We start from the raw sequence: 57,252 nt of genomic DNA, 5'->3' as shown, positions 1-57,252 counted from the left end.
AGCTCGAGGCGAGCGTGCTGGCCGCCCTGTGGGCCGCCGACGCACCCCTCACGCCCGGCTCCGTCCAGCTGGAGCTCGGGGGCGGCCTCGCCCGCACGACCGTGACCACGATCCTCACACGCCTGCATGCCAAGGGCGCGGTGACCCGCGCGCGCTCGGGCCGCGGGTACGCGTACGCCCCGGCCCAGGACTCCCCCGGCCTCACGGCCCGCCGTATGCACGCCGAACTCGACAAGGACGAGGACCGCGGCACCGTCCTCGCCCGCTTCGTCTCCGATCTGAGCCCCGAGGACGAACAGCTCCTGCGCACGCTTCTGGAGGGCGAACCGGCAGGCGGTGAGGACAGCGTGTGAACAGCGCCTTACGGATCTTGTTGTCGGCTGCGCCGCGTAGGCTGGTCGACTACGGTCCGGCGGCCCCTGGAGGAATTCCGTGATCTACGCCGTGTGGCTCCCGCTGCTCATGCCGTTCCTCGCCGTGCCCGTGGCCCGGCGTGGCGCCGAGCAGCTGCCGCCACGGGCGGCCGCCTGGGCGCTGACGGCTCTCGCACTGGTCCTCGCCCTCTCCAGTACGGCAGCATTGGGCACGCTCGCCCTGGCCGGTGCATTGCGCCTTCCGTTCGTCGCCCGGGCGGCACATCTCTCCCCGCGGCTGCTGGGCGGCGGCTCGCCCGCCACCGTGCCGGCCGCGACCCTTGCCGCCCTCGCGCTGACCGGTCTCGGCGCCCTGGTGCTTGACCGGACCCGCTGCCACCTGCGCGAACTGCGGACCGCACACCGGCAGTTCCACAGCGGGGCGAGCGCCGGCGATCTCTGTGTGCGGCGCGACGACCGGCCCGAGGCCTACGCCCTGCCCGGGCGGCCCGGCCGCATCGTGGTGACGACCGGAATGCTGCGCGCCCTGAGCGCCGGCGAACGCGAGGTGCTGTTCGCCCACGAGCGCGCCCATCTCACCGGCCGCCACCACGTCTTCCTCGCGGCCACCGAACTCGCCGTCGCGCTGCACCCCGCCCTGCGGGGCCTGCGCGCACCGCTCTCGTACGCCCTGGAGCGCTGGGCCGACGAGTCCGCGGCGCAGGCGACGGGCGACCGCGCGCTCACCGCCCGAGCCGTCGGCCGTGCCGCCCTCGCGGCCCGTGCGGCGGGCTCCTCCGCACGCCCCCGCCTGTCGCTGACGGCCACGGCGGGCCCCGTTCCGCGCCGCGTCACCGCCCTTCTGAACACCCCCGCGCCCGCCGCCCGCCTGCTCCCCGGCTCCCTGGCCTGTCTGCTCCTCGCCTGCGTAGCCGTATCGGCGACGGCGGCGCTGGACGCGGCCACCGATCTGCACGCGGGCATCGAGGTCGCCCAGGGCGAGCAGGGACACGCGGCCTTCGGCGACGGCGACTGACCCCGCGCAGGCTGAAGGCCACGGAGGCACAAGAGCCACGTAGGGCCCCGAAGCACCCGATCACCCCAACCCGCTTCACACCCTTTTCATGGCATGCCCCCGACAAATCTGCCACGCTACAGCGGTCGCACCACCGATCCACGCACCCCACTGCCGTCCGCAGGCGCACCCCAGCCGGCCGGGCGGCACCGAGCAGGCCGGAATCCCGGCCGCCGCAAAGGAGTTTCGCGTGAGAAAGACCCCCCACAGATCCATCGCCGTGCGCGCACTGGCAGTCGCCGCGCTGGCCGCCGTATCCCTGCCCGCCGCCCCTGCCGCAGCGGCGCCGTCCGCCGCGGCAGCCTGCACCCCGGCCCAGGTGGTCACCAACGGCGGCTTCGAGAGCGGCACTTCGCCGTGGACCCAGTCCGCGACGAGCGTCATCACCAGCCGTTCCGGCCAGACCGCCCACGGCGGCACCAGCTACGCCTGGCTGGACGGAACGGGCGGCACGCACACCGACACCCTCACCCAGAGCGTCACGATCCCCTCCGGGTGCAGCACCGCCACCCTGTCCTTCTGGCTCCACATCGACACCGCCGAGACGACCTCGTCCATCGCGTACGACAAGCTGACGGCGAAGATCGGCGGTACCACGCTGGCGACGTACTCGAACCTCGACAAGAACACCGGGTACGTGAAGAAGACGCTCGACGTGTCGGCGTTCGCGGGGCAGACCGTGAGCCTCGCCTTCTCCGGCGCCGAGGACTCCAGTCTGCAGACCAGCTTCGTCCTGGACGACATCGCCCTCGACACCTCCGGGGACAGCACCCCGCCGGCCGACTCCACGCGCACGCCCGCCGCACCCTCGTACACCGTCAGCCTCAGCAGCAACACCAGCGGCACGGTGTGGACCGGCCACGAGAGCGCGACCTTCACCAACGCCTCCTCGACCGCGCTCAGCGAGGTCTATCTGCGGCTGTGGGACAACTACCACGGCACCTGCGACGCCATGCCGATCACGGTCACCAACGTCAGCGGCGGTGCGGCGGGTTCCCTGTCCGTCGGCTGCACGGCCCTGCAGATCACCCTGCCGGCACCCCTGGCGCAGGGCCAGTCCGCCACGATCGGCTTCGACCTGGGCATCACCGTGCCGAGCGGCGCGGACCGGTTCGGCCACGACGGGGCCTTCAACAACATCGGCAACGCGCTGCCCGTCCTCGCGGTCAAGGACGGCTCCGGCTGGCACCTGGACCCGTACACGAACAACGGCGAGTCGTTCTACTCCCTGGCCGCCGACTTCAAGGTGACCCTCGACCACCCGAGCACCCTGCTGGTCCCGGCCACGGGCACCTCGACCGACACCCCCGGCTCCAGCGGCCGTACGGTCACCACCGCGACGGCATCCAAGGTGCGTGACTTCGCCTGGGCGGCGGGGCCGTTCAGCAAGATCTCCGGCACCTCGGCCGCCGGGACCGCGATCAACATCTACTCCGTCTCCGGCATCAGCTCCTCCGACGCCCAGTCGATGCTCTCCGCCGCCAAGTCCGCCGTGGACGCCCATGCGGCACGCTTCGGCGCGTACCCGTACGGCGAGTTGGACGCGGTGATCGACAACAATTACTGGTTCGGTGGCATGGAGTACCCCGGATTCGTCCTCGACCTCGTCAGCACCACCGCACTCACCCACGAGATCGGCCACCAGTGGTGGTACGGCATCGTCGGTGACGACGAGTACAACAGCCCCTGGCTGGACGAGGCGTTCACCGACTACGCCACCGACCTGGCCCTGGGCAAGACCGGCACGAGCTGCTGGAACAGCGTCTCCTGGGCCTCGTCCGCGGAGAAGATCACCAACTCCATGGCCTACTGGGACGCCCACTCGTCCCGCTACTCCACCGTCGTCTACGGCTACGGCAAGTGCGCCCTGCACGATCTGCGGCGCCTGATCGGCGACACGGCGATGACCAAGTTCCTGAAGGACTACGCCACTTCGCACTGGTACGGCGTCTCGACCACTGCCGAGTTCAAGGCCGCCGCGCAGGCCGCCACGACCACGGACCTGACCTCCTTCTGGAGCACGCACCGCATCGACGGCTGACCATCGGAGCGACAGTGCGCATCGGATAGACGACTGACGGCTCAGCGGGCCTGCGCGGCGAACGCCACGTGGGCCCGCTGGTCGTTTCACCCGCACGCTCGACGCGTGAGCGGCGGAGCCTCGGTTGGGCGCCCCCGGCGGCACCCGCGGCGGCGGGTCGAGTCGGACGGAGTCGGGGGCGGCGAGATGGGCCTTGATCAGCTCGGCCCCCTCCTCGTGCTGGTCGCCGCCCTTCTGCCGCAGATCCGCCGCGAGTTCACGCAGGACGGAACGGAGCTCGGACCGGACCGGAGCGAAGGGGGCGAAGACCAAGCCGGCGGCGGTGTCGAAGTACTGAGTGGTCCGCCCGTAGCGGATCGCGGGCGGAGTGAGGGTGTCCAACACCGGTGCGGGCAGGGCAAGTTGCTCTGCGTACATAAGCTCGGCCAGCCGGATCAGCGCCCGCCGCTGGGTGCCGGCGTCGACGGGCACGGCGCCGGCACCTGCCTCGCCCGCCAGGCCGTAGGCGTACCGCACTCCGCCGATCAGCCGGGCGACGGCCGTCACCTCGTGGCGGTGCAGCAGCTGGAGCAGTACGGCCCGTTCCTCCAGCTCACCGCCGGTGCATGCGGCCGGCCGCCCGGCCGGATGACCGTGACCTCAGAGTCACTCAGTGAGCAGACGCCACCCCTTGTCGCCCCCAGAGATCTGTCAATCTGTTTCGGGGAGGGTTCGGGGTAGTCCGAAGCGCGCCATGACGTTGGTGTTGTGGAAGCCGGTGATGGCCGTGATGTGGTCTCCGGCGGTGGTGATGACCAGCAGGGTGTAAGCGCGGTGGACACCGGCGTGAGGGTCTGCCAGGTACAAGCCGAAGGCGGGCTGGCCGTTGGCGCGGGTGGGTACCACGCGGTAGGTGCGGTCGGAGCGGAAGACGACGGCGGCGAAGAGGCGCTGGGCTGATTCGATGCCGCGGTATTCCAGCATGGCCGGGGGCATGGACAGTCTCACGTCGGTGACGAGCAGTTCAATCAGGGCGTCCAGGTCGGCGCGTTCCAGGGCGTCGGTGAACCGGGCGACGAGCCGGTGTTTGGCGGCGGTGTCGGGTTGGGGTGCAGGCCTGCGGCTGCCGGTGCTGCTGGAGTCGGCGAGGTGGGTGTCGACGGTGGCCCGCGCTCGTTTGAGGGCGCTTTGCACTGATTCCTGAGTGGCATCGAGTATCTGGGCGGCTTCGGCGGCGCGGTAGCCCAGGACGTCGCGGAGGACGAGCGCGGCGCGTTGGCGTGGGGGCAGCAGTTGCAGGGCGGTGATGAAGGCCAGGGAGATGGCCTCGGTGCTCTCGTAGCGGGCCTCCGGTCCGGGGCGCTGGTCGACGAGGTGGTCGAGCAGGACGTCCGGGTAAGGCTCCAACCAGGGCGGGGCGTCGCCGGCGCCGGCGGGTTCCGGCAGGGTGGCGTCGGGCGGCGGGGCGGCGATGCGGGGGCGTCGGCTGTCGGCGCGCAACATGCTCAGGCACCGATTGGTCGCGATCTTGTAGAGCCAGGTCCGGAGCGAGGACCGCTGGCCGAAGTCGCCGAGGTTACGCCAGGCGGACACGAGGGTCTCCTGGAGTGCGTCCTCGGCGTCCTGCAGGGATCCCAGGATGCGGTAGCAGTGCACCTGCAACTCATGGGAGTGGCCCTGTACCAGGTCGCGGAACGCGTTGTGGTCGCCGGCCCGGGCCCGGGCGATCAGGTCCGTCGTGTCCATCTCCATTGGCATGCATCCTCGCTTTTCTTCTTTCCACGGGGCGCGTTCGGCTTTCTTCTTTCCACGGGGCGCGTTCGGCGCGCTTACCGATACCGACGCCGCCGGGCACGCGAATCGGGCGGCGTCCGTGCGCCCAGTTCATGGCCGGGCCGGCGTCTACTCGGTTGGAGGTGGTCCCAGTCCGGGGCGCGCCCCGGACACAGAACAGGACAACAGACCATGGCCAAGTACGTTTTCTCCTTCCGCGTGCCCTCCGACTACGCGCCCCACGCCGGGACGACGGCCGAGTGGCGGGCCTGGTTCGGCGAGCTGGGCTCGGCTTTGGTGGAAGTCGGCAACGCGGTGACCGATTACGCCTCGCTCGGCGAGGTCGGCGGCACCGGCTCCCGGATGATCGCCTACTCGGTGGTGTCCGCCGAGGACATGGACTGTGCGCTGGCGCTGGCCAAGGACTGCCCGGTGATGCGGGTCGGCGGCGGGGTCGAGGTCGGCCCCGTGATGAAAGTCGCCGGTTCGTGAGCGACGCCCTGACCTCATCGACGGCGTGCCGTCTGGACCAGTAGTAGCCGACAACATTGTCAGAGGGGTACGGAAATGGGAAAGATCGTCATCAGCTCGAATGTCACACTCGATGGCGTCGTCCAAGACCCGGACGGCGAGGAGGGCTTCGAGCGGGGCGGCTGGTTCCACCAGTACGTGGAGGCCAAGGACCTCGAGGACTGGGTCGCCCGCGAGACGCAGGAAGCGCTGGATGCCGAGGCGCTGCTGCTGGGCGCGCGGAGCAGTGAGTGGTTCGCGGACCGGATGACAACGCGCAATGAAGCGGAAGGCCGCGTGAGCCCGGAGTGGGCGGACAGGATGAGAAGCCTCCCCAAGTACATCGTGACATCGACTCCTGAAGATCCTCAGTGGAGCAACGCCACGGTCCTGGACGGCGATGTGGTGAAGGAGATCTCGGAGCTGAAGCGGAACGTGGATGGGGAGATCCTGGTCTACGGCAGCTACCAGCTCGTGCGCACACTGATAGAACACAACTTGGCTGATGAACTGCGGCTGGCAGTTTTCCCGGTCCTGCTGGGATCTGGCCTGCGTATCTTCGACGAGACCAGCGAGAAGAAGCCGCTACACCTGGTCGACACCCGAAGGTTGGGTGAGGGCCTGGTGTTCTGCACGTACGAATTCGTGCAGGGCCGACAGCTGTAGAACGTGCCGAATGGTCGCCGAAGGGGCCCGGCCCGGACGGGGTCTCAGCGGGTGCAGACGAAACGCTCGTCCTTGAACGAAGTGGCGTCGGAGCTGCTGCCACCGGGACGAATGCTCCAGACAAGGTCGTCCTGGCTCGGATCGAAGAAGTCGGCGTAGACCGACTGATTGTTGCGGTAGGAGCCCACGTTGGTGATCCCGAAGTCGTTGAGGTTCCGGCAGTAGTTGTGCCTCTGCGTCATGTAAGCGATGTCGGTGAAGTTGCGGCCCTTGTACAGGCACAGCCATCCGGCACCGCACGGCTCCGCAGCCGATGCTGTCGGGGCAAGCACCACCCCGCTGGCAGTCATGGCGAGCAGTGTGAGTAAGAGGGCTCGAAGCCGCAACTTCCGCATGGGCTCTCCTGGGTTTGACCTCGCACTTCACGAGGTGCGTGTCCGGGGACGGTTCAGAAGGATGGCAACTGGTCCTACCCAGCGAGAGTCAGGGCTAGTCGAGAATCCTGCACGGGGGTGCGGGGCAGCGGGAATCGTCGACAGTGACCGCGGAGAGGTAGGCGGCCGCGTGGCCGGCGGCGTCGTAGCAGCGCAGGTCGGCAAGGTACGTCAGGGTGGTGTCGCCGTGGTGCACGACCGCCTTCTCCATGGTGCGGACCTTCTGCTGGACGGCCTCGCCGTGCAGGTTCGCGGTGGTCAGCTCGCTGCTGGTGCCGGTCTGCGTGCAGAAGGAGGCGAAGGTATGCCCAACCACGGCGTCCTCAGCCGAGTCGCGTGGCGAACGCCTCGTACGCTCGGTCATCGAAGAGAACGAAGCGTACTTCTTCGACGTCGGTTGGCGTGTTCAGCGCCGTCTCCACGGCAATACGAGCCGCATCGTCCATCGGCCACCGATACACGCCAGTGGAGATCGCCGGGAACGCGACCGTCCGCGCACCCAACTCGTCCGCCACGCGCAGAGACTCCCGGTAACAGGAGGCGAGAAGCGAGGCATCGCCGCCGCCAACCTGCCAGACCGGGCCCACGGTGTGGATCACCCAGCGTGCGTCGAGCTCGCCCGCGGTGGTGGCGACCGCCTGGCCGGTGGGCAGGCCCTTGCCGTACTGCGAGGCGCGGAGTTTGCGGCACTCCTCGAGGATCGCGGGGCCGCCGCGGCGGTGGATGGCGCCGTCGACGCCTCCGCCGCCGAGCAGGGAGGAGTTCGCGGCGTTGACGATCGCGTCGGCGCTCTCACGGGTGATGTCGCCCTTGGCGAGCGTGATGGTGGGCGTCATGTCTGTCTCAGCCTCCTCCAGACGGCCTTCGCGGCGTTGTGCCCGGACATGCCGTGTACCCCCGGCCCCGGCGGGGTGGCCGACGAGCAGATGAAGACGGCCGGGTGGGGGGTGCTGTACGGGGAGAGGGAGAGTTTGGGGCGCAGCATGATCTGGAGACCGCAGACCGCTCCGGAGGCGATGTCGCCACCGATGTAGTTGGCGTTGCGGGCGGCCAGTTCGGGCGGTCCGGCGGTGGCGCGGGCGAGGACGCGGTCGCGGAAACCCGGGGCGAAGCGCTCCAGTTGGCGCTCCATGGCGTCCGTGAGGTCTCCGGTCCAGCCGCTGGGGACGTGGCCGTAGGCCCAGAAGACCTGCTTGCCCTCGGGTGCCCGGGTGGCGTCGACGACACCGGGCTGGACCGTGATCATGAAGGGTTTGTCGGGTGCTCTGCCCTCCCGGGAGGCCGCGCTCAGGGCGGCGCCGATCTCCGTGCTGTTCGCGCCGATCTGCACGGTGCCGGCGACGCGGGCCTCCTCGGCGGTCCACGGCACCGGGCCGTCCAGCGCGTAGTCGACCTTGAAGACTCCGGGGCCGTACTTGTAACCCTCGTAGTAGCGGCCGAAGCCCGCGATGCGCGCCAGGGCGGTGGGTGAGGTGTCGAAGACGTACGCGCGGGCGGGCGGCAGGTCGTCGAGGCGCTTGACCTCGTAGTCCGTGTGGACAAGGCCGCCCAGGTCCTTGAGGTACCCGGTGAGCGCGTCGGAGATGGACTGGGAGCCGCCGCGGGCCACCGGCCAGCCGCGGGCGTGTGCGGCCAGGGCGAAGACCAGGCCGATGGCGCCCGTGGCAAAGCCGTTCAGAGGCGCCATCACATGCGCGACGAGGCCCGCGAACAGGGTCTTCGCCCGCTCGTCCTGGAAGCGGCGGGTCAGCCATGTCGACGGGGGCAGGCCGACCAGGCCGAAGCGGGCGAGGGTCACCGGGTCACGCGGTAGCGCGGTCAGCGGCAGGGACATGAAGTCGCGGGCCAGGGTGTCCCACTTGGGAAGGAAGGGCGCGACCAGTCTGCGGTAGGCGCCCGCGTCCCGTGGGCCGAGGGAGGCGGCCGTCTCGGCGACCGAGCGGGACAGCACGGCGGCGGTGCCGTCGGTGAAGGGGTGCGCCATGGGCAGTTCGGCGTGCAGCCACTCGAGGCCGTAGCGCTCCAGGGGCATGGCGCGGAACGCCGGGGAGTTGATGCCGAGGGGGTGGGCCGCGGAGCACGGGTCGTGCCGGAAACCGGGCAGGGTGAGCTCTTCGGTACGGGCTCCTCCGCCGACGGTGTCACGGGCCTCGAAGACCGCCACGGAGAAACCGCGGCGGGCCAGTTCCACGGCGGCCGTCAGTCCGTTCGGCCCCGCACCCACCACGACAGCATCGAGCATCGACGGCACCTTCGGACCCCTTCGTCAGCCGATGGCCTCTGAGGATCAGGATATGCCGGGGCGCTGACAGTCTCCGGCGGAGGGTGGTCCACGCCGGTCAGGCCCCGGAATCGGGTTGACCAGGGGCGTGGATCGCCCTGAGCAGGCATCTGGATCAGGGCGTGCCCGACAGCAGCCCGTGCACCCGGCGGGCCGTCTCCGCATCGCGGGCGGCCGTGAACGGCAGGACGTTGTTGCCCGTGATGCGGAAGGGCTCTCCGCTGAGCGTGAGGTGGGCGCCGCCCGCCTCCTCGACCAGCAGGATTCCCGCCGCGTGGTCCCACGCGGCCTCCCAGGAGAAGGCGACGGCGTCCAACTCACCGCGGGCTATGGCGAGATACTCCAGGCCGGCCGAGCCACAGGAACGGAACGCGACACCGTCGGTCCGCAGGCCGAGCAGGGCGCGCTTCTGCTCGTCGGTCGTGTAGTCCGGGTGGGAGGTGGCCACTTGGAGGTCCCCGCCGGGGACGGGCGAACCCGCGGACAGCCGCTCGCCGTCGAGGAAGGCGCCCTGGCCCCTTACAGCTGTGGCCAGTTGGTCGTGTACGGGTGCGTAGGTCCAGGAGGCGAGCAGAACTCCGCGGTGCGCGAGGGCCACCAGCGTGCAGAATCCGGCTTCGCCGCGCACGAACTGGCGTGTCCCGTCGACCGGGTCGACTATCCAGACCGGGGCGTCCCCCTGTATCGCCTCGTATGTCACCGGGTCGGCGTGCACGGCCTCCTCGCCGACCACGACGGAACCGGGCAGGAGAGTGCCGAGGGCGTCCGTGAGGTACTGCTCGGCGAGGCGGTCGGCGTCGGTCACCAGGTCGTGCGGGCCGGCCTTCTGGTCGACCTCGTGCGCGGCGAGCCGGCGGAAGCGGGGCATGATCTCGACCGCGGCGGCCTTGCGGACCGCCGCCTCCACGTCGGCCGAGTGGCGGGCGAGAAACTCGTCGATGGTTTCCTTCTCTTCGATCATGGCTCCATGAGAGCACGCGCCACTGACAATCCCCGCCCTCCCGGTGGAGCCCCGGTGGAATCGGCGTGAACTCGGCTGCTCGATCGGCGGGCCCGGTGTGCCCGGTCAGCGGCCCGGTGTGCCCGGTCAGCGGGCCCGGTGGCTTCGGTCAGCGACCGACCGCGTACCCCTGCACGCCCCGCGGGTTCGCGGCTGCCGACAGGACGCCCGTCTCCGGAACCCGGGCCACCGCGCACAGCCGGCCTTCCGACCAGGGGTCACCGAGGGTCACGTCGTGTCCGCGGCGCCGCAGCTCCTCGACAACAGCGGGGTCCATGCGGGACTCGACCGTCACGCTTCCCGGCCGCATGCCGCGCGGGTAGAACGAGCCCGGGAAGCTGTCGTTGTGCCAGTTCGGGGCATCGATCGCACCTTGCAGGTCGAGACCCCCACGGACCTGCGCGCGCAAAGCGACGGCCAGGAAGAAGTGCAGCTGCCACTGGTCCTGCTGGTCCCCGCCGGGCGTGCCGAACGCCATGACCGGGACGCCGTCCCGCAGGGCGATGGAGGGCGTGAGGGTGGTGCGCGGCCGGCGCCCGGGCGTCAGCGAGTTCGGCAGGCCCTCCTCCAGCCAGGTCATCTGCAGCCGGGTGCCGAGCGGGAAGCCCAGCTCGGGCACGACGGGGTTGGACTGCAGCCAGCCGCCGCTGGGCGTGGCCGCGACCAGGTTGCCCCAGCGGTCGACGACGTCGAGGTGGCAGGTGTCGCCGCGGGTGGCGCCATCGGCGCGCACCTCGGGATCATTGGCACGCGCCCGTGGCTCACCCGGCACCGGGGACGTGGTCGGCTTGGCGACCGTGGGCTCTCCTGCGCCCATGGGGTCGAACCCCGGGTCCTCGGTGACGACCACGCGCGCGTGCCCGCTCAGCCGCGGGGTCCGCCCGCCGGGGCTGCCGGGACGCAGTTCGTACGAGGCCTTGTCGCCGATGAGATCGCGCCGGGCGGCGTTGTAGTCGGCGGAGAGCAGTTGCCCCAAGGGCACCTCGGCCGCGTCCCCGTACCAGGCCTCCCGGTCGGCCATGGCGAGCTTGCAGCCCTCGATCAGCCGGTGGACGTAGTCGGCGGACCCGTACTCGGGCAGCTCGGGCGGGAGCAGGGCGAGCTGCTGGAGGAAGGCCGGGCCCTGGCTCCACGGGCCGGCCTTGCACAGGGTCCAGCCGTTCCAGTCGTACGTCGCCGGGGTCTCGTAGGTCGCGGACCAGCCGGCGAGGTCGGCGGCCGTGAGGGTGCCTTTGTGCCGCTCCCCGCTGGTGTCCATGGTGGGCCGCCGGGCCTGCCGTATCAGGGCCTCGGCTATGAACCCGGAGCGCCAGACCTCCCGTGCCGCTTCGATCTGCGCGACCCGGTCCCCCGCACCGGCGACCTCGGCGAGCAGTCGCTTCCAGGTGGCGGCGAGGGCGGGGTTGCGCAGCAGCTCACCAGGGCGCGGGGCCTTGCCGCCCGGCAGGTAGAGATCCGCCGACGAGGTCCACTCCGTCTCGAACAGCCGCCGTACCGACTCGACGGTCGCGCCGACGTTCTCCACGGGCGCGTGCCCGTGCTCGGCGTACGCGACGGCGTACTTGAGGACGTCGGCGAGGGGCTTGGTGCCGTGGTCGCGCAGCAGGAGCATCCAGGCGTCGAACGCGCCGGGCACGGCGGCGGCGAGCGGCCCGGTGCCGGGGACGAGCTCCAGCCCGAGTGCCCGGTAGTGGGCGACCGTCGCTCCGGTGGGCGCGACGCCCTGCCCGCACAGCACCCGCACCTCGCCGCCCGCCGGGGCGAGCAGGATCGGTACCTCGCCGGCCGGCCCGTTGAGGTGCGGTTCGACGACGTGCAGCACGAACGCTCCCGCCACGGCCGCGTCGTACGCGTTGCCGCCGTCCTCCAGCACGGCCATCGCCGACTGCGAGGCCAGCCAGTGGGTGGAGGACACCATGCCGAAGGTGCCCTGAAGAGTGGGACGAGTGGTGAAATGCATCTCTGACCTCGTTGTCTGCGGGCATGGGCCGACCCCATCCAATCCCAGACGAAACCCGGGGAGGAAGAGCACGCGAGGCTCACCGCGCATCCGCGGGCGTCCGGAACCCGGGCTGATCGCTGCGAACCGTTTCCGGTTGCCGACCACCAAGCCCCGGGTTGCAATGAGGCTGTGGCCCGACGGCCGCAGCCGGCGGCGCAGGTGGTGTCCCACCCGCGCTCGGCCCCGCTCGAGCCGGGGAGGCAGCGATGACGTTCCCTGAGCCCGGCGCCCGCCCCGCGGGGCACACCCGGTGGAGTCGGCTCGCTTGGGTGATGGTGCCGACGCTGGTGGTGTCCGCGCTGCTCCTGGTGGGGATCGGCAGCGGCATCCTCCCTGTCTCGCTCGCGGTCACGGCACAGTCAATGGCGATCTCCGGACAGAACCTCGAGATCACCGCCGACCGGCTGGACGGCACCGGGTTCACCCAGTACGTCGCGACGGACCGGTCGAAGTCCCAGACGTACCCGGAGGCCATCGCCGGGATCGACTCTGCCGACCTGTACAACCTGTGCCAGTCGATGGTCGTCAAGCTCCCCGTCGTCGGCGAGACCACACTGCGGATCGGCGCCGGCGGGGGCGGCAAGCCCGCGCACGCGGACCATCTCGTCGTCCACACCGACGACCTCGGCGGCGACGCGGTCTTCCACAACATCGTCATCGGCCAGGATGCCTCGACCTTCAAGAACGGTTCCGACGCCCTGACGGGACTCTTCGGACAGTCTGCCGACTCCGTCCGCATCGATCACCTGCGGCAGTCGACCCGAGAGGTGAAGGCGGCGACCTTCCGGCTCACGGGCCTCCGCCTCACCGTGAGGGCCGGATCCAAGCCCTGCTAGTCGACTGCCTGCGACTGGAAGTCCCGGGCCTGCACAGCGGGCATCACTGGCGGTGATGCTGCGTTTGCGTCCGGCCCCGCCCGCCGACGTGGTGGTAATACCTGAGGTTCCTCACAAGAATCCGTTGCACGAGCCCACCCCTCCCTTCGCCTGGCCCACGCGGGTGAATGCGTCCGTCCATTGGGGTCCCCCGCTGATTCTCGGAGTCACCCGCGGGTCCCGCCGGAGTTGGCGATGCGTACCGCCCGAGACTCGGGAATTTGGGGCTTCTGGGCCCGCTGATGGGCCGGCCCGGATTGTCTGACGGGGAGAGGGATGACGAGCGACGTCGACAGTGCCACCCAGACCGCCGTGAGCACACGTCTCACGGGCCACACCCGATGGAGGCGCCTGGCCGTGGCCATGGTGCCCACCCTGCTCGTGTCCGCCTCGCTCTGCACGGCGATGGCGCGAGGCGCCCTGGCCGCGTCCTTCGGAGTGTCACCCAACTCGTTCACGGTGTCCGGCGAGAGCTTCCAGATCTCGGCCAGCACGCTCGACGGGCAGGGGTTCGTTCAGTTCGGTGTGCTGGACCGCGGAGCTCATGCCTCGTACCCGGAGGCTCTTTCCGGCATCCGGTCCGCGGACCTGTACGACCTGTGCCAGTCCGTCGTACAGGACGTGCCCGTCCTCGGGCCCGTCACCCTGCGGCTGACCTCGGGCAGTGGGGGGACTCCCGCGCACGCGGACCGGCTCGTCGCGGACAGCCACGACCTGCGGGGCGACGCGGTCTTCCACAACATCAACATCGGTCAGGACGCCGCGACCGTGCAGGGTGTGCCGGGCGTACACGGCGAGCCGGGCGGCTTCGGCGAGCAGGCCGACACCGTACGCATCGACGACCTGCGGCAGCAGACGCGTTCGGTGAGCGCGGCGACGTTCCGGCTGCCTGGGCTCCACCTGAGCGTGCAGGTCGGCTCGAACCCCTGCTTCGATGCTGATGGTGATGGTGGTGCTGATCCGTCAGACCACCACGGGTCTGACGCAGATCAGTCAGACCACCACGGATCTGATCCGGACCACGCCCCCCACCACGGTTCCGATCCGAACCACGCACACCACCACGGATCTGATCCGGACCACGCCCCCCACCACGGTTCCGATCCGAACCACGCACACCACCACGGTTCCGATCCGAACCACGCACACCACCACGGTTCCGATCCGGACCACGCACACCACCACACTTCGGGGGATCGACGTGAGTAGTGCGTGGCTGCGTCTCGGAGGCGGGAGGAAGGGAGAGGCCGACGGGCGGCGCCGGGGATGGTGGAACGCCTTCCGCGACTGGCGGCGCAGCCGCCCGTTCTGGGCCGGGGTGTGGACGCTGCTGGCCGGGGTCGAGATCCTCTCCATCCCGTTCGCGCCGTTGCCGATCATGATGCACGAAGGCATCGCCGGCGTGGCGGGGTCGCTCATGGGGATCTTCCTGGTGGTCCTCGCGCTCAGCCTGTGGCTGTCGCCCGCGCACCGGGTGTTCGCGGGCATCGCGACGCTGGTGCTCGCCGTCGCCTCCCTCGTGCTCTCCAATTTCGGCGGCTTCCTGATCGGTTTTCTGCTGGGTGTCACCGGCGGCGCGATGGCGGTGAGCTGGGTGCCATACGAGCGGCCTCCGGCCCGGCCACCGATCTGGCCGGACTGGCGTCGCGGGAACGGCTCGGGCCGCTCCGGAGGATCGGACGATCCGGACGGCCCTGGTGGTCCGGACGGGCCTGGTGGTCCGGACGGGCCTGGTGGCGCCGGTGGCTCCGGTGACCCGGGCGGTTCCGGTGAGCCGGACGGCTGGGGAGGCGGCGGAGGCCATACGGTCGGCGGCGGACAAGGCGGCGGCACCCCCCGCCCGAACGGTTTGACCTGGCGCACCAGCCGTATGCGGGCGCTCGGTGTGCTTCCGATCGGAGCTCTGCTCACGGGCGGGCTGCAACCGGCCCCGGCGCACCTTCCCCGGGTGGTGCCGAGCCGCGCCGATCCACCCAGCGTGCTCGGGACAGCCGTCGACGACAAGACTCCTCCACAGCTGACCGTCTGCTCTCTGCTCGGCGGACTGCTGGCCGGGGCGGCGCCTCCCGCGCGCGGCACCGACGGCCGCGTCCCGGGCTCAGGCACGGCAGTGGACGGCCCGCACGCGCCCCTCGGCCCTCTTGTGCCGAAGCCGCGTACCGAAGCACACGACCAGCAAAGGCCTGGACGCGGGCCGGCCTCCGTCAAGCCCGCACCCGCTCCCGTGCATTCCTCGGGAGCGGGCCTTCTCGGCTCGGTCCCGGACCTGCTCGGCCTGCACGGTTCCGACGAAGCACACGACAAACAAGACCGCGACAAACAAGACCGCGACAACGACATGGGCTCGGCTGACCGGCACGAGCGTGCCACGGCCCGGCCGACTCGCCCCGCCGGCCCACCGCAGCGCACCAGGCCCGACCACACCGCCGGAACGGGCGCATCGGACGAACAGCCGAGCCGGTCCGGCGCCGCCGACAAGGTCGACCCGCCGTCACTCCTGCGCCTGGACATCCCGCCGCTGCCCGGCGACGGGCGGATGGACGGGCCGTTGTCGCTGCTTCCCCTGCACATCGATCTGGGCGCCGGCTCCGGGCGGGACGAGCAGTCGCCCTGGTGCCTTCCGCAGCCCTTGATCTCTCTCAGGCTCGGTGTCGATGCCGCCGCGTACCGCGTGCGCACCGCCGCCCAGCCGTTCCGGGTCGTCACACCGCTGCTGGTGCTCACCGGCCTGACGTATCACGGCATCACCGAGGTGCCGACGGCGTACGGCCCCCAGGAGGTCCTGGTCTTCACCGCCTACCGGGTCGACATCGCGAACCTGCGCCAGACCGCGCCTCTCCTTGCCCCCGGGTGCGGCCGCAACCAGCCCCCGCCGCCCGCTCCGCCCTTCCACGGCCTGCCCGGTCTCCGGCTGCCCCTGCTCGACATGGGCATTCCCGGGATCGGCCGCGTGGACCCGTCCGCCCCGGGCCCCTGGTATCCCTGCCAGGGCACGTTGGAGACGGACGCCACCTCCGGTACGACGGTTGCCACCGGTCGTCCCGTGGTCCTCCTGACCAAGGTCCTCAGCGGGAACCTCCTCGGCCTGCTCCCCGTCACGTTCACCCCGAGCATGCCGCCCCCGCTGCCACCGGGGCTGACCCTTCCCATCCCGATCTTCTTCACGAACGTCACCGCGTACAACCAGTTCCTCAGTGCCGACGAACTGGACGTCCCCGGTATCCACCAGACGGCTTCCCGCTGACTCCGCCCCGGCCGGGAGCGCAGGCGATTTCGGCCTCGGAACGGACTCGTCGTCTCCGTCCTGGTCGCGACCCTCGTGCGGGCCGACGCCCGGTCCCGGCTGCCGCAGGTGTGGACGGGCGTACTCGCGGCAGTCACGCTCGCCATGAGCTTCGGCGCGATCCTCACCTTCACCGCCGCGTCCCTGTCCGCGACCGCCCAGGAAGCCTTCGGCGGCACCCTCAGTCTGATCGCGGTCGCGTTCGTCACCTCGGCTACGGCCTGCGCGACCTGCGGGAGGGTGGCGTGCTGCCCGGGAGCGCGGCGTACGCGTTCGACCTGAGCAGCAGCATCGACGCCGGCTCCTGGTACGGCACCCTGCTCCAGGGCGTGTTCGATCTGACGCCTGCCATGACCTGGCTGCAGGTCATCGGCTACGGCGGCTACCTCGCCGTGGTGATGACGCTGTTCGTGCGCGGTGTGCGGGCCACGGCGCCGAAGCAGCCCGTCCCCGACAAGGCGGCCTCCGCTCCGAAGGCCCAGGACGCCCCGCCCGCCCGGCGCCGTCCCGCCTGGGTGGTCCCGGTAGCCGTCGTCGACCCGTCGGTGCGCCCGCTGCCGCTGGAGATGAGCGTCTTCCGGGGCCAGATGCCCGTCGGCTGGGGCCAGGCCCTCACCTTCGGCGTCCTCCTCGTCCTGTCCGTCCTGATCGTCTTCGCGTTCTTCCAGCGCTGGTTCGTCCAGGGCGTGGGGAGTTCGGCCGTCAAGGGCTGAGTTGCCGGATGCGGGTCGCCTGGCGTTCTGCGGGGTCTCCCGGCAGGGACGCCGGGCGCCGCATTCCGCTGCGGGCACCCTACGAAGATTTTGCGAACTCGCGGGGACCGCATGAACCTCCTCCCACCTGCATGAAGTCCCCTTTGTCGGCCCGCGCTCCGGTCCGGTAATCCCGTGTTCACCGACCTTATCTTCCTGGGCGTTCTACGCGCGTGGTGTCATGCCCACGTTCACCCACCCCCCACGTGGACATCAACGACCAGGAGTCACGCATGCTGTGGAAGGTCATCGGGCGCGCAGGTGTCGCCCTGGCGGCCGGCACCGCCGTCGTCGCCACCGCCGTCCCCGCGAACGCCGCGAGCTACTCCGCGTTCGCCTTCTCGCAGAGCGGCAGCCAGCCGAACATCTATGACTTCATCGACTCGGCCACCACCTCCCTCGACATGACCATGTACGAGCTGGAGGACACGACGGCCGTCAACGACCTCATAGCGCTGGAGAACAAGGGCGTCACCGTGCGGGTGATCCTCGACCGCCAGCACAAGACCGCCGACAACTCGGCGTACACCGCCCTGACGAACGCGGGCGTGGGGGTGGTGTGGTCGTCGTCGAGCTTCGTCTACACCCACCAGAAGACGATCACGGTGGACGCCACCAAGTCGCTGATCCTCACGGGCAATCTCACCTCGCAGTACTACGCGACCGGCCGCGACTACGGCGTCTTCACCGACGACACGCGTGACGTCGCAGCGATCGAGAAGGTCTTCAACGCCGACTACGCCGGCACCTCGATCACCCCGACCGACGGCGACCACCTGCTCTGGTCGCCCACCGACTCCCGCAACCGCCTGTTGTCCGTGGTCAACTCCGCCACGAAGACGCTCGACGTCGAGGAACTGGAGTTCAGCGACAGCACGGTGGTCGACGCCATCGCGGCGAGAGCGAGGGCGGGCGTCACCGTGCGGGTCGTACTGGAGAGCCCGTCCAGCTACTCCAGCGAGGTGTCCGAGATCGAGGCGGCCGGCGGCAAGGTCGTCGGCTACTCCGACCCCAACGGCTTCTACATCCACGCCAAGGCCATGGTCGCCGACTACGGACTGTCCACCCAGGAGGTGGAGGCGGGCTCCATGAACATCAGCAGCAACTCCCTCTCCAACAACCGGGAGTTGGGCATCATCCTCACCGGCACCGGGGTGGCCCAGTCCGTGGCCACGACCGTCGAAACGACGTTCAACAGCGACTACGCAGGCGGCGCGGCGGCGTAGTCACGGCGCTGCCGACTGTCAGAACTCCGAGGTATCCAGTTCCAGGCCGAAGGGATCCGGCAACGGTACCGGGGTTCCGAACGGGAGCGGTCCTGCCGCCTTGGTGTAGCCGAGCCCGCCTGGTTCGGCGTAGAGGGTGAAGGACCGCTGCTGACGGTCGGCGACCAGGTAGAGCGGAGCTCCGTATTCGGCGTAGCGCTTCCGCTTGACGACGCGGTCCGTGTCTCCGTTGCCTTCCGAGGTGACCTCGACGATCAGTAGCGTTTGGTCAGGTACCAGTGCACCGGCACCCTTGGTGAGTTCTTTCGGCACAACGGCCAGATCCGGCACGTACCAGTTGCTCGTCCCCGGCAGGTCCAGATCGCCGGAGCCGGCGATGCAGCCCAGCCTGTCCAACGCCGGAACAAGCTGCCGACGGATTCGGTCCCCGATACTCTCGTGATCCCAGGACCGCACCACCTGTTCAATGACCCCCTCGACGATCTGCACCCGGTCACCCTTGATGTGCTGGATCGCATACTTGAGTGCTGTTTCGGGGTCACCCACGGCATATGTGTGCGGTTGAGTGCTCATCGGTTCTCCATCGGACATCGTGCCTGCAGCATGACCACCTTCCCCGGTCTACCGCAATCCGTCACACCCCCAGGGCTATCGCGCACGGCGATCACTCGAACCGGTGATCCCCTCCCCGCGCCACCACCAGCCCCGACTCGTACGCGAACACCACCAACTGCGCCCGGTCCCGTGCCCCCAGCTTCGTCATCGCCCGGCTGATGTGGGTCTTCGCCGTGAGCGGGCTGATGACCATGTGTGCGGCGATCTCCTCGTTCGACAGACCCCGCGCCGCCAGGGCCGTCACCTCGCGTTCGCGGCGGGTGAGGCAGTCCAGGCCGGGGGCCGTCGACCGGTCCGGGGGGCGGGAGACGAACTCGCCGATCAGGGTGCGGGTGACCGACGGTGAGAGCAGGGCCTCGCCATGGGCCACGACCTCGATGGCCTGGAGCAGATCGGCGGGTTCGGTGTCCTTGAGGAGGAAGCCGCTGGCGCCCGCCCGCAGCGCCTCGAAGACGTACGCGTCGAGGCCGTAGTTGGTGAGGATCACGACGCGCACGGCGGACAGGGCGGGGTCGGTGGCGATCCGGCGGGTCGCCTCGATGCCCGTCATCACCGGCATCTGTACGTCGATCAGTGCGATGTCCGGCTGCTGCGCGCGCACGAGCGCCAGGCCCTGTTCGCCGTCCGCCGCCTCGCCGACCACCTCAAGTCCGTCTTCGGCCTCCAGCAGCGCCCGGAATCCGGCGCGCATGAGGGCCTGGTCGTCGACGAGGGCGACCCGGATCATCCCGTCTCCCCGAGCGGCAGCAAGGCCCGCACCTCGAAGCCGCCCGCCGCGCGCGGGCCGGTGTGCAGGGTCCCGCCGAGCGCGGTCACCCTCTCGCGCATGCCCGTCAGGCCCACACCGGGTACGGGCGGGCGGTCCGGGTCGGCGGTGCCGTCGTCCTCGACCCGTATCGTCAAGGCGTCGGCTCCGTAGGCGAGTTGGACGTCGACCTTGGCCGCTCCCGCGTGCCGGGCCGCGTTGGTCAGGGCCTCCTGGACGATGCGGTACACCGCGCGGTCGACCGTCGCCGCCAGGGGCCGTTCCTCACCGGTCACCGTCAGCTCCACCGCGAGCCCCGCCGCGCAGGCCCGCTCCACCAGCAGCGCGGGCGTGCCGGTCGGCTCGTCGCCGCGCAGTACCTCCAGGGTGGCCCGCAGTTCGCGCATGGCCTCGCCGCTCGCGTCCTGGATGGCGAGCAGCGCGGGCGGTATCTCCTCACCGCGCTTGCGGGCGAGGTGCACCGCGACGCCCGCCTGGAGCTTGACGATCGAGATGCTGTGGGTGAGGGAGTCGTGCAACTCGCGGGCTATCCGCAGGCGTTCCTCGCCCGCACGGCGCAGGGCGGCCTCCTCCCTGGTGCGCTCGGCCTCCAGGGCGCGCTGTTCGGTCTGGCGCAGATACGCCTGCCAGTTGCGGTCCGCCATGCCCGCGACCACCGCGGACAGGAACCAGCCCGCGAGCAGCGCGGTTCTCTCGACGACCTGCTGGGTCGTCGGCCCGGTCGCGAAGTAAGCCGCCAGGAACACACCGCTCGTGGCGGCCGCGTACCCGCGGTGCCCGAGGCGGACCGCCGTGAGGGCAGCCGCGAACACCGGCAGCGCGGAGACCGGTCCCGGGTGGGCGTGCAGGGCGTACGCGCCGCCGCTCACCGCCGCCACGGCCGGCACCGCCCGCGGGGCGGCACGGTGGAACGCCAGGGCGGCCGAACTCACCGCGATCAGCGCGTAGTCGACGGCGGTGGTGCCCGAGTCGAAGGCGGCCGTGGTCATGACGAGGGCACCGACGACGACCGCGAGAGCCACATCGGCGAGGTACCTGCGTGAGACCGGGTGCCCGCCCATGCACGCACAGTAGACGGCGGCACGGACAACGGCGTCAGACCTGTGGACGGCTCCACGGCTACTCCTCCCGTAGTAGTGCCCGGGCCCGCCGCGCCCCGCAGTCGCAGTGCGGACTGCCTTCGCCCGTACGACGACCGCGCCCGGCCCCGAGGCGCACGCTGCTGCCCATGTCCACACTCTTCCGCTTCACCGAGCCCCTGCCGCCCGAGGCGGCCACCGGCCGCGTCGCCGAGGTGTACGAGCAGCTCGCCCGCGACTTCGGCATCGACAGGGCGGCCACCTTCGTGGTGCTGTCCTCCGCGCCCGAAATCCTCGCCCCCACCTGGGCGTTGATGCGCGAGTCACTGATCGCCGGCCCGGGCGACCGCACCGGCAAGGAGCTGGCGGCCTACGGGGTGTCGCGCGCCAACAAGTGCCCGTTCTGCGTGGACGCGCACACGGTCCTGTTGCACGCCACCGGCGACCACGCCCTCGCCGAACGTCTCGCCCGGGGCCGGCAGCCGGAGGACGAGGAGCACGCGCGCGTGCTCGCCTGGGGGCGGCACACGCGCGTGCCGGGCGCCGGGCTGATGCCGTACCCGTTCCCGCGCGAGCACGCACCCGCCTACATCGGCACCGCACTCGCCTTCCATTTCATCAACCGGATCGTGTCGGCCCTGCTGACCGAGCGGCTGCTGCCGGGCAACGCCCAGCGGCTGCGGCCGGTACGGAGCCTCGCGGGCCGCTCGCTCGCGCGGACCGTCCGCCGTAGCGCCGTGCCCGGCGCGGCTCTCGCCCTCCTGGCCGATCCGGCCCCGGGTCCGGCGTGGGCGGCGGGCACGGCCGTCGGCCCGGCCTACGCCGCACTCCGGTCGGCGACCGCGGCCGGCGCGGGCCTTCTCGACGCCGACGAGCAGGCCCTCGTACGGGAGACCTTGTGGGACTGGGACGGCTCGCACCCGCCCCTCGCGTGGGCCGGGCTCCCGGACCGCCGTGAGCACCCCGGCGCGCGGCTCGCGCTGCTGGCCGCCCTCGCGCCGTACCGCATCACGCAGGAGGACGTGACGGCCTGGCGGCGGCCGGAGCACACCGACCACTGCCTGGTCCACCTCGTCGCGCACGGCGCCTTCGCGGCAGTGGACCGCATTGAGAGCTCGTTCAGTCTGCATGCCGCCCGGGAGACGTCATGACCGCGATCGCCGACCTCCGGCAGCCGCACACCTGGGACGGCGTAGACGCCGCGCTGTTCGCGGCGGCGGCGTCAAGTCCGCCGACCGTGTCCTCGACGTCGGGTGCGGCACCGGGGCCACGACCCGGATCGCCGCCCGGCCGGCCTCGCGCGGGTACGCGGTCGGCGTCGACATCTGGGAGCCGCTGCTGCGCACGGCCCAGAAGCTGACGGCCGCGGAGAAGGTCGCGAACGCCTGGTACCAGGTGGCGGACGCGCGGGTCCACCTGTTCCCCCGGTGCGGCTACGACGTGATCGTCAGCCGGGGCGGCGTGCTGTCGTTCGCGGACCCCGCGGCGGCCTTCCGCAATCTGGCGCGGGCGCTGATGCCGGGCGGACGGCTGGTGTTGGTGTGCCCCCGGTCCCGCTCCGGCTCCGACCGCGTTCGGGCGGTCCTGGACGGCTGGGAGAACGTCGAGGTCGAGAAGTACGACAGGGTCCGGCTCGTCACCGCGGACCGGTCGCGCCGCGCGCCCGAAGTTGACTGAACAGTAACCGCGCGGGCACGGAGCGAGTTGACACTTCCGTCTCACAGGGACTCATGTGAGACTGGCGCCCCGTCCGCAGTGCGGACCCCCTCCGCACACCGTCCCCCACCGAAATGTGTGCCGTGCGCGATTTTCCTCTGCCGCTCGCTCTGACCGCGCGTCTGTCCCCGGTCGTCGTGCTGGCCGCGGCCGGCTGGGCGCTGACGTCCGGCCCCGCGGCGACGACGACCGCCGAGCACAAGGACGCGCCGAAGACCGGCAGCCAGTCGGCCTCGGCTCCCTCCACGACCGCGCAGACCAAGACGTACGCCGCCTCGCCCGCACCGTGCGGCAGCGTGGCCGGGAAGACGCTCAAGTCGCTCGTTCCGGGCGCCAAGACGGCCGGCAAGGAAATCCAGTCGACGGACGCGAAACTGCGCCGCACCTGCTCGTGGAACGCGCTCAAGGGATACGACTACCGCTGGCTCGACGTCTCCTTCGAGGTGATGAACTCGGACGAAGCGGCACAGACTGCGTACAAGCAGCACATTACGGATAAGAGTGGCGGAGGGGCCGTTCCCGGACTCGGTGACCAGGCCTACTCCGTCGTCAATCTCACCACCCAGGACAAGCAGCAGACCCGCGAGGGCATGGTGTTCGCCCAGGTGTCCAATGTGCTGGTGGTCGTCACGTACAACGGCAGCGACTTCGAGACGAAGAAGGCACCCGGCACGGACGAGATCAACAAGGGTGCGATCGAGGCGTCGAGGGACGCGGTGACAGCGCTGAAGGGCAGCCAGTAGGACCGGCTGCCCTCCAAGGGGCGGATGGCAAAGGCGAAGGCTCAGGCCTCCAGGCGGTCCTTTCCGCGCAGCAGCATCAGCACCACGTAGAGCACCATCGAGGTGCCGAGGCCGACCGCCCAGCCGTAGTCGGCGAGCGGTTCCAGCGCGGGGATGGGTCTGCCGTCGATCAGCGGCTTGAAACTGGCGCCGCCGACGGCCAGCACACCTCCGGCCACGAAGGCGACGACGGCCCTCCAGTTCCAGCCGCCCTCGTACCAGTAGCGGCCACCCGCCCGGTACAGGTCGACGAGGTCGAGCCTGCCGCGGCGCAGGATCCAGTAGTCGGCGATGAGGATGCCAGCGACCGTGCCGAGCAGACCGCCGACCAGGCCGAGCCAGGTGAAGATGTAGCCCTGCGGGTCGGAGTAGAGCTTCCACGGGAAGATCAGCACGCCGATGACGCAGGTGGCGAGGGCACCGGCCCGGAAACTGACCTTCCGGGGCGCGATGTTGGAGAAGTCGAAGGCCGGCGAGACCAGGTTGGCCGCGATGTTCACGGACAGGGTCGCCACCAGGACCGTCACCAGCGCGAACAGCAGGCCGAAGACGTTGTCCGTCTTGGCGGCGAGCTGTACCGGGTCCCAGACCGTCTCGCCGTACACGGCCTGCGACCCGGAGGTGACCAGCACGGACAGCAGCGCGAAGAGCGTCATCGTCGTGGGCAGGCCGAGCGCCTGTCCCCAGGTCTGCGCCTTCTGCGACTTCCCGTAGCGGGTGAAGTCCGGGATGTTCAGCGACAGCGTGGACCAGAAGCCGATCATGCCCATGAGAGACGGCCAGAACAGCTTCCAGAAGCCGCCGCCCCAGCCGAGCTTGGAGGGCTGGTCGAGCAGCGGGCCGAACCCGCCGGCCTTGTTGCTCATCCAGATCAGCATCACGATCGCGCCGACGATGACGAAGGGAGCCGCCCAGTTCTCGAAGCGGCGGATCGTCTCCATGCCCCGGTAGATGATGGCGACCTGGATGACCCAGAAGATCGCGAACGACAGCCACATCGTCCAGGCGTAGCCGCCGACCTTCCCCGCGTCGGACCAGCCGTTCCCGATCAGCTTGCCGGCGAGGAAGTAGATCGCCTCACCGCCGATCCAGGTCTGGATGCCGAACCAGCCGCACGCCACCAACGCCCGTACCACGGCGGGCAGGTTGGCGCCGCGGATGCCGAAGGAGGCGCGCGCGAAGACCGGGAAGGGGATGCCGTACTTCGGTCCCGCGTGCCCGGTGAGCAGCATCGGGATCAGCACGATCACATTGGCCAGGCCGATGGTGAACACCGCCTGCTTCCAGTCCATGCCGACGGCGATCAGACCGGAGGCCAGGGTCCAGGAAGCCGTGTTGTGGGCCATGCCGACCCACAGGGCGGAGAAGTTGTACGTGGTCCAGGTGCGCTTCTCGACCGGGACCGGGAGCAGGTCCTCGTTGGCGTACGGGCCGCTGGGCAGCGGGGACCCGGGGGCGATCTCCACCCGCCCGTCGGCGAGGGTGACTTGGGCTGTCGGCGGTATCGCCGTGGGAGCGGTGTCGGTCATGGGCAGGCCAATCAATGAGGGGTGGGTCCGGAAAGGCCGTGCGGGGCAAGCTCCGGCCCCCTCCCCGGGGAGGTGGGGAGGGGAGAACTGGAGTGGGGGGCTGGGGAGTTGAGCGGCAGCTGTCGGTTCAGCCGTTGACGGCCGGGATCACCTGCGATCCGTACGCGTCGATCACGGTCTCCTGGGCGTCGTGCATGTCGTAGACGGCGAACTGGTCGACGCCCAGCGCGCGCAGCGCGTTCAGCTTCTCGATGTGCTTCTCGACCGGGCCGATGACGCAGAACCGGTCGACGATCTCGTCGGGTACGAACTGGGTGTCCGGGTTGTCGGCGCGCCCGTGGTGCGAGTAGTCGTACCCCTCGCGCGCCTTGATGTAATCGGTGAGCTCTTCGGGTACGGCGGCGGAGTGCTCACCGTACTTGGAGACCAGGTCGGCCACATGGTTGCCGACCATGCCGCCGAACCAGCGGCACTGTTCGCGCGCATGAGCCAGCGCCTCGGGCGAGTCGTCCTCGGTGACGTAGGCGGGGGCGGCGACGCAGATCTTCACGGCGGAGGGGTCACGACCGGCCGCGACGGCCGCCTCCTTCACCGCCTTCACCATGTACTCGGTGAGGTAGAGGTCGGAGAGCTGCAGGATGAAACCGTCGGCCTCCTCGCCGGTCATCTTCAGGGCCTTGGGGCCGTACGCCGCCATCCATACGGGCAGTTCGGCGCCGGGCTTGATCCACGGGAACCTGATCACCGTGCCGCCGAGGTCAGCCTCCTCGCCGCGGCCCAGCGCCCGGATGACCTTCATGGCCTCGCTGATCCGGGCCAGGGTGTTGGGCTTGCGGCCCGCGACGCGCATCGCGGAGTCGCCGCGGCCGATGCCGCAGACGGTGCGGTTGCCGAACATGTCGTTGAGGGTGGCGAAGGTGGAGGCGGTGACCTCCCAGGTGCGGGTGCCCGGGTTGGTGACCATCGGCCCGACCTTCAACCTGGTGGTGTTCGACAGGATCTGACTGTAGATCACGAACGGTTCCTGCCACAGCACGGCGGAGTCGAAGGTCCAGCCGTGGGTGAAGCCGTTGCGCTCGGCGCGCTTCATCAGGCTGACGACCTTCGAGGCGGGCGGGTCGGTCTGCAGGACGAGTCCGAAGTCCATGGGCGCCACTCCTAGTTGAGGTACTGACAGGTGGAGCGCGGGGTGTAGACACCGTGTCCGGCGTGTCCGGTGTACTCCCGCTCGTTGATGACGACTTCGCCGCGCGAGAGGACCGTCTCGACCCGGCCGGTGGTGCGCTTGCCCTCGTAGGCCGAGTAGTCGACGTTCATGTGGTGCGTCTCGACGGACATGACCTGCTCGGCGTTCGGGTCGTAGATGACGATGTCCGCGTCCGCGCCCGGCGCGATCGTGCCCTTCTTCGGGTACATGCCGAACATCCGGGCCGGGGTGGCGCAGGCGATCTCGATCCAGCGGCGGCGGGAGATGTGACCCTCGACGACGGCCTGGTGGAGCAGGTCCATTCGGTTCTCGACGCCAGGGAGGCCGTTGGGGATCTTGGAGAAGTCGCCGCGGCCGAGCTCCTTCTGGCCCACGAAGCAGAAGGGGCAGTGGTCGGTGGAGACGACCTGGAGGTCGTTGGTCCTGAGACCCTGCCACAGCCTGGCCTGGTGCTCCTTGGGGCGAAGCGGCGTGCTGCACACGTACTTCGAGCCCTCGAAGTCCGGCTCGGCGAGGTTGTCGGTGGACAGGAAGAGGTACTGCGGGCAGGTCTCGCCGAAGACGGGGAGTCCCTCGTCACGCGCGCGTGCCAGCTCGGCCACGGCCTCCATGGCCGAGACGTGCACGACGTAGAGCGGCGCGCCCGCGACCTGCGCGAGCCTGATGGCGCGATGGGTGGCCTCGGCCTCCAGCAGCGCCTTGCGGACCTCTCCGTGGTAGCGGGGGTCGGTCTCGCCGCGCGCCAGGGCCTGCTCGACGAGGACGTCGATCGCGATGCCGTTCTCGGCGTGCATCATGATCAGGCCGCCGTTCTCGGCGGAGCGCTGCATGGCGCGCAGGATCTGGCCGTCGTCGGAGTAGAAGACACCCGGGTAGGCCATGAACTGCTTGAAGGAGGTGACGCCTTCCTCCACCAGCAGGTCCATCTCCTTGAGGGTGTCCTGGTTCACGTCGGAGACGATCATGTGAAAGGCGTAGTCGATCGCGCAGTTGCCCTCGGCCTTCGCATGCCAGGCGTCGAGGCCCTCGCGCAGGGAGTGGCCGACGCTCTGCACGGCGAAGTCGACGATCGTGGTCGTACCGCCCCAGGCGGCCGCCCGGGTGCCGGTCTCGAAGGTGTCGGAGGCGAAAGTGCCGCCGAACGGCAACTCCATGTGGGTGTGGGCGTCGACGCCTCCCGGGATGACGTACTTGCCGGTGGCGTCTATCGTCCGCTCGGCGGTCCAGGCCTCGGCGACGGTCGTGCCGGCGGCGGCGAGGGCGGTGATGCGGCCGTCCTCGATGAGGACGTCGGCGTGGAGTTCGTCGGATGCGGTGATGACTAGGCCACCGCGGATGACCGTACGGCTGCTCATGCTTTTCCACTCCGCTGCTTGTTCGACGAGTGCGGGTCGGTTGTGGCTGGTCGCGCCCACGCGGCGGGGCCGCATATTGACGCTGTCCCGCGCCCGTTCAGGGCGCGGGGAGTACCGCCTGGTCCTACGGCGCCGTGAGCGGGCCGTACGCGTCCGGGCGGCGGTCTCGGAAGAACTGCCAGCGGTCGCGGACCTCGCGGAGCTTGGCCAGGTCCAGGTCGCGGACGACGAGTTCGGTCTCCTTGTCGGAAGCCACCTCGCCGACGAACTGGGCCTCCGGGTCGACGAAGTACGTCGTCCCGTAGAAGTCGTTGTCGCCCAGCTCCTCCACACCGACCCGGTTGATCGCGCCGACGAAGTACTCGTTGGCGACGGCCGCCGCCGGCTGCTCCAGCTGCCAGAGGTAGGCGGACAGGCCGCGCGAGGTGGCCGACGGGTTGAAGACGATCTCGGCGCCCGCGAGCCCCAGGGCCCGCCAGCCCTCCGGGAAGTGGCGGTCGTAGCAGATGTAGACGCCGATCTTCCCGACCTTGGTGTCGAAGACCGGCCAGCCGGCGTTGCCGGGACGGAAGTAGAACTTCTCCCAGAATCCCGGCACTTGAGGGATGTGGTGCTTGCGGTACTTGCCGAGGTACGAGCCGTCCGCGTCGATCACCGCGGCCGTGTTGTAGAGGACGCCGGGCTGCGCTTCCTCGTACATGGGCAGGATCAGGACGATGCCCAGCTCCTTGGCGAGGGCCTGGAAGCGTTTGACGATCGGGCCGTCCGGGATCGCTTCCGCGTACTCGTAGAACGCCTTGTCCTGGACCTGGCAGAAGTAGGGCCCATAGAACAGCTCCTGGAAACACAGGACCTGAGCACCCTGCGCGGCCGCGTCCCGGGCCGCCTGCTCGTGTACCTGGATCATCGACTCCTTGTCGCCCGTCCACGCGGTCTGGAAGAGGGCGGCACGGATCACTCTGCTCATCGGGACCTCCGGTCGCTCGGTGTGCTGGGGCGGGCGCCGGAATTTCCGTCGTCCGCCCCAGAAGACTAGGAAGTCCGAAAACAGGCGGTGAGTTGCACGCTGTCACGTCTGCGGGCGTGTGGCGTGCCACGGTGTCACCCTCTTCCGAGCCCATGTTTCACCGCCGTTTTCCCAGGTCGTGGCATGTTTCAGCCCTGTTGCGCGTCGTGCGCGAGGAGCGCGATGTGCACCGAGGCGGCCTGCTCGAAGTCGTCGAGGTCCACGCCGAGGCGACCCTGTATGGCCTCCAGGCGGCGGTACAGGGCAGGGCGGGAGACGTGATGGAGCTGGGCCGTGCGGGACTTGTTGCGGCCGGTGGCCAGATAGGTGCGCAGCACGGACAGCAGGTCCTCGTCGGCCGCGCACAGCAGCCCGTCCAGCTCCCGCTCCGCGAACGACTGCACATACGGATCGTCCCGCAGCAGCCGGATCAGACCCCGCAGATGTACGTCCTTGAGGCGTACGACGGCCGGGAGGTCGAGGGCGGCCGAGGAGTCGGCGACGGCGTCGGCGACGTGCTGGGCCTCGCGCAGTCCGGCGGGCACGTCGTCCCAGGCGGTGCGCGGGTCGGCGGCGGCCACGACCGTCTTCGTCGACCCGGACTCCGTACGCAGCCGGGTCGCGAAGTGCGCGGTGAGGACGCCCGCGTCCTGGTCGCGGGCGAGGCTGAGCAGCACGGCGGTGGCTTCGTCGGCGAGCTCGGCGACGAGTCCGGACAGGCCCAACATGCGCAATACGCGGTCCAGTTGGGCCGGATCGCCGTGCCGCACCACCAGCGGCACAAAGGTGCGCCGGTTGACCGGCAGTCCGGCGGCACGCGCGCGTGGCAGCAGTTGCCTGGCCGGTACGACCCCGCTGACCAGGTCGGTCAGCAGGCTCTGCGCGGACTGCTCCTCCCAGGTGTGCGCCGAGGCACCGCCGAGCATGCGGTGCAGCACGAGGGCCTCGGCGGCCCGGTCGGCGAGCAGGCGTCCGGTGGCGGTGTCGCCGCGGTGGCCGCACAGCATGATCTGGCCCCAGCGCTCGCCGCGCCCGCCGAGTTCGGCGCGGATCCAGCCGTCGCCCTCGCTGCCGCCGGCCTGCCGGGCGATGCGCTCCCAGTCGCGCAGGACGTCGTCCACGGCCGGCCGCTCCCCCGCGGTGGCGAGGACGCGGTGGGCGAGGTTGGTGACGACGACCGGGCACGCGCTGTGCTGGGCGATCTCGTCGAGCAGCCGTTGCAGCGGGGCGCCCGCGGTGATGAGCCCGGTGAGCGCCGTGCGGACGGACTCCGAAAGGCTCACGGCGGCGAACTTCCGCCGTACCAGCCGGGCCTGGACCTCCTCCGTCAACTCCGCGAACGGGAACGGCCGGTGGAGGACGATCATCGGCAGCCCGCAGCGCTCGGCGGCCCTGCGCATCACGTCCGGCGGGGAGGGGAAGGCCCGCCCGAGGCCGAGCACGACGGCCGCGGCCTCGGCGCGGTGCAGGGACCGGATGTACTCGGTCTGCTTCTCCTCGTCGCCGGCGAGCAGCACACCGGTGGTGAGCACCATCTCGCCGCCGCTGAGCATGACGCCCACGTCCGGCGCCTCGGCGACGTGCACCCAGCGCACGGGCCGGTCCAGCTGGGCCGCGCCGGCCACCACCTCGGGCTCCCCGGCGAGGACCCGTTCCAGGGTCAGCACCTGGCGCACCGACAGCGCCGGTTCGAGGGTCCCGAAGGTGGTGGTCATGGCGGTCTTCCCTTGCTCAGTCCGCTACTGCGTGAGGCTCCTCAGAGCGCGTTCCAGGATCGTGGCGCCCTCCTCGGCCTCCGCGACCGTCAGGGACAGAGGCGGGGCGATGCGCAGGGCGCTGGTGCTGTGGCCGCCGCCCTTGCCGATGAGCAGCCCGTCGGCGCGGGTCGCTTCGAGGACGGCGGACGCGGCGTCCGGGTCGGCCTCGTCGGTCCCCGGTTTCACCAGCTCGATGCCGAGCATCAGGCCGCGGCCGCGCACCTCCCGTACGTGCGGGACCTGGGCGGCGACGGCCCGCAGCCGCTCGATGAGCAGCCCGCCGACGCGCCGGGCGTTGCCCTGCAGGTCGTGTTCCAGCAGGTAGGAGAGGTTGGCGAGACCGGCAGCCATGGTGATCTGGGTGCCGCCGAAGGTCGAGATGCTGTTGGAGTCCAGGCAGTTCATGATCTCGGCGCGGGCGACGACTCCGCCGATGGAGCTGCCGTTGCCGATGCCCTTGGCGAAGGTGAGCATGTCCGGCGGGCCGCTCTGGCCGTGTGCCTGCCAGCCCCAGAAGTTGTCGCCGGTGCGGCCCCAGCCGGTCTGCACCTCGTCGGCGATCCAGAGGATGCCGTGCTCGGCGAGCACGTCGCGGAAGGCCGCGTACAGGCCGTCCGGACCGGAGGTGAAGCCGCCGACGCCCTGGATGGGCTCGGCGATCAGGGCCGCGGGCGGGCGGGTGTGGCCGAGCAGGTCCCTGAGGTCGTCGACGCAGGCCGCGATGAAGTCGTCGTCGCTGAGTGAGGCGTACGGGCCGCGGGTGCGGACGCCGCCGTGGACGTAGAGCGTCTGCAGCGGTGACAGCGAGGTCGGGGACCAGCCGCGGTTGCCGGTGATGCCGACCGCGCTGAAGGAACGGCCGTGGTAGCTGTTGCGCATCGCCAGGACGGTGTTGCTCTGCCGGTAGGTGGTGGCGAGCAGCAGGGCGGTGTCGTTGGCCTCGGTGCCGGAGGTGGTGAAGAAGACGCGGGCGCCCGGGATGCCGCTCAACTGGGCGATGCGCTCGGCGAGTTCGACCATCGGGCGGTTGAGGTAGAGCGTGGACGAGTGCAGGATCCGCCCGGCCTGCTCGCTCACCGCCTTGGTGACCTCGGGCAGCGCGTGCGCGGTCATCGTGGTCAGGATGCCGCCGAAGAAGTCGAGGTACTTGTTGCCCTCGGCGTCCCAGACATGGCGGCCCTCGCCATGGGTGATCTCCAGCGGGTCCTCGTAGTAGAGGGCGAGCCAGTCGGGCAGTACGGACTTGTGGCGGGCGTAGAGGTCGGTCACGGCTGCACCAGTCCTTCGTAGGCGTCCGGTCGTCGGTCACGGTAGAACGCCCACTGCTGCCGCACTTCCTCGATCAGGTCGAAATCAAGGTCGCGGACGAGGAGTTCCTCGGTCTTGTCGCTCGCGGTGTCACCGACGAACTGGCCGCGCGGGTCGACGAAGTACGAGGTCCCGTAGAAGTCGTTGTCGCCGTACTCCTCGACGCCGACCCGGTTGATCGCGGCGACGAAGTACTCGTTGGCGACGGCCGCCGCCGGCTGCTCCAGCCGCCAGAGGTAGGAGGAGAGACCGCGGTGGGTGGCGGACGGGTTGTAGACCAACTGGGCACCGTTGAGACCGAGTTGGCGCCAGCCCTCCGGGAAGTGGCGGTCGTAGCAGATGTAGACGCCGACCTTGCCGACCGCGGTGTCGAAGACGGGCCAGCCGACGTTGCCGGGCTTGAAGTAGTACTTCTCCCAGAAGCCCTTGACCTGGGGGATGTGGTGCTTGCGGTACTTGCCGAGGAAGGTCCCGTCGGCGTCGATCACGGCGGCGGTGTTGTAGTAGAAGCCGGACTGCTCGACCTCGAAGACCGGCACGACGATCACCATGCCCGTCTCGCGGGCGAGGTCCTGCATACGACTCACGGTCGGCCCCTCGGGCACCGGCTCGGCCCAGCGGTAGTGCTCCGGCTCCTGGACCTGACAGAAGTAGGGGGCGTTGAACACTTCCTGGAACCCGATGATCTTCGCACCCCGGCGGGCCGCCTCGCGGGCGTGCTCCTCGTGTTTCGCCACCATGGACTCGGTGTCGCCGGTCCAGGTGGCCTGGACCAGAGCGGCACGTACGACGTTGGCCATGAGCTGCTCCTTCGGCGGGTCGTCAGAGCCTCTACGCCCGTAGATGAGGCCGTAGAGGGATGAACGTAAGCCTCCGGGAGAGCCTTGCCAAGAGCATCGCCGTTAACCCGCGGAGTCGATCACGTTTCACACTCCGGTGGAGGAGCGGAGGGGCCGGTGGGAGGGGGTGGACGGGGTGTGTCAGGAGATGTTGTCGGGGGATGGTGTCAGGCGGTGAACCCGGCGACCCGGAGGGCGTGCACCAGATCCCAGTGTCGCTCGTCGGAGACACCCTGCGCGGCCTCCAGCAGGAGCGGTACGAGGGCCTCCGGGTCGGGCTCGGCGCTGCGGGCCGCCTCCTCGGGGGCGCGGACGCGGACGTAGGCGTCGAGCAGCGCGCGCACCTCGCGGTGGCGCCCCTCGGCGGCCAGGGCCAGTACGGCCTGCCCGATCTCGGTGGCGGGCCGGGCGACGCCCTGCCGCAGGATCTGCTCCCCGTCGTCCCCGCGACCGGCCGCGACCAGGGCGTCCGCAGCGGCCACCAGCCTGTCGGCGGGCAGCGAGGCGGCCTCCCACAGCAGGCTCGCCCAGTCGGCGCCGAGTCCGGCGCGCTGCAGTTCGGCGGCGAGCAGCGGGAAACGGGCGGCGGGCCAGTAGGCGGCGTCGACGAGCAGGGCGTGCGCCTCGCCGCTGCGCCCCTCGGCCCGCAGCCCCACCAGCCTCTCGACGGCCCCGACGACCTCCCGCGGCCCCGCGGTGTCCAACGGCTCGGCCTCCGGCTGCCGCGGCCGCTCCGCCACCTGGGCGGCCCCGGCGAAGCGCGCTCCGCGCGGGGTGCGCCCGGTGGCTTTCGGCGTGGGCAGGACGGGCGCGCCGATCGGCGGCACGGCGGCGGGGGCGGCTTCTTCCTCCGCCATCCCGGCAAACCGGGCGCTGCCTCGACGACGCTTGCGCTGCTTGGGGGCGGGGGGTTCGGGGGCGGGCTGTGGCGCGCCCGAGGGCGTGGCGGGCGCGTCGCGCTGCTGGGCGCTCGGCGAGTCGCCGTCGTACGAGCCAGGACGCGCCGCCTCGAACGGGCCACGGTGCTGCGACTCACCGCGAGCACCGAACTGTTGGTCCACGGCACCTGCGCGCGCCCTCGCCGGACCTTGTCCCGCCCCTGCGGGGCCGTACGAGTCGTACGCCCGCACCGCACCGGAGGCAGCGGCCTCGTAGCGACCGCCCTGCTGCCCCTCTGCGCCACCGGGCCCGTAGGAGCCGCTGCGCACTCCTGCCGCACCGGAGCCGTGCGAACCTGGCCCCGGCCCAGCAGGACCTCGGTCCTGCGGTTCATACGGCCGCGCCGCACCGGGGGCAGTCGCCTCATAGGAGCCGCCCGCCTGCCCCTCGGCAACACCGGGCTCGTGGGAGCCGCTGCGCACCCCCGCCGGACCCGCACCTGAGGCAGCCGCCTGGTAAGAGCCGCCCTGCTGCCCCGCTGCGTCACCGTGGTCGTGTGAGCTGCTCCGGGCCCATGCAGGGCCGCCGGACACCGGCTGTGTGCCGCCCGGGGCGCCCGCCTCGAACAGCCCCCGTTGCCCGTCCGCGGGACCAGGGTCGTACGAGCCGCGCTGGTGCGGGAAGCCCGGGCTGTGGGCCTCGTCGCCGTCCGTGGGTGGTGTCTCGTCCGGGGTGAACTCCCTGTCGATGCGGTAGACCGCGCCTTCCGCCATGCGTGCCCGGCGGATCGCCGCCGCGCGGCCGTCCGCCGTTCGGCTGTCCAAGTCGGCCATCCGGGCGCGGAGTTCGGCGCAGCGGGCGGTGGCCCGTTCGTGGTCGTCGCGGGCCCAGGCCAGGTCGAGGCGGACGGCGTCGGCCTCCTGCCGGGTGGCGGCGGAGGCGAGCAGTCGGCCCAGTTCCGCCTGGCGTTCGGCGCCGTAGCGCTGCTCGCGGAGCATGACGTCGAGCCGGTCCCCGAGGGCGTCCCGGCCGCCTGGCCGGGCGTCGTGCGCGGCGAGCGCGGCGGCGTGCAGCCCGCGAGCCCGCTCCTTCTCCTGAGCCGCGGCACCCGGACCGTACCCCGCGGCGAGGTCCTGCAGCAGCGCCTCCACCACGTCCCAGGGCGGCACTTCGCGCCCCTCGAGACAGGCCCGCATCCCGTCGGGGTCACGCTGCCAGAAGACGGCGCACCAGCCGCCGCCCTGATCCAGGCGCGCCAGCAGTCCATTCAGGTAGTTCACGAACTCCCGTACCCGGCCCGGGAGTTGATCCACAGCCATCGCCCAACTCCTGCCAGACCGGAGCACTCCGGTCCGCTAGACAACACGAGCCGTGTTACAGGAGCGCTACGAGAAGTTTTCCGACGGGACGCAGAGTACGCCCCGCCTGCCGGAACGTGACGTGCGCGGGGGCACCTCTTGACGGACTCACACCGCCACCGGCGCACAGGCCCCGGCGAGCTCGTCCATCGACAGGCCGAGCGCACGGGCCAGTGCGGCGACCGTGAAGAAGGCCGGCGTCGGAGCACGGCCCGTCTCGATCTTCCGCAGGGTCTCCGCGGAGATCCCGGCGTCCGCCGCGACGTCCGCCATGCTCCGTCCGCCACGGGCCTCGCGGAGCAGTCGCCCGAGCCGCTCGCCGCGTTCGCGCTCTTCGGGGGTGAGAGGGGTGCGTACCATGCCGTCATTCTAATACCGGTATAGTAATTGGCATGGTGGAGCTGAAGACAGACACATCGATCGACGCCATGTACGAGGCGGGGCAGGTGGTCGGGCGCGCCCTGACCGCCGTACGAAAAGCCGCCGACGTGGGCGTTTCCCTGCTGGAGCTGGACGAGGTGGCGCGCGGGGTGCTGCGGGAGGCGGCCGCTGGCTCGCCCTTCCTCGGGTACCGCCCCTCCTTCGCCCCCGTCCCCTTCCCGGCCGTCATCTGCACCTCGGTGAACGACGCGATCGTGCACGGCATCCCGACCGGCTACCGGCTGCGCGACGGCGACCTGGTCTCCGTCGACTGCGGTGCCGAACTGGGCGGCTGGGTCGGCGACTCGGCGATCAGCTTCGTGGTCGGCGAGCCGCGCCCGGCGGACGTACTGCTGGTCGAGACGGCGGAGCAGGCGCTGGCCGCGGGCATCGAGGCGGCGGTGGTCGGCAACCGCATCGGCGACATCGCGCACGCGATCGGCTCGGTGTGCCGGGCGGCGGGCTACGGCATCCCGGACGGCTTCGGCGGACACGGCATCGGGCGCCGTATGCACGAGGACCCCGGGGTCCCGAACGAGGGCCGCCCGGGGCGCGGCCTCCCGCTGCGCCACGGCATGGCCCTCGCCATCGAGCCCATGCTCATCGCGGGCGGCCGGGACGACTACCACGCGGCGGCGGACGGCTGGACCCTGCGCACGAACGACGGCTCCCGCGCGGCCCACGCGGAGCACACGGTGGCGATCACGGAGGGCGGCCCGCGGATCCTCACCGCCCGGGAAGCTCTTTGAGCGAGCCGTTCACCGACCCCGCCGACGCCGAACGTGGTGCGTGCCGAATGTTCACGCAGGTGCTGCCGGCCCGGCTGGAGGAACTCGCCGACCGGCTGCCCGGCGGCCCGGACGCCGTCATCGGTGAACGCGGCAGCACCCTCTCGGGCGGCGAACGCCGACGCGTCGCCCTGGCCCGCGCCCTGCTCGCCCGCCCCGCGCTGCTCCTGCTGGACGAGCCCACCTCGCATCTCGACGCGGTCAACGAAGCCGCGCTGACCACCGTGATGCAAGACATCGCCCAGGCATGCGCCCTGTGGGTCATCGCCCACCGCCTCTCCACCGTGCAGCATGCCGACCGCATCGTCGTAGTCCATGAGGGCCGCGGGTGTCGCCGACGGCGACCACGAGGAACTGCTCGTCCACCCCCCTCCACCGCGACCTGCACCAACCAGCCAGATGCCGCGCCCCGGCGCACCGTCCACCGACCGCGGGGGCCGTCGGACGAGCGGCTGAGGAGGACATGCCGGGCGGGCGCTGGAGGTGCCCCGGGCCACCCTTCGTGCGAAGGTGTTCTACGGGCGTGCGCCAGGGTGTAACCGGCTCCCACCCGGGTTACCCGACTGCGGCACGTCGATCAGCGAGGGCGTCCCGGGCCTCGGAGGGACGCCGGATGGGAAGGCCATGACCAGCGGCTTCAGCAGCCCCGAGGGCTACGACCCCTTCGGAGAATTCCTCGCCCGCTTCTTCGGCGGCCCCCGTCCGGGGCCCCGGCAGATCGACATAGGGAGGCTGCTCAGTCAGCCCGCCCGGGAACTGGTCCGTGGGGCCGCCCAGTACGCGGCCGAGCACGGCAGCCGCGACCTGGACACCCAGCATCTGCTGCGGGCCGCGCTGGCCAGCGAGCCGACCCGGAGCCTGCTCAGCCGGGCCGGCGCGGATCCCGACTCGCTGGCCTCGGAGATCGACGAACGCTCCGGCCCCGTCCAGCACACACCGGACGAGGCACCGCCGCCCACCTCGCTCTCCCTCACCCCCGCCGTGAAGCGGGCCCTGCTCGACGCCCATGACCTGGCGCGGGCCAGCGGCGCCGGTTACATCGGCCCCGAGCACGTCCTCAGCGCCCTGGCCGCGAACCCCGACTCGGCGGCCGGGCACATCCTCCACTCGGCCCGTTTCGCGCCCACCGGCCTGCCCCCCGAGGCACCGGACACCGCGCAGACCCGTACCGAGCACACCCGCGCCACCGGCACGCCCACCCTGGACAAGTACGGCCGCGATCTCACCGAGCTGGCCCGCGAGGGCCGTATCGACCCGGTGATCGGCCGGGAGGACGAGATCGAGCAGACCATCGAGGTGCTGTCGCGGCGCGGCAAGAACAACCCGGTGCTGATCGGGGACGCGGGCGTCGGCAAGACCGCCCTCGTGGAGGGGCTCGCGCAGCGCATCGCCGACGGGGACGTGCCCGACGTACTGATCGGGCGGCGGGTGGTCGCGCTGGACCTCACCGGTGTGGTCGCGGGCACCCGCTACCGCGGTGACTTCGAGGAACGCCTCAACAACATCGTCGGCGAAATCCGCACGCACTCCGACCAGTTGATCGTCTTCATCGACGAGCTGCACACGGTCGTCGGCGCCGGCGGAGGCGGCGAGGGCGGGGCCATGGACGCCGGCAACATCCTCAAGCCGGCCCTCGCCCGCGGCGAACTCCACATCGTCGGCGCCACCACGCTAGAGGAGTTCCGCCGGATCGAGAAGGACGCGGCGCTGGCCCGCCGCTTCCAGCCGATCCTGGTGCCCGAACCCTCCGTACCGGACACGATGGAGATCCTGCGCGGCCTGCGCGACCGCTACGAGGCCCACCACCAGGTCCGCTACACCGACGAGGCCCTGGTGGCCGCCGTGGAACTGTCCGACCGCTACCTCACCGACCGCCGCCTGCCCGACAAGGCCATCGACCTCATCGACCAGGCCGGTGCGCGGGTACGGCTGCGGGCACGGACGAAGGGCACCGACGTACGGGCCCTGGAGCGCGAGGTCGAGCAGCTGACCTGCGACAAGGACCAGGCGGTCGCCGACGAGCAGTACGAGCGGGCGACCCAGCTGCGCGACCGCATCGGCGAGTTGAAGAAGCGGATCGCGGACACCGCTGGCGGCGACGAGGCCGACGAGGGGCAGCTGGAGGTGACCGCCGAGGCGATCGCCGAGGTGGTCTCCCGGCAGACGGGCATCCCCGTCGCCAGCCTCACCCAGGAGGAGAAGGAGAAGCTGCTCGGCCTGGAGGAGCACCTCCACAAGCGGGTCGTCGGGCAGGAGGAGGCCGTCGGCGTGGTCGCCGAGGCCGTCATGCGCTCCCGCGCCGGACTCGCCAGCCCCGACCGGCCGATCGGCAGCTTCCTCTTCCTCGGCCCGACCGGCGTCGGCAAGACGGAACTGGCGCGCGCCCTCGCGGAGGCCCTCTTCGGCAGCGAGGAACGCATGGTCCGCCTGGACATGAGCGAGTACCAGGAACGCCACACCGTCAGCCGCCTGGTCGGCGCCCCGCCCGGGTACGTCGGCCACGAGGAGGCCGGCCAGCTCACCGAGGTCGTGCGGCGTCACCCGTACTCGCTCCTGCTGCTCGACGAGGTGGAGAAGGCTCACCCGGACGTCTTCAACATCCTGCTCCAGGTCCTCGACGACGGCCGTCTCACCGACTCCCAGGGCCGGACCGTCGACTTCACCAACACGGTCATCGTGATGACCAGCAACCTCGGCTCCGAAGCGATCACCCGGCGCGGCGCCGGCATCGGCTTCGGGGCAGGCGGTGCCGACGCCGACGAGGAGGCCCGGCGCGAACAGATCCTGCGCCCGCTGCGCGAGCACTTCCGCCCGGAGTTCCTCAACCGGATCGACGAGATCGTCGTCTTCCGCCAGCTCACCGGCGACCAACTGCGGCAGATCACCGACCTGTTGCTGGAGAAGACCCGCCGCCTGCTGCACGCGCAGGGTGTCACGGTCGAGTTCACGGACCCCGCCGTCGACTGGCTCGCCGAACGCGGCTACCAGCCCGAGTACGGCGCCCGCCCCCTGCGCCGCACCATCCAGCGCGAGGTCGACAACCAGCTGTCCCGGCTACTGCTGGACGGCCGGGTCGGCGAGGGCGGCCGCGTCACCGTGAATGTCGAGGACGGCCGGCTGGCCTTCCAGACGGAAGACCTGCCGATCGCCCCGGAGCTGTAACGGGGCCGGGTCGCAGCGCCCCGATAGGGGCGCGGGGCCCCGCCGCGTCAGCGGCTGATGTCACAGCCGATCTACGGCTCCGCCGCGTGGGCGCGACCAGCCCCCGCGCACCAGCAGACAACTACGGCGCAGGATCCACCACCATCGCCGAGCCGCCACCCCGCCGTACCTTCTCGGCGGCCGCCAGCCACTCGCCGTTGGGCAACCGCTGCACACCGGTGGCCGCACCGATCTCCGGATTCAACTTGAACGAGTGCCCGATAGCCTCCAGCTGCGCCCGCAGACTCCCGGCACCGGTGTCGTTGTAAAGCGCCGGCTCCAGCTCCGTCTGCGCAGCGTTCCGCTGACTGGCCCGCGGCGCCGCGATCGCGTCGACCAGCGGCAGACGGCGGTCGAGGAACTCGGTGAGCGTCTGCAGCACGGTGGTGATGATCGTCGCGCCACCGGGCGAGCCCAGCGCCACCACCGGCTTGTTGTGCTTGTCGAGCACGATCGTCGGCGAGATCGAGGAGCGCGGCCGCTTGCCCGGCCCGGGCAGGTTCGGGTCGTGGACGGCCGGGTTCGCCGGGGTGAAGGAGAAGTCCGTCAGCTCGTTGTTGAGGAGGAACCCGCGGCCGGGCACGGTGATCGCGCTGCCGCCGGTCTGCTCGATGGTGAGCGTGTAGGAGACGACGTTGCCCCACTTGTCGGCCACGGTCAGGTGGGTGGTGTTCTCACCCTCGTAGGTCGTCGGGGCCGCCGTACCGCCGGAGGCGCACGCCGCCGGGTGCCGCGGATCCCCCGGCGCCACCGGGCTGGTCAGCACGGCGTCGTCCTTGATGAGGCATGCCCGAGAGTCGGCGTACTTCTGCGAGAGCAGTTGCTTCGTCGGTACGTCCTCGAAGGCGGGGTCGCCGACCCACCGCCCGCGGTCCGCGAACGCGATCCTGCTGGCCTCGATGTAGTGGTGCAGGTACTGGACCTCGCTCGCCTTCGAGAGGTCCGTCTTCTCCAGGATGTTGAGGGCTTCGCCGACGGTGGTGCCGCCGGAGGAGGAGGGCGCGATGGAGTAGACGCCGAGTCCGCGGTACGAGGTCTTCGTGGGCGCCTGGAGCTTGGCCCGGTAGGCCGCGAGGTCCTTGTCGGACAGCTTGCCGGGGCGGGCGTTCCAGCCGGAACCCGGGTCCACCGGCGGCTTGTTCACGGTGCGGACGATGTCGTCCCCGAGGTCACCGTCGTAGATCGCGCCGACGCCCTTCCTGGCCAACTCCTCGTAGGTGCGGGCGAGATCGGGGTTCTTGAAGGTGGAGCCGACCGCCGGGAGCTGCCCGCCGGGCAGGAACAGCTTGGCCGTGTCCGGGAAGTAGCGGAACCGGGTCTCGTTCGAGGCGGTCTGCGAGCGGAAGGTGTCGTCGACGGTGAAGCCGTCGCGGGCGATCCGCTCGGCGGGCTTCAGCACCGTGCCGAGTCTTCTGCTGCCCCACTCGTCGAGCGCGGTCTGCCAGGTGGCGGGCGTGCCCGGCGTGCCGACGCTGAGGCCGCTGCTGACGGCGTCGGCGAAGGCGAGCGGCTTGCCGTTCTCCACGAAGAGGTTGGAGTCGGCGGTCAGCGGCGCGGTCTCGCGGCCGTCGATCGTGTGCACCGTACGGGACTTGGCGTCGTAGTAGACGAAGTAGCCGCCGCCACCGACACCGGAGGAGTAGGGCTCGGTGACGCCGAGAGCGGCGGCGGTGGCGACGGCCGCGTCGACCGCGTTGCCGCCCTTCTTCAGGACCTCGATGCCGGCGGCGGAGGCGTCCGCGTCGACGCTTGCGACGGCGCCGCCGTAGCCGACGGCGACGGGCACCTTCTGCGGGGTCGTCGCGGCGGTCGGCGGTGCCGCCGCCCCCACCGACACCACGGCGGCCGAGACCGCCAGGACCGACAGTTTCCGTGCGACAGGACGACGCATCCGCACCTCCAGTGAGGGACCGTTCGCGCAGCTTAATCCAACGACATGTCCTCGTCAGGACCGTCTCGAACATGGGTTTGCGTTCGACCGCTAGCATGCGCGCCCATGAATGACGACGTGCGCAACATCGTCCTGGGCGTGGTCGCGGCCGGCATCAGTGCCGCGCTCGGCTGGCTGGCCCGTACGTATCTGTGGAAGCGAAAACTCCGTCGCAAGCAGGCGTTCTTCGGGCTGCCGGACCATGCCGAGTCCCTGCTGGTGGTGAACCGCGGGGCCGGCGGGCCGGAGTTGTCGGTGATGCGCTACGACGTGTTCGCGCTCCTCGAACTGGCCGCACTGATCAAGGACTGCAACGCCCACGCGCAGATCCTCCCGCACGACGCGGCCCGGCAGGGCTTCGGCGAGCGCACGGAGTTCTGCGTGGGCGGCCCGGCGTCCAACCGCCGCATGGCGGCGCACCTGTCCTCCCTGCTGCCCGGTGTGCGGGTGAACGTGGACGCCGAACCGAGCCCGGACCGGGGGGCCTTCCAGGTCGGCCCCGAGCGCTATCGCGTACAGCCCGGCAAGGAGGAGTACGCGCTCCTCGCCCGGCTCACGGTCGACCAGAGCCCGAACGCCCGGCCCGTCTTCCTCTTCTGCGGCCAGACCGCCATCACCAACCAGGCCACCACCCGCTACCTCGCCCGCAACCACGAACGCCTGGCCCGCAAGCACGGCGACAGCTCGTTCGCCCTGCTGCTGAAAATCGTCAACTCCCAGGCGTACGGCCCCGACGTGGTCGAGCTGGTCGCGGACGTGACCCGAGCCGCACAGACGGAGCTGCCGGCGTCCGCGACTCCCCGCAACTCGCACCGCGCCTCCTGAATTCATTCACATGCCAACAATCGTTACTGCCACGTAACTTACCGACGGGTTACCTCCGGTAAAGGGTCGAGGTTACCGTCTGGTCACTTTGCACTGACACGAGTGAGGAGTGACCCGTGGGAACCCATCGCAAGACCCTGCGTACCACCGCCGTGGGCGCCGTCTCCGCGACTCTGATCGCCGGTAGCACCCTCGGGCTCGCCCCGGCCGCACAGGCGGCGGACGCCGTCCGCTTCGTCGACATCACGGGCGACGGCGGCACCGTCCTCAAGGCGAACGTCCTCATGCCGGCGGGCGCCGACGGCACGCACCGCTACCCGCTGCTGGTGCTCCCCACGAGCTGGGGCCTGCCCCAGGTCGAGTACCTCGCCCAGGCCCAGAAGCTCGCCGACTCGGGCTATGTCGTGGTCAGTTACAACGTGCGGGGCTTCTGGCAGTCCGGCGGGGAGATAGAAGTGGCCGGGCCACCGGACATAGCCGACGCGTCCAAGGTCATCGACTGGGCGCTCGCCAACACCCCCGCGGACGCGAAGCACATCGGCATGGCGGGCGTCTCGTACGGCGCAGGCATCAGCCTGATCGCCGCCGCGCACGACAAGCGGATCAAGGCGGTCGCCTCCCTCAGCGGCTGGGCCGACCTGATCGACTCGATCTACTCCGGCCGCACCCAGCACGTCCAGGCCGCGGCCCTGCTGGACGGCGCGAGCCTGGTCACCGGCCGCCAGAGCCCCGAAGTCCGCCAGATCTTCGACAACTTCTACGCCTCCAACCTGTCCAAGGAACAGGACATGATCAATTGGGGGAAGAAACGTTCTGCCGCAACATACGTGGATCAACTGAACAAGAACGGCGCCGCGGTCATGATGGCCAACGCCTGGGGCGACACGATCTTCCCGCCCAACCAGTACGCGGACTTCTACGAGAAGCTGACCGGCCCGAAGAGACTGGAGTTCCGCCCCGGCGACCACGCGACCGCCGAGCTGACCGGCCTGTTCGGACTGCCCAACGACGTCTGGACGGACACCGAGCGCTGGTTCGACCACTACCTCAAGGGCGAGGACAACGGCGTCAACCGCGAGGAGCCGGTCCAGCTCAAGTCCCGCTCCACAGGCGGCTACGAGGGTTACCCGGACTGGAAGTCGGTCGCCGCGACCGAGCGGAAGATCGCCCTCGCCGGCACGACCACGATCCACACGAACGTCGACTCCGGGGCGGACGGCGGGATCGTCTTCCTCTCCAGCATCCTCGACCAGGTGGCCCAGCTGCCCCCGATGGCCTCGATCCCCCTGCTCCCCCGCCGCTGGGCCGCCGTGTGGCAGTCGGAGAAGTACGCCGCGGCCCAGCAGATCCGCGGTACGGCCGAGTTGCACACCACGGTCACCCCGACCAAGGAGAGCGGCACCCTCGTCGCCTATCTCTACGACGTGGGGCCGCTCGGCCTCGGCAAGCTGGTCAGCAACGCGCCGTACACCTTCCACGGGCGGACGCCCGGAAAGCCGTTCGGTCTCAGCCTGGATCTGTTCTCCACGGCCTACGACGTCCCGGCAGGGCACCGGCTCGCCCTGGTCGTCGACACGGTCGACCCGCTCTACATCGAGCACAACCCGTCCGGCGCTCAGCTGACCTTCTCCTCGCCGGCGAACGACCCGTCGTACGTGTCGATTCCGCTGCGCAAGCAGTGATCTCCGGCTGCCGCCGGCCGGGCTTGGCTCTGTCGGTCAGTGCTTGAGGATCTCGGACAGGAAGTCCTTGGCGCGCTCGCTGTGCGGGTCCGTGAAGAACTCCTCCGGGGCGCGGTCCTCGATGATGCGACCGTCGGGCATGAAGACGACCCGGTTGGCGGCAGAACGGGCGAAGCCCATCTCGCGGGTGACGACCACCATCGTCATGCCGTCGCGGGCCAGTTGCCGCATGACCTCGAGGACCTCGTTGATCATCTCGGGGTCGAGGGCGGAGGTGGGCTCGTCGGCCGGGAGCGCCTTGGGCTCCATGGCGAGGGCGCGGGCGACGGCCACGCTCCCCCAGTGCCTGAAGGGCCTGGGAGGTACCCCCGGCCGCTGACCGCCGGAGAGCTGCGCAGGGAACTTGGGCGCCTGGTCGGCGAGTCCGACGCGGTCGAGGAGCCGACGGGAGTGCCTGTCGGTTTCTTCCTTCCTGCGTCCGCGGACCTTGATCTGCCCGAGCGAGACGTTCTGCAGGACGGTCTCGTGGGCGAACAGGTTGAACGACTGGAAGACCATGCCGACGTCCGCACGCAGCCGCTCGAGGGCCTTGCCCTCCCCGGGCAGCGGCTGCCCGTCGAGCAGGATCGTGCCCGACTGGACGGTCTCCAGCCGGTTGATCGTCCTGCACGGCGTCGACTTTCCCGACCCGGAGGGGCCGATGACCACGACCACCTCCCCCTTGCCGACGGTGAGGTCGATGTCCTGCAGGACATGCAACTCCCCGTAGTCCTTGTTGACGTCATGCAGCTCGATCAGCGGATCGACGGCCATTCGCAGCCCTACTCACTCTCAGCTGTGTCGTGGTTGCCGCAAACTATCCGGACGAGAGTTGACTTACCGCTCGACACGCACCTTTCGGGCATAAGCCGTATTTACGTCGATCTTAGGTCGGTCACGCACGGTTCATCGCCGCGTGCTTCCCTTCACGCCTCCGCGACCTCGCCGTACAGCTGCGAGAGCTCGGGCACTCCGTTGGTGGCCCACTCGTGCCCGGAGGTCACCACGTCGAACTCGCGGCCCGAGGCGAGCCGTACGACGGGCTGGCCGTCCGGCCAGATCTCCCAGGCGGCGCCGGGCACGGTGCGCACGATGACGGTGCCCAGGTAGAGGCCGGCGTCGTTGCCGAGCCAGTGCAGCACCTCGGGGTCGTCCCGCCAGCGCGGCAGCAACTGGTCGAGCGCTTCCAACGAGGCGGCGGAATCGTCGAGTTGGACGCCCTCCTGGGACGCCTGGGAGCGGAGCAGTTCGCACTCGGAGAGGAGTTCGGCGATGCCCTCCGGGTCGGGGATGCCGTGCTTCTCATGCCGGTGGCCCAGAAAAGGGATCTTCATATCCCCAGCGTGTCATTCGCACCCGCGTGCGCACCACAGGCGCGCGGGCGGTCACTTCGGGGCGATTTCGCGCCGCGTCCGTGCATGGCGCGTTGACGGGCCCCTCACGTCTCTCTAGCTTCGCGATGCGTCTTTCGTCCCACCGGTGAGCGGGAGGAGTCGGCCGTGCGTCGACGTGTGCGGGGATTCGCGGTTGCCATCGTCTCGTTCGCCTTCCTGGCGCCGGCCGTGTCGGCTCGGGCCACTGCCGACGGCGGGGCACAACCGCAGCCGCTTGAGCAGTTCTTCGACAGCAGGGCGGTCAGCGACGACGCCCGTCCGGCTCTGGCGGACTTCGACGGCTACGGCGGCTCCCTGTCGGCACGGGACCTGACGGCCGCGGGCTGGACGCCCGGCCGCGCGCTCACCGTGCAGGGGGCCCGGCTGACCTGGCCTCGGCGGCTGCCGGGCGAGCCGGACAACGTGCTAGCCGACGGACAGGCCGTGCGCGTCGGCGGACGCGGCGACACGCTCGCCTTCCTGGTGGCGGGCACGGGCGGGGCCGACGTGGGCGGCACGGGCTCGGTCTCCTACCGGGACGGCACCCGCTCCTCGTACGTACTGACCGCTCCCGACTGGCGCGCCGGCCCGCTCGCCACGAAGGCGGTGGCACTGCCGCACATCAACACTCCCGGCGGTCAACTCGCCCAGCAGGCACGGCTGTACGTGGTGACCGTGCCGCTGGTTCGAGGGCTCCGGGTCGCCTCCGTGCAGCTGCCGCGCGCTGCCGGTCTGCATGTCTTCGCGCTCTCCGTGCGTGCGTCGGGCGGGGGTTGGACCGGCAGTTGGGCCGCAGCGACCTCCGGCGTCCGGGCCGAGGGGCCGTGGAGCGACCGGACGGTGCGGCTGGTGGTGCACACGTCGGTGGGCGGGCCGCGGGTGCGGCTGCGGTTCGACAACACGTTCGCGGCGGCGCCGGTACGGATCGGCAGCGCGACGGTGGCCGTGCAGAAGGCGGGGGCGAGGGCGCGGGACGTGCCGGTGCCGCTGTCCTTCCGGGGCGGGGCGGGGGCCGAGATCCCGGCCGGGGCTCAGGCGTTCAGCGATCCCCTCGGCTTCAAGGTGCCCTCGGACGCGAATCTGCTGGTCAGTTTCCATCTGCCCGGGCCGGTGACGGCGGCGCCCGTGCACCAGCTCGCGGTGCAGCGGTCGTACGTGAGCACCACGGGCGACCACACGGCGGACACCTCCGCGGCGGCGTACACCACACTCCTGACCAGGTGGCCGCTGCTGACCGGTGTGGACGTGAGCGGCGGGCCGGGGTCGGTGGTGCTGGTCGGGGACTCGATCACCGATGGGGACAGGTCCACGAGGGACGCGAACCGGCGGTGGCCCGACGTGCTGGCCGCACGGCTGCTGGCTCAGCATGTGGTCCCGCGCTATGGGGTGCTCAACCAGGGAATCTCCGGAAACCATGTGGTCACCGACCGGTATCCCGGCGACGGGGTCTCCACGGACATGGCAGGAGTCAGCGCCGTGCACCGGTTCGACCGCGATGTCCTCGCCCAGACCTCGGCGCGTACGGCGGTGGTCTTCGAGGGCGTGAACGATCTGCGGGGGCAGACCACGGCGCAGCAGATCATCGCGGGGCTGCGGGAGATCGCGGACCGGGGGCATGCACGGGGGCTGCGGATGCTGGCCGCCACGATCCTGCCCTGCGAGGGCGAGGTGCGGTGCACGGCGGCCGTCGACGTGGAGCGTTCCGCGGTGAACGCGTGGATCCGGGGGGCCGGGGTGTTCGACGCCGTGCTCGACTTCGACGCGGTGTTGCGGGATCCGCAGCGGTCGGCGCGGATGCGGGCCGTCTACGACAGTGGGGATCATCTGCATCCGGGGGATGCGGGGCTCGCTGCGATGGCCCGGTCCGTGGATCTGCGCGCTCTGGTGCCGTGACCACGCCCTGGGGGCTGCGCCCCCAGACCCCGCTTCGGCCCGAACGGCCTCGTCCTCAGACGCCGGACGGGCTGGAATCGCTGAGGCAGCCTTGCCCGTGCACGCCCGACGGGCAGGGGAATTAGCTGAGCCCACCCTGCCCGTACACGCCGGACGCGCTGGAATGGCTGAGCCTGCCCTGTCCGCAAACGCCCGACGCGCTGGAAATGGCTCAACCAGCCCCGTCCGTCCACGCCCGACGCGGCTGGGAGCGGCTGAGCCCGCCTTGCCCGTCCACGCCCGATGCACTGGAAGTGGCCGACCCGGCCCTGTCCGTATCCGCCCGACGGGCCGGAAAAGACTGAACCAGCCCTGCCGCCGCGCATCTGACGGGCCTGGAAGGCGGCGAGCATGCCTTGTTCGTGCATGCCCGACCGGACGGAATGCGCCGGACCAGCCTCATCCCTGCACGGTCGGCCGATCGGAAAGGGCGAGCCGATCTTGTCCCTGCGCGGCAGCGGAGGGCCGGGAACGGCCCAATGGCTCTGCCGGGCCTGCTCTACACGTCCAGGTCGACGACCACCGGTGCGTGGTCCGATGCGCCCTTGCCCTTGCGTTCCTCGCGGTCCACGTACGCGTCCGTCACCGCCTGGGCGAACGGGGCGTTGCCGTAGACCAGGTCGATGCGCATGCCCCGGTTCTTGGGGAAGCAGAGCTGGCGGTAGTCCCAGTAGGTGAAGGGGTGCTCGTACTTGAGGGGGCGGGGGACCACGTCCGAGAGGCCGGTATCGCGGAGGGAGGCCAGGGCTGCGCGCTCGGCAGGGGTGACGTGGGTGAGGCCCTCGAAGGCGGCCACGTCGTAGACGTCGTCGTCCGTCGGGGCCACGTTGTAGTCGCCGAGCACCGCGAAGGGGCGGCTGCCGCCCGCGTCGCCGGCGACTGCCGCTTTGAGGGCCTCGAACCACTGGAGCTTGTAGGCGTAGTGGGGGTGGTCCACCTCGCGGCCGTTCGGCACGTACACCGACCAGACGCGGACCGGGCCGCAGGTCGCCGAGATGGCGCGGGGCTCCGGGGCGTCGTCGTAGCCGGGGTCGCCGGGCAGGCCCTTGACCACTTCCTTGAGGCCTACGCGGGAGAGCACCGCCACCCCGTTCCACCGGCCCGTCGCGTTCACCGCCGCCTCGTAGCCGAGGTCGCGCAGTTGGTCGAACGGGAACTGCTCCTCGGCCAGCTTGGCCTCCTGGAGGCAGAGCACGTCCGTGCCGCTGCTCTCCAGCCAGGCCAGGAGCCTCGGCAGGCGGGCGGTGATCGAGTTCACGTTCCAGGTCGCGATGCGCATGCCTCACAACCTACCGGGCCGGTCTGACAACGCGGCCGGCCCGCCCGCCGTGCATCCCGTCCTCAGACCTCCGCCGAGTCTCCCGGCGTCAGCCGCAGGTGCTCCGAGCCGCCGAGGCCGCCGATCTGGCGGTCGTAGACCGGGCGGGCCAGGTCTGTGAGCAGGGCGTCGTGGATGTCGTAGGCGCGCTGCGGCTTGACCTCGCGCACGTAGTCGATGACCTCGGAGATCTTGCTCCAGGGGGCCTGCACCGGGAGCATCAGCGTCTCGACCGGGTGATCGGGGACGGTGAGGGCGTCGCCGGGATGGAAGACCTGGCCGCCGTCGACGAGGTAGCCGATGTTCGTGATGCGCGGGATGTCCGGGTGGATGACGGCGTGCAGCTCGCCGTGGACCTGGACGTCGAAGCCCGCCGCGGTGAACGTGTCGCCGTGGCCGACGGTGTGCACGCGGCCCGGGAAGGCGGCCGAGATCTGTTCCGCGACGGAGGCGAGGGTCCAGATCTCGGTGGCCGCGTCGGCCTCCATGGCCGCCCGCAGCCGGCCCTCGTCGAAGTGGTCGGGGTGCTCGTGCGTGACGAGGATCGCATCCGCGCCGATCGCGGCGTCCTGCTCGCTGAACCCGCCGGGGTCGAGGACGAGCGTGCGCCCGTCCTTCTCGAGCCGGACGCAGGCGTGCGACATCTTCGTGAGCTTCATGGGTCCCATCCTGCCCCGTTCACGGGACGCTCGGGCAGCTGAGACCGGTGCTCTCGGTGCCCGGTTGGCGATCAGTCGGCGATCGCCGGGTGATCACTCCGTGGGGGTCGTTTCCTCTCTTATGACCTGCTGGGCCACCTTGAACGCGCTGTTCGCCGCCGGCAGGCCGCAGTAGACGGCAGCCTGCAGCAGCACTTCCTTGATCTCGTCCGGGGTGAGGCCGTTGCGCAGGGCGGCGCGGGTGTGGGGGGCGAGCTCCTCCAGGTGGCCGCCCGCGACCAGGGCGCCCAGGGTCACGCAGCTGCGGGCCCGCCGGTCCAGGCCGGGGCGGTCCCAGATCTCACCCCACGCATACCGGGTGATGAGCTCCTGGAAGTCCCCCGAGAACTCGTCCGCCTGCGCCAGCGCCCGGTCGACGTGCGCGTCGCCGAGCACCTCGCGGCGCACCTTGAGGCCGGCGTCGTAGGGGTCGGGCCGTCCGTTCACCGGTGGGGGCACGAGGGCGGCCGGGGCGATCTCGGCGATCGGCGCGGGCTGGTGGGGCTGCGGGGACGGTGCGAGTACGGGCTTGACTGGGGTCGCCGGGATGGCGATCTGGCCCGTGGACGACTCGACGTAGCCGGGCTGCCAGGCGGTGGAGAAGTGGTGGACCAGCAGGTCGGTGACGGCGGCGGGCTGCTCGACCGGCACCAGGTGGGAGGCGCCGGGGACGACGGCGAGGCGCGCGTCGGGTATGCCGGCGACCAGGGTGCGGGCCTCGGCGGGGCCGGTGACCTTGTCCTCCGAGCCGACGAGGACGAGGGTGGGCACGCCGACCCGGCCGAGTTCGGGCCGTACGTCGAACGCAGCGAGGGTCTCGCAGGCGGCGATGTAGCAGCCGGGGTCCGTGGTGCGGACCATCTGCACGGCCCAGTCGGTGATCGCGGGCTGCGCGGCGGCGAACCCGCCGGTGAACCAGCGGTCGGGGGAGGTACGGGCTATGGGGTCGAGCCCGTTCGTACGCACTATCACCCCGCGCTGCCGGAACTCGTCGGCCGTGCCGAATCGGGGCGAGGCGGCGATCACCGCGAGCGAGGCGAGCCGCTCCGGGTGGCGCAGGGCCAGCTCGAGACCGATGGCACCGCCGAGCGCGCAGCCCGCGTAGCCGAAGCGCTGCACGCCGAGCCTGTCGAGCGTGGCCAGCAGTCGGGAGGCGAGTTCGCCCACCGAGCCCACCGGGTGTGCGGGCGCGCCACCGTGCCCCGGCAGATCGAAGCGGAAGACGCGCCACTGCTTCGCCAGCTCGGGCACTTGGCGGTCCCACATGTGCCATGTGGTACCCAGTGAGGGACCGAGGATCAGGACCGGGGCGTCTTCTGCCCCGTCAAAGCGGTATTGGAGGGTGTTCATCGGTGTCTCACTCACCCGCCTGACCCTCTCATCTGTCACGAGGTGTCACATCCCTGGGGTAGAGGTGGCGGGACTTGGCTCTCTCAAGACGGCACCCCACGGCTGTCAGCACCGAGTGTGGCGGCACGGCTGAGTCCCGGCGTGGCCCACCTGGCGACCTCCTGGAATCCCACCCAAACACCACACGCGGTGAACAAGATCTGTCTCCCGTCCGGTGGGAGGCTTGGTCGTCTTGATATTCGTGTGCCCGGCCCATCGCGCGGGGATGTGGTCCGCCACGCCGTTGTTGGCCGGAAGGTGAAGCACGACGAGGGGGCGTCATGGACGCCTGACACGACGAAGCACGAGACGTCGGCCGCACCCTTCTTCAGCGTTCGCCCGAGCGTGATGATCTCGGTCAGCGCCGTCGGCACACCGTGGCTGACCGAGTCGATCAGGTCGACCATCAGCTCGCGGCCACGACGCCGGTCCTCCTCGCGGTAGGCGGCGGCCCGGCGATCATCCACTGGTAGATACCCCTGCTCGCCTCGACCTCGATGTGGGCGTCGTCGGCGAAAAGCGCGGTGAGTCGGTCCTTCTGCTTTTCAGTGAGGGATCCCGTACCGCCACGGCGTGCGGGAGTTCTTCGGCTGTGGCGGTCTTGAACGCGGTGAAGCCGTCCGTCGCAACGACCTCGACCTGGTTGCGCCACGCCTCGTCGCGGTCGGCGAGCCGAGTCTTGAACGCCTGCTTGGAGCGGCCTTCAACCATGTCCTCGGCCGGCACGGCGTCGTTGGCGGTGTTCCACGCGACCCCGAGCCCCTCGGCTGGCCAGCACCTGGTCCAGGTCGTCTGCGAGGAATCGCGCCGGGTCCGGGGCCGGTGCCGTGACCTGCATCGCGACGACCGCGTCCGGTCGCACGAGCAGAGCCCCGGCATCGGACAGCCACGGTGCGCAGACCCGGTGCGCCGGCAGGCCGACGTCCGCCGCTGCGGCGAGCCACCGGTCGCCTGCGGGGCCCACCAGCAGGGTCAACCGGGACGCGACCATGTCGAGCGTGGAGACCCCGTCGGCCCACGCGTGGGGCACCCGTGAACCCGGCGACCCGTCCAGTGCCACCGCCAGGTCCACCGTGGACGGGAGTTCCGGCCGCGGGTCGATTACGGCGGCCGCATCGGCGACAGCGGACTCGGTCTCGGTGCGGTCATGGCCGGCGGTCGCGTTCCCACGGACCAGGAGCCGGACCAGGAGCCGGCGGACCTGCTTGGTGTTGCTTGCGGCCACCGCCTCAGCGGACAGCATCGTTGGCCTGCGGCCGTCCTGCACCCGCGCAGTGCCGCCACATCGGGTGCCGCGCCGCCTCCATGATCGCGCTGCGGCCCGCCCGACAGCCGCGGCATTCGCCGTCCGGTGCCCCACGACATGACACCGCCCCCGACCGGTGTATTCGGTCGGGGGCAGTGGATTACCCGCGGCCGGCCCGGTTAACGGGTGGTGCCGCACCGGTAGAGGGTCTGCGTCGCGCCGGCCTCCCCCCTACCGGGTCCGGGGGACCCGTTGGTGGCCGCCGCGGACGACTGCGTTCCGCTGTAGGCCGAGGCCGGTACCAGGGTGCAGCTGGACTTGACCCATTTGGTGATCTGGGTGGTGCTCGTCGTACCGGCGGCGCTGTTGCCGAACAGCGCGCCCATGCCTCGGGTGTCCCCGCTGACCAGTACGTACTTGAGCCTGCCCGAGTTCACCAACTGCTGGAACTGACTCGGCGTGGGGAACGGCACCCGGCCGGTGAAACCGCCCAGCGGTAGCACGTCGGCGCCCTTGGCGAGGATGTACGGGGAGGCGCCGCTCCAGCTTGTGGTGGCGAACACGTACTGCGCGGAACCGCGGTGGGCGGTCGTGTAATCCAGCATCTTCTGCTGCTGTGCGGTCAGTTGACCGCTGCTGTCGCCGAAGCCGCCCACGCCGCCACCGTGCGCCGTGCCCCTGCCGCGAGAGCCACCCCACGGCGACTGGCCCATCCGGCCGGCCGCCGGCGTCCGCTGGCCGTGGCCACCGCCCCCGCCGCCGGACGGACCGACCGAGCCCATGCCGGAGCTGCCGTACGACGGGTTGAACACCTGCACCGCCCACGCGCTGGGCGCGAACAGCACCGCCGCCAGCGACGCGGCGAGACCGGCGAGGGCGAGCCGCCCGCCGGACCGGACGCCGGTGCGGGCGAGGACGAGCAGCACCACGGCGGCCACCGCGAGCACGCCCACGGCGGGCGCCAGCCACGGCAGGAAGGTCGGGAACCCGCTGGCTATGTACGCACCCCACGCGGCCGTCGCGGCGACCGTACCGGGCAGCACCCAGGCTCGGCGGCCACCGGCCCGGTACGCGTGCCACAGCAGCGTCATACCGCCACCGGCGAGCGCCGCCAACGGCACCGCGATCACACCCATGTAGTACGTGTGGCCGCCGACGCTGCCCGCGCTGAAGACGAGGAAGTACGTGGTCAGCCAGGTGCCCCACATGACGAAGCCGATGCGGATCCGGTCCGTACGGGGCTTGCCGCGGCGCCACCACAGGCCGCAGGCGATGGCGATGGCGGCCAGCGGGTAGAGCCAGCCGGTCTGTGAGGCGAGCGACGAGCCGAACATCTTCGACCAGCCGTTCTGGTCACCGCCCCAGCCGCCGCCTCCACCGCCATGACCCTGCAGGCCGCCGTTCCCGGCGGCCGACTGCTGCCCGGCCGCCCGCTGAGCGGCACCTCCGGCCCACTGTCCGGAACCGGAAGCGGAACCGAAAGGCTGACCCGAGGCGGAGTCGGAACCGGAGGCACCGCCGAATCCGCCTTGTGTACCGCGGTGGTGAGCCCCGGAACCGCGGTGGCCCGTCCCAGCCGCTCCGGGCAGGCCGGACGCGGTCGCTCCGGACCGGCCACCGTTCTGGGTCACGCCGTACCGGCCGCCCGCGTTCCGGCCCGTGCCCGAGGCGCCTGCCGCGCCGCGCGCGCCGCCTCCGTGGCCGCCGCCCTGGGTGGCGCTGATGCTGCCGGTGGAGGCGGCGCTGATCCCCAGCGACGAGAAGCGGTTCAGGAAGTTGTAGCCCACGACCATGCTGAAAGCGGAGTTGTTCGTGGTGCCGTCCACATAGGGCCGGTCCTTGGCCGGGGTGAAGGTGATGGCGAGCATCCAGGAGCAGGAGACCGCGGCCATCACGACGGCGGACACTGCGCTGTGCGCAAGCCGCCTGCGCAACGCGATCGGCGCCGAGATCAGGTACACCAGCGCCAGCGCGGGCAGCACCGCCCACGCCTCCAGCATCTTGGACTGGAAGCCGATGCCGACCCAGACCCCCGCCATCACCAGCGGACGCAACCGGCCTGCCTCCGCAGCGCGTTGGGTGGCCTCCGCGGCCAGCAGCACGCAGAGCGTGAACAGCGGGTCCTCCACCGCGGTGCGGAACAGACCCACGGCGACCGGCGTGACCAGGAACGCCGTGCCGGCGATCAGCGCCGCGTTGACCCCGGCCCAGCGGCGGACCACCCGGTAGAGCACCAGGAGACCGGCCACTCCCTCGATTACCTGAGGAAGCGTCAGCGCCCAGGGGTGAAATCCGAAAATGCGGGCCGAAATGGCTTGCGGCCAGAGGAATCCAGGCAATTTATCCAGCGTGATGGAATTGCCCGGGTCGAAGGAACCGTAGAAGAATGCCTTCCAGCTTTCGGTCATGCTGCGCGCGGCGTTCGCGTAGAACGTGTGGTACTGGCTGTGGTCGATCCCCCACGCATAGAGCACGGCGGCGAGCACGGTGATGACCAGAAGAGCGGGCCGCGCGTACGCTGGTTGGTCCAGCGGCGATCTCCATGGCGCGCGTCGGGTCGCGCCGGTGGGGGCGGTCGGGTCGAGGACTGCTGTAGCCATGTTCGGCAGTCTTCGTCACTCGCGAGGGCCCCCTGTGCCGAAGCGGCCGTATTCAAGGAACTTCTCACCGGAACAAGGAGAAGCTTTGAAAACACCCTGGGGCTGCCTTTAATCGACACGGCCCCGTTCATCACCCCCACGAATATTTCGCCACGTAGCGTCAGATGCACAGCTGACACACAGGGAATTCATGGAAAGGTCGCGTCCGGCGCCTGCCGTCGCTCGCCGGGCCTCCGAAGGAAATGCTCCGGGCAGTTTCGAAGGTTGCGCGGGATGCATCAATCACATCTGTCGAAGCACGCCGTACGTCAACGGCTCTGCGCGCGTGCCCGCACACGGTTTTCTTACGTGCCCGAGGGCGGGCCGGGCCGGCCCGCCCCCCACTTCAGGCGCAGAATCGGCTCAGCTCGCCATGCGGCGCTCGAACGCGCGAGCCGCCTTGCGACGGCGCGGGTCGAAGGCGTCGGTCGCGCCCGCGCCGTGGTTGCCGGGGCCTGTCTGCCAGCCCTGGATCTTGCGGGCCACGCCCTTGAGGCGGGGGTGGCCGGGGCGGAGCGTGAGTTCGAAGTGGGATTCCTTGGGTGCCTTGAAGTCGCCGCCCCAGGCCACTGTGCCGTCGAGCTCGCTGAGGATGTCGCGGACGACCACCAGTTCGTTCGGACAGAAGTTGCCCGTCGAGCCGCTGGGGTAGCAGAACGGGCGGATCGCGAGGGCACTGCCAGACGAATTGTTCGATTCGTAGGACTCCGTCACGTACACGTGGGCTGTCCAGCCGTGCGCGTCCCCCGCTCTCAGGGAGTCGATCTCGGAGTGGAAGCGGCGGGCGACATGGAGGAGGATCACCGATGCGCGCCCTCCGCCAGGCGCACCTTCTGGCTGCTGCCCTCGATTCGGTGGCTGGGGGCCCGCGCGAGGACAGGCCAGCCGTTGCGGGACTTCTTGCCCTTCCAGGCGTGGGGCTCGGCGCCCTTGCCCGTGGCGGCCACAGCCGTATCCGCACCACTCACGTTGATGAGCGTCGCAGTGGCGGCGGCCGAGGAGGTGGCGCCGGAAGGACGAGGCGACGCCGGGCACGCCGAGCTTGTCGTGGGCGAACTTCAGCGGGTCCGCGTACTGCTGCTCGGAGTTGCGCCAGTCGGCCCAGAAGGTCATCAGGTCACCGGCCCAGCCGCCGACGTCGCCGCCGTTAGCGGACTTCTCGTTGTCCGGCTGGTTCGTCAGCGGGTGGGCGTTGGCTGTGGCCATCATGTGCTCGGAGCCGAGCTGGTAGCCGGTGAACGGGTCGGTGAACGATCCCTTGATGCTCATGCCGTGGTTGTCGCAGTAGTCGACGAAGCCGGAGTCGGACGACCCGATCAGGTACCACCAGCCGAGCTTGTTGGCCGTGCCCCGGTTGCCGTAGGCGTAGTGGCGGATGTACTCCATGACCAGCCGGCTGCGCTTCTGGCCGGTGCACCGTACGAGTCTGCGAGGTCGTACAGCTTCTGGATGGACGCGATGAAGTCGTCTGCCGGGCCGCCCTTGTCGTTGACCGACGACACTCCGCGGTCGAGCCCGGAGGCGACGTCGTTGTCCAGTCGAAGGTGTCGGTGCCGTTGCTGACCTTGAATTCCTTGATCTGGTTGAAGGACCAGTTCTCAGCATCCCCACCCAGAAAAACCGAGCCGCCGCAGACCCGGCCACGAGCAGAGTCGCCAACCGCGTGAGCCGGGGGCGCCCTCGCAGGCCACCTCGCCACACGGGGCTGCCCACCATGAGCACTCCGTCCGTCCGACCGGCCCGGGACGGCCGGATACCGGGACGGCCGGATACAGTGCGCGCGACGGCAGCCTGGTCGCTCAAGGAGGGGAAGCGTGACCGACACCAGCGATACCCGATCCGCCGACAGTGCGGCGCACGCGACTCAGCAGAGCCGACTGCACCGCCTGATGCGCTACCTCCCCCTGATCGCCCCCGTCCTGCTGTGGACCGTGCCCTGCTGGCTGCTGCTGCACACCGGTCAGCACTGGCCGCTGCCCGTCACGCTCGCCGGCACCGCCCTGTTCGCCCTCGGCCTGATCGGTATGCCGCTCGCGATGGTGCGCGGCCACGGCCGACGCCAGCAGGACCGGGCGGCGATCATCGGGGACACCCTGCTGGGCACCATCTGGGTTCTCTTCACCTGGTCCGTTGTGCTCGGCGTCCCGCTGCGGCTCGCCCTGACGGTGACCGGCGTCGGCGACGGCCACGACCGGGCCCGGATCGTCACCTGGGCGGTCCTCGGCGCCGCCACCGTGCTGCTCGCCTGGGGGTACGCCGAGGCCCGCCGGGTGCCACGGGTACGCCGCCTCGACGTGCAGCTTCCGCGCCTGGGTGCCGGGTTGGACGGCACCCGCGTCGTACTCATCACCGACACCCACTACGGTCCCCTCGACCGCGCCCGCTGGTCGGCGCGGGTCTGCGAGACCGTGAACACCCTGGAAGCCGACCTGGTCTGCCACACCGGAGACATCGCGGACGGCACGGCCGAACGCCGCCGCGCCCAGGCCGCCCCACTCGGCACCGTGCGGGCCACCCGGGCCCGGGTCTACGTCACCGGCAACCACGAGTACTACAGCGAGGCCCAGGGCTGGGTCGACCTCATGGACGAGCTGGGCTGGAAACCGCTGCGCAACCGCCATCTGCTGCTCGAACGCGGTGGCGACACGCTCGTGGTCGCCGGCGTGGACGACGTCACCGCCGAGTCCTCCGGCCTCGCCGGCCACCGCGCCCACCTCGCCGGAGCCCTGAACGGCGCCGATCCCGACCTGCCCGTCCTGCTCCTGGCCCACCAGCCCAAGTTCGTCGACCGGGCGGCAGCCGCCGGCATCGACCTCCAGCTCTCCGGTCACACCCACGGCGGCCAGATCTGGCCCTTCCACCACCTGGTCCGCATCGACCAGCCCGTCGTCGCGGGCCTGAGCCACCACGGCGCCCGCACGCTTCTCTACACCAGCCGCGGCACCGGCTTCTGGGGCCCGCCGTTCCGCGTCTTCGCCCCCAGCGAGATCACCCTGCTCGTGCTTCGCTCCCCGCAGCGGCCCCCCACGCCGTAGCGCTGGTCGGGCCGGCGGTTCCGCCTGGAGATGCTGCGGTGCGCCGACCACGAAGGAGGGCCGCGCCTTCCTGCAATGCCCCCTGGCGGGGTGAACGCCTGCGCCAGGGGCCCAGCCCTTGCACCGTGGAGCTTGGCCGGGCAGAGGCGACGGCGCACCGCGTCATTCCTGTCAATCCCCTGGTTTCGTAGAGACCTCTCCTATGCGGCCTGGCACCTCTGGTCGCTCTTCTTGCGTGCTGCGGTGACGGTCCGTTCGAACTCTTCCGGCGGCAGGCCGCCGGCCGCGCTG

At 70.7% G+C, this 57,252-nt stretch carries 49 protein-coding genes and 2 pseudogenes (1 of these 51 only partly in view); 21 read left to right on the top strand and 30 right to left on the bottom strand.

Translation table 11 applies throughout. The features are described from left to right. From LJ657_RS26380 to LJ657_RS26370, 3 genes are all read left to right on the top strand, one after another. On the top strand, window positions 1-353 hold the 3' portion of the coding sequence (locus tag LJ657_RS26380; RefSeq protein ID WP_232651236.1) for a BlaI/MecI/CopY family transcriptional regulator. The gene continues 73 nt to the left of window position 1, outside the view; the window shows 353 of its 426 coding nt (coding positions 74-426); the start codon falls outside the window, past its left edge; it ends in the stop codon at window positions 351-353. Between the two features lie 79 nt (window positions 354-432). Next, entirely contained in the window at window positions 433-1,389 is a 957-nt protein-coding gene (locus tag LJ657_RS26375; RefSeq protein ID WP_232651235.1) for a M56 family metallopeptidase, read from the top strand. 229 nt (window positions 1,390-1,618) lie between these two features. Further along, window positions 1,619-3,469 carry a M1 family metallopeptidase gene (locus LJ657_RS26370; protein WP_232651234.1) on the top strand — a complete coding sequence of 617 codons (1,851 nt, stop codon included), beginning with the start codon at window positions 1,619-1,621 and terminating at the stop codon, window positions 3,467-3,469. A 303-nt stretch (window positions 3,470-3,772) separates the two neighbouring features. Here the strand turns inward: LJ657_RS26370 and LJ657_RS49510 are convergent. Next, window positions 3,773-4,015: pseudogene (locus tag LJ657_RS49510) on the bottom strand (zinc-dependent metalloprotease); the annotation flags it as partial. A 144-nt stretch (window positions 4,016-4,159) separates the two neighbouring features. Beyond that, window positions 4,160-5,200: a sigma-70 family RNA polymerase sigma factor gene (locus LJ657_RS26360; RefSeq protein WP_232651233.1), complete on the bottom strand. Its 1,041-nt coding sequence runs from the start codon at window positions 5,198-5,200 to the stop codon at window positions 4,160-4,162. A gap of 213 nt (window positions 5,201-5,413) precedes the next feature. On the opposite strand from LJ657_RS26360, the gene LJ657_RS26355 reads away from it, so the two are divergent. Together LJ657_RS26355 and LJ657_RS26350 are read left to right on the top strand one after the other, a co-directional pair. Next, on the top strand, window positions 5,414-5,713 hold the full coding sequence (locus LJ657_RS26355) for a hypothetical protein (protein ID WP_232651232.1): 300 nt from the start codon (window positions 5,414-5,416) through the stop codon (window positions 5,711-5,713). A 75-nt stretch (window positions 5,714-5,788) separates the two neighbouring features. Continuing rightward, entirely contained in the window at window positions 5,789-6,397 is a 609-nt protein-coding gene (locus LJ657_RS26350) for a dihydrofolate reductase family protein (protein ID WP_232651231.1), read from the top strand. A gap of 44 nt (window positions 6,398-6,441) precedes the next feature. On the opposite strand, the gene LJ657_RS26345 is transcribed toward LJ657_RS26350, so the two are convergent. From LJ657_RS26345 to LJ657_RS26320, 6 genes are all read right to left on the bottom strand, one after another. Further along, complete coding sequence (locus LJ657_RS26345; RefSeq protein WP_232651230.1) at window positions 6,442-6,747, bottom strand: peptidase inhibitor family I36 protein; 306 nt, start codon at window positions 6,745-6,747, stop codon at window positions 6,442-6,444. Between the two features lie 139 nt (window positions 6,748-6,886). Beyond that, on the bottom strand, window positions 6,887-7,147 hold the full coding sequence (locus tag LJ657_RS26340; protein ID WP_232651229.1) for a hypothetical protein: 261 nt from the start codon (window positions 7,145-7,147) through the stop codon (window positions 6,887-6,889). A gap of 7 nt (window positions 7,148-7,154) precedes the next feature. After that, window positions 7,155-7,667, bottom strand: a complete 513-nt coding sequence (locus LJ657_RS26335) for an O-acetyl-ADP-ribose deacetylase (protein ID WP_232651228.1) — start codon at window positions 7,665-7,667, stop codon at window positions 7,155-7,157. Continuing rightward, entirely contained in the window at window positions 7,664-9,073 is a 1,410-nt protein-coding gene (locus LJ657_RS26330; protein WP_232651227.1) for a phytoene desaturase family protein, read from the bottom strand. Before LJ657_RS26330 ends, LJ657_RS26335 begins: the two co-directional genes overlap by 4 nt. Window positions 9,074-9,227: 154 nt before the next feature. After that, window positions 9,228-10,073, bottom strand: coding sequence for an inositol monophosphatase family protein (locus tag LJ657_RS26325; RefSeq protein WP_232651226.1), 846 nt, complete (start codon window positions 10,071-10,073; stop codon window positions 9,228-9,230). Between the two features lie 148 nt (window positions 10,074-10,221). Continuing rightward, entirely contained in the window at window positions 10,222-12,072 is a 1,851-nt protein-coding gene (locus LJ657_RS26320) for a gamma-glutamyltransferase family protein (RefSeq protein WP_232651225.1), read from the bottom strand. A gap of 248 nt (window positions 12,073-12,320) precedes the next feature. Here LJ657_RS26320 and LJ657_RS26315 point away from each other — a divergent pair, with 248 nt between their 5' ends. From LJ657_RS26315 to LJ657_RS26295, 6 genes are all read left to right on the top strand, one after another. Beyond that, the gene (locus tag LJ657_RS26315; RefSeq protein ID WP_232651224.1) at window positions 12,321-12,950 is read left to right on the top strand and encodes a DUF6230 family protein; all 630 of its coding nucleotides are present in this window, start codon (window positions 12,321-12,323) and stop codon (window positions 12,948-12,950) included. A 315-nt stretch (window positions 12,951-13,265) separates the two neighbouring features. Next, the gene (locus LJ657_RS26310; RefSeq protein WP_232651223.1) at window positions 13,266-14,198 is read left to right on the top strand and encodes a DUF6230 family protein; all 933 of its coding nucleotides are present in this window, start codon (window positions 13,266-13,268) and stop codon (window positions 14,196-14,198) included. After that, window positions 14,191-16,233: a DUF6114 domain-containing protein gene (locus LJ657_RS26305; protein ID WP_232651222.1), complete on the top strand. Its 2,043-nt coding sequence runs from the start codon at window positions 14,191-14,193 to the stop codon at window positions 16,231-16,233. Before LJ657_RS26310 ends, LJ657_RS26305 begins: the two co-directional genes overlap by 8 nt. 75 nt (window positions 16,234-16,308) lie before the next feature. Continuing rightward, a complete protein-coding gene (locus tag LJ657_RS49060) occupies window positions 16,309-16,554 on the top strand; it encodes an FTR1 family protein (RefSeq protein ID WP_372487976.1) in 246 nt (81 codons plus the stop codon). Next, on the top strand, window positions 16,518-16,985 hold the full coding sequence (locus LJ657_RS49055) for a hypothetical protein (RefSeq protein WP_372487975.1): 468 nt from the start codon (window positions 16,518-16,520) through the stop codon (window positions 16,983-16,985). The genes LJ657_RS49060 and LJ657_RS49055 overlap by 37 nt, the downstream gene beginning before the upstream one ends. A gap of 272 nt (window positions 16,986-17,257) precedes the next feature. Continuing rightward, window positions 17,258-18,250 (top strand): phospholipase D-like domain-containing protein, encoded by a 993-nt coding sequence (locus LJ657_RS26295; RefSeq protein WP_232651221.1) that lies wholly within the window; start codon window positions 17,258-17,260, stop codon window positions 18,248-18,250. 18 nt (window positions 18,251-18,268) lie between these two features. Here LJ657_RS26295 and LJ657_RS26290 read toward each other — a convergent pair whose 3' ends face one another. The 3 genes from LJ657_RS26290 to LJ657_RS26280 all read right to left on the bottom strand — a co-directional run bounded on the left by LJ657_RS26290 (window position 18,269) and on the right by LJ657_RS26280 (window position 20,692). Continuing rightward, a complete protein-coding gene (locus LJ657_RS26290) occupies window positions 18,269-18,823 on the bottom strand; it encodes a Uma2 family endonuclease (RefSeq protein WP_232651220.1) in 555 nt (184 codons plus the stop codon). 91 nt (window positions 18,824-18,914) lie between these two features. Next, a complete protein-coding gene (locus LJ657_RS26285; RefSeq protein ID WP_232651219.1) occupies window positions 18,915-19,592 on the bottom strand; it encodes a response regulator in 678 nt (225 codons plus the stop codon). Continuing rightward, a complete protein-coding gene (locus LJ657_RS26280; RefSeq protein WP_232651218.1) occupies window positions 19,589-20,692 on the bottom strand; it encodes a sensor histidine kinase in 1,104 nt (367 codons plus the stop codon). The genes LJ657_RS26285 and LJ657_RS26280 overlap by 4 nt, the downstream gene beginning before the upstream one ends. A gap of 167 nt (window positions 20,693-20,859) precedes the next feature. On the opposite strand from LJ657_RS26280, the gene LJ657_RS26275 reads away from it, so the two are divergent. From LJ657_RS26275 to LJ657_RS26265, 3 genes are all read left to right on the top strand, one after another. Continuing rightward, window positions 20,860-21,861, top strand: coding sequence for a carboxymuconolactone decarboxylase family protein (locus LJ657_RS26275; RefSeq protein WP_232651217.1), 1,002 nt, complete (start codon window positions 20,860-20,862; stop codon window positions 21,859-21,861). Beyond that, window positions 21,839-22,387 (top strand): class I SAM-dependent methyltransferase, encoded by a 549-nt coding sequence (locus LJ657_RS26270; protein ID WP_232651216.1) that lies wholly within the window; start codon window positions 21,839-21,841, stop codon window positions 22,385-22,387. Before LJ657_RS26275 ends, LJ657_RS26270 begins: the two co-directional genes overlap by 23 nt. 122 nt (window positions 22,388-22,509) lie before the next feature. Continuing rightward, window positions 22,510-23,169: a hypothetical protein gene (locus tag LJ657_RS26265; protein ID WP_232651215.1), complete on the top strand. Its 660-nt coding sequence runs from the start codon at window positions 22,510-22,512 to the stop codon at window positions 23,167-23,169. Window positions 23,170-23,210: 41 nt separating this feature from the next. Here LJ657_RS26265 and LJ657_RS26260 read toward each other — a convergent pair whose 3' ends face one another. The 9 genes from LJ657_RS26260 to LJ657_RS26220 all read right to left on the bottom strand — a co-directional run bounded on the left by LJ657_RS26260 (window position 23,211) and on the right by LJ657_RS26220 (window position 34,806). Further along, on the bottom strand, window positions 23,211-24,737 hold the full coding sequence (locus LJ657_RS26260) for an NCS1 family nucleobase:cation symporter-1 (protein WP_232651214.1): 1,527 nt from the start codon (window positions 24,735-24,737) through the stop codon (window positions 23,211-23,213). 127 nt (window positions 24,738-24,864) lie between these two features. Further along, complete coding sequence (locus LJ657_RS26255) at window positions 24,865-25,884, bottom strand: TIGR03842 family LLM class F420-dependent oxidoreductase (protein ID WP_232651213.1); 1,020 nt, start codon at window positions 25,882-25,884, stop codon at window positions 24,865-24,867. An 11-nt stretch (window positions 25,885-25,895) separates the two neighbouring features. Continuing rightward, window positions 25,896-27,299, bottom strand: coding sequence for a dihydropyrimidinase (hydA, locus tag LJ657_RS26250; RefSeq protein ID WP_232651212.1), 1,404 nt, complete (start codon window positions 27,297-27,299; stop codon window positions 25,896-25,898). 124 nt (window positions 27,300-27,423) lie between these two features. Continuing rightward, window positions 27,424-28,266 (bottom strand): nitrilase-related carbon-nitrogen hydrolase, encoded by an 843-nt coding sequence (locus tag LJ657_RS26245; RefSeq protein WP_232651211.1) that lies wholly within the window; start codon window positions 28,264-28,266, stop codon window positions 27,424-27,426. Window positions 28,267-28,454: 188 nt separating this feature from the next. Continuing rightward, window positions 28,455-30,020 (bottom strand): PucR family transcriptional regulator, encoded by a 1,566-nt coding sequence (locus LJ657_RS26240; RefSeq protein WP_232651210.1) that lies wholly within the window; start codon window positions 30,018-30,020, stop codon window positions 28,455-28,457. A gap of 24 nt (window positions 30,021-30,044) precedes the next feature. Beyond that, complete coding sequence (locus LJ657_RS26235) at window positions 30,045-31,331, bottom strand: aspartate aminotransferase family protein (RefSeq protein WP_232651209.1); 1,287 nt, start codon at window positions 31,329-31,331, stop codon at window positions 30,045-30,047. Beyond that, on the bottom strand, window positions 31,328-32,170 hold the full coding sequence (locus LJ657_RS26230; RefSeq protein WP_232651208.1) for a nitrilase-related carbon-nitrogen hydrolase: 843 nt from the start codon (window positions 32,168-32,170) through the stop codon (window positions 31,328-31,330). Before LJ657_RS26230 ends, LJ657_RS26235 begins: the two co-directional genes overlap by 4 nt. 206 nt (window positions 32,171-32,376) lie before the next feature. After that, window positions 32,377-34,407: a hypothetical protein gene (locus LJ657_RS26225; protein WP_232651207.1), complete on the bottom strand. Its 2,031-nt coding sequence runs from the start codon at window positions 34,405-34,407 to the stop codon at window positions 32,377-32,379. 147 nt (window positions 34,408-34,554) lie between these two features. After that, a complete protein-coding gene (locus LJ657_RS26220; protein ID WP_232651206.1) occupies window positions 34,555-34,806 on the bottom strand; it encodes a helix-turn-helix domain-containing protein in 252 nt (83 codons plus the stop codon). Between the two features lie 32 nt (window positions 34,807-34,838). Between LJ657_RS26220 and map the strand changes: the two genes are divergently transcribed. From map to LJ657_RS26205, 3 genes are all read left to right on the top strand, one after another. Then, window positions 34,839-35,615 (top strand): type I methionyl aminopeptidase, encoded by a 777-nt coding sequence (gene map / locus LJ657_RS26215; RefSeq protein ID WP_232651205.1) that lies wholly within the window; start codon window positions 34,839-34,841, stop codon window positions 35,613-35,615. Next, window positions 35,612-36,193, top strand: a complete 582-nt coding sequence (locus LJ657_RS26210; RefSeq protein WP_372487973.1) for an ATP-binding cassette domain-containing protein — start codon at window positions 35,612-35,614, stop codon at window positions 36,191-36,193. Before map ends, LJ657_RS26210 begins: the two co-directional genes overlap by 4 nt. Before the next feature lie 85 nt (window positions 36,194-36,278). Then, window positions 36,279-38,816: an ATP-dependent Clp protease ATP-binding subunit gene (locus LJ657_RS26205; protein ID WP_232651204.1), complete on the top strand. Its 2,538-nt coding sequence runs from the start codon at window positions 36,279-36,281 to the stop codon at window positions 38,814-38,816. A gap of 121 nt (window positions 38,817-38,937) precedes the next feature. Here the strand turns inward: LJ657_RS26205 and ggt are convergent, their stop codons facing one another. Continuing rightward, entirely contained in the window at window positions 38,938-40,746 is a 1,809-nt protein-coding gene (ggt, locus tag LJ657_RS26200) for a gamma-glutamyltransferase (protein WP_232651203.1), read from the bottom strand. A 105-nt stretch (window positions 40,747-40,851) separates the two neighbouring features. Between ggt and LJ657_RS26195 the strand changes: the two genes are divergently transcribed. Both LJ657_RS26195 and LJ657_RS26190 read left to right on the top strand, forming a co-directional pair. Then, the gene (locus LJ657_RS26195) at window positions 40,852-41,610 is read left to right on the top strand and encodes a hypothetical protein (RefSeq protein WP_232651202.1); all 759 of its coding nucleotides are present in this window, start codon (window positions 40,852-40,854) and stop codon (window positions 41,608-41,610) included. Window positions 41,611-41,726: 116 nt separating this feature from the next. After that, window positions 41,727-43,292, top strand: coding sequence for a CocE/NonD family hydrolase (locus LJ657_RS26190; RefSeq protein ID WP_232651201.1), 1,566 nt, complete (start codon window positions 41,727-41,729; stop codon window positions 43,290-43,292). Window positions 43,293-43,328: 36 nt separating this feature from the next. On the opposite strand, the gene LJ657_RS26185 is transcribed toward LJ657_RS26190, so the two are convergent. After that, window positions 43,329-44,105: an amino acid ABC transporter ATP-binding protein gene (locus LJ657_RS26185; protein WP_232651200.1), complete on the bottom strand. Its 777-nt coding sequence runs from the start codon at window positions 44,103-44,105 to the stop codon at window positions 43,329-43,331. A 152-nt stretch (window positions 44,106-44,257) separates the two neighbouring features. Continuing rightward, complete coding sequence (locus tag LJ657_RS26180; RefSeq protein WP_232651199.1) at window positions 44,258-44,665, bottom strand: DUF6278 family protein; 408 nt, start codon at window positions 44,663-44,665, stop codon at window positions 44,258-44,260. 165 nt (window positions 44,666-44,830) lie between these two features. Here LJ657_RS26180 and LJ657_RS26175 point away from each other — a divergent pair, with 165 nt between their 5' ends. After that, the gene (locus tag LJ657_RS26175; RefSeq protein ID WP_232651198.1) at window positions 44,831-46,597 is read left to right on the top strand and encodes an SGNH/GDSL hydrolase family protein; all 1,767 of its coding nucleotides are present in this window, start codon (window positions 44,831-44,833) and stop codon (window positions 46,595-46,597) included. 538 nt (window positions 46,598-47,135) lie between these two features. Here the strand turns inward: LJ657_RS26175 and LJ657_RS26170 are convergent. From LJ657_RS26170 to LJ657_RS26140, 7 genes and pseudogenes are all read right to left on the bottom strand, one after another. Then, on the bottom strand, window positions 47,136-47,915 hold the full coding sequence (locus LJ657_RS26170; protein ID WP_232651197.1) for an exodeoxyribonuclease III: 780 nt from the start codon (window positions 47,913-47,915) through the stop codon (window positions 47,136-47,138). Window positions 47,916-47,977: 62 nt separating this feature from the next. Beyond that, a complete protein-coding gene (locus tag LJ657_RS26165) occupies window positions 47,978-48,613 on the bottom strand; it encodes an MBL fold metallo-hydrolase (RefSeq protein WP_232651196.1) in 636 nt (211 codons plus the stop codon). A gap of 93 nt (window positions 48,614-48,706) precedes the next feature. Continuing rightward, window positions 48,707-50,017: a bifunctional 3-oxoadipate enol-lactonase/4-carboxymuconolactone decarboxylase PcaDC gene (gene pcaDC / locus LJ657_RS26160; protein ID WP_232651195.1), complete on the bottom strand. Its 1,311-nt coding sequence runs from the start codon at window positions 50,015-50,017 to the stop codon at window positions 48,707-48,709. A gap of 323 nt (window positions 50,018-50,340) precedes the next feature. After that, window positions 50,341-50,809: pseudogene (locus tag LJ657_RS26155) on the bottom strand (transposase); the annotation flags it as partial. Next, the gene (locus LJ657_RS26150) at window positions 50,745-51,284 is read right to left on the bottom strand and encodes an aromatic-ring hydroxylase C-terminal domain-containing protein (protein WP_372487972.1); all 540 of its coding nucleotides are present in this window, start codon (window positions 51,282-51,284) and stop codon (window positions 50,745-50,747) included. The pseudogene LJ657_RS26155 and the gene LJ657_RS26150, both read right to left, overlap by 65 nt. 182 nt (window positions 51,285-51,466) lie before the next feature. Next, the gene (locus LJ657_RS26145; RefSeq protein WP_232651193.1) at window positions 51,467-53,887 is read right to left on the bottom strand and encodes an ArnT family glycosyltransferase; all 2,421 of its coding nucleotides are present in this window, start codon (window positions 53,885-53,887) and stop codon (window positions 51,467-51,469) included. A gap of 402 nt (window positions 53,888-54,289) precedes the next feature. Beyond that, window positions 54,290-55,312 (bottom strand): hypothetical protein, encoded by a 1,023-nt coding sequence (locus LJ657_RS26140; protein ID WP_232651192.1) that lies wholly within the window; start codon window positions 55,310-55,312, stop codon window positions 54,290-54,292. A 428-nt stretch (window positions 55,313-55,740) separates the two neighbouring features. Here LJ657_RS26140 and LJ657_RS26135 point away from each other — a divergent pair, with 428 nt between their 5' ends. Beyond that, on the top strand, window positions 55,741-56,961 hold the full coding sequence (locus LJ657_RS26135; protein WP_232651191.1) for a metallophosphoesterase: 1,221 nt from the start codon (window positions 55,741-55,743) through the stop codon (window positions 56,959-56,961). Window positions 56,962-57,252: the final 291 nt, after the last annotated feature.

It is taken from the genome of Streptomyces guryensis (genome assembly GCF_021261325.1).
Lineage (GTDB): Bacteria > Actinomycetota > Actinomycetes > Streptomycetales > Streptomycetaceae > Streptomyces > Streptomyces guryensis.
The sequence above is the reverse complement of the archived record's forward strand: the minus strand, read 5'-3'. Positions and strand labels throughout refer to the sequence as shown.

Bases quoted from the DNA above. Each gene is read 5' to 3' on its own strand.
- LJ657_RS26275 (WP_232651217.1), top strand. From the start codon at position 20,860: ATGTCCACACTCTTCCGCTTCACCGAGCCCCTGCCGCCCGAGGCGGCC.
- hydA (WP_232651212.1), bottom strand. From the start codon at position 27,299: ATGAGCAGCCGTACGGTCATCCGCGGTGGCCTAGTCATCACCGCATCC.
- LJ657_RS26335 (WP_232651228.1), bottom strand. From the start codon at position 7,667: ATGACGCCCACCATCACGCTCGCCAAGGGCGACATCACCCGTGAGAGC.
- LJ657_RS26170 (WP_232651197.1), bottom strand. From the start codon at position 47,915: ATGCGCATCGCGACCTGGAACGTGAACTCGATCACCGCCCGCCTGCCG.
- LJ657_RS26230 (WP_232651208.1), bottom strand. From the start codon at position 32,170: ATGGCCAACGTCGTACGTGCCGCTCTGGTCCAGGCCACCTGGACCGGC.
- LJ657_RS26280 (WP_232651218.1), bottom strand. From the start codon at position 20,692: ATGGGCGGGCACCCGGTCTCACGCAGGTACCTCGCCGATGTGGCTCTC.
- LJ657_RS26315 (WP_232651224.1), top strand. From the start codon at position 12,321: ATGACGTTCCCTGAGCCCGGCGCCCGCCCCGCGGGGCACACCCGGTGG.
- LJ657_RS26325 (WP_232651226.1), bottom strand. From the start codon at position 10,073: ATGATCGAAGAGAAGGAAACCATCGACGAGTTTCTCGCCCGCCACTCG.
- LJ657_RS26140 (WP_232651192.1), bottom strand. From the start codon at position 55,312: ATGGAGTACATCCGCCACTACGCCTACGGCAACCGGGGCACGGCCAAC.
- LJ657_RS26295 (WP_232651221.1), top strand. From the start codon at position 17,258: ATGCTGTGGAAGGTCATCGGGCGCGCAGGTGTCGCCCTGGCGGCCGGC.
- LJ657_RS26260 (WP_232651214.1), bottom strand. From the start codon at position 24,737: ATGACCGACACCGCTCCCACGGCGATACCGCCGACAGCCCAAGTCACC.
- LJ657_RS26165 (WP_232651196.1), bottom strand. From the start codon at position 48,613: ATGAAGCTCACGAAGATGTCGCACGCCTGCGTCCGGCTCGAGAAGGAC.
- LJ657_RS26360 (WP_232651233.1), bottom strand. From the start codon at position 5,200: ATGGAGATGGACACGACGGACCTGATCGCCCGGGCCCGGGCCGGCGAC.
- LJ657_RS26145 (WP_232651193.1), bottom strand. From the start codon at position 53,887: ATGGCTACAGCAGTCCTCGACCCGACCGCCCCCACCGGCGCGACCCGA.
- LJ657_RS26285 (WP_232651219.1), bottom strand. From the start codon at position 19,592: ATGATCCGGGTCGCCCTCGTCGACGACCAGGCCCTCATGCGCGCCGGA.
- LJ657_RS26270 (WP_232651216.1), top strand. From the start codon at position 21,839: ATGCCGCCCGGGAGACGTCATGACCGCGATCGCCGACCTCCGGCAGCC.
- LJ657_RS26320 (WP_232651225.1), bottom strand. From the start codon at position 12,072: ATGCATTTCACCACTCGTCCCACTCTTCAGGGCACCTTCGGCATGGTG.
- LJ657_RS26195 (WP_232651202.1), top strand. From the start codon at position 40,852: ATGAATGACGACGTGCGCAACATCGTCCTGGGCGTGGTCGCGGCCGGC.
- LJ657_RS26205 (WP_232651204.1), top strand. From the start codon at position 36,279: ATGACCAGCGGCTTCAGCAGCCCCGAGGGCTACGACCCCTTCGGAGAA.
- LJ657_RS26225 (WP_232651207.1), bottom strand. From the start codon at position 34,407: ATGGCTGTGGATCAACTCCCGGGCCGGGTACGGGAGTTCGTGAACTAC.
- LJ657_RS26185 (WP_232651200.1), bottom strand. From the start codon at position 44,105: ATGGCCGTCGATCCGCTGATCGAGCTGCATGACGTCAACAAGGACTAC.
- LJ657_RS26330 (WP_232651227.1), bottom strand. From the start codon at position 9,073: ATGCTCGATGCTGTCGTGGTGGGTGCGGGGCCGAACGGACTGACGGCC.
- LJ657_RS26245 (WP_232651211.1), bottom strand. From the start codon at position 28,266: ATGAGCAGAGTGATCCGTGCCGCCCTCTTCCAGACCGCGTGGACGGGC.
- LJ657_RS26255 (WP_232651213.1), bottom strand. From the start codon at position 25,884: ATGGACTTCGGACTCGTCCTGCAGACCGACCCGCCCGCCTCGAAGGTC.
- LJ657_RS26290 (WP_232651220.1), bottom strand. From the start codon at position 18,823: ATGAGCACTCAACCGCACACATATGCCGTGGGTGACCCCGAAACAGCA.
- ggt (WP_232651203.1), bottom strand. From the start codon at position 40,746: ATGCGTCGTCCTGTCGCACGGAAACTGTCGGTCCTGGCGGTCTCGGCC.
- LJ657_RS26220 (WP_232651206.1), bottom strand. From the start codon at position 34,806: ATGGTACGCACCCCTCTCACCCCCGAAGAGCGCGAACGCGGCGAGCGG.
- LJ657_RS26240 (WP_232651210.1), bottom strand. From the start codon at position 30,020: ATGACCACCACCTTCGGGACCCTCGAACCGGCGCTGTCGGTGCGCCAG.
- LJ657_RS26350 (WP_232651231.1), top strand. From the start codon at position 5,789: ATGGGAAAGATCGTCATCAGCTCGAATGTCACACTCGATGGCGTCGTC.
- LJ657_RS26310 (WP_232651223.1), top strand. From the start codon at position 13,266: ATGACGAGCGACGTCGACAGTGCCACCCAGACCGCCGTGAGCACACGT.
- LJ657_RS26355 (WP_232651232.1), top strand. From the start codon at position 5,414: ATGGCCAAGTACGTTTTCTCCTTCCGCGTGCCCTCCGACTACGCGCCC.
- LJ657_RS26345 (WP_232651230.1), bottom strand. From the start codon at position 6,747: ATGACTGCCAGCGGGGTGGTGCTTGCCCCGACAGCATCGGCTGCGGAG.
- LJ657_RS26180 (WP_232651199.1), bottom strand. From the start codon at position 44,665: ATGAAGATCCCTTTTCTGGGCCACCGGCATGAGAAGCACGGCATCCCC.
- map (WP_232651205.1), top strand. From the start codon at position 34,839: ATGGTGGAGCTGAAGACAGACACATCGATCGACGCCATGTACGAGGCG.
- LJ657_RS26150 (WP_372487972.1), bottom strand. From the start codon at position 51,284: ATGCTGTCCGCTGAGGCGGTGGCCGCAAGCAACACCAAGCAGGTCCGC.